The sequence below is a fragment of the Bacteroidota bacterium genome, from assembly GCA_016213405.1.
Lineage (GTDB): Bacteria > Bacteroidota > Bacteroidia > Palsa-948 > Palsa-948 > Palsa-948.
The window spans coordinates 1-52,506 of record JACRAM010000038.1; the positions used below are offsets into that span (position 1 = coordinate 1).

At 40.6% G+C, this 52,506-nt stretch carries 42 protein-coding genes; 17 read left to right on the forward strand and 25 right to left on the reverse strand.

The window, feature by feature from the left end; genetic code table 11:
- A partial coding sequence (locus HY841_04170) for a hypothetical protein (protein MBI4929935.1) occupies positions 1–169 on the forward strand: 169 nt, incomplete at its 5' end.
- Between the two features lie 75 nt (positions 170–244).
- Here HY841_04170 and HY841_04175 read toward each other — a convergent pair.
- Positions 245–490 (reverse strand): hypothetical protein, encoded by a 246-nt coding sequence (locus HY841_04175; GenBank protein ID MBI4929936.1) that lies wholly within the window; start codon positions 488–490, stop codon positions 245–247.
- Between the two features lie 121 nt (positions 491–611).
- Here HY841_04175 and HY841_04180 point away from each other — a divergent pair, with 121 nt between their 5' ends.
- From HY841_04180 to HY841_04205, 6 genes are all read left to right on the forward strand, one after another.
- On the forward strand, positions 612–1,319 hold the full coding sequence (locus HY841_04180) for a hypothetical protein (protein ID MBI4929937.1): 708 nt from the start codon (positions 612–614) through the stop codon (positions 1,317–1,319).
- Positions 1,320–1,721: 402 nt separating this feature from the next.
- Entirely contained in the window at positions 1,722–3,242 is a 1,521-nt protein-coding gene (locus HY841_04185; GenBank protein MBI4929938.1) for an acyl-CoA carboxylase subunit beta, read from the forward strand.
- A 207-nt stretch (positions 3,243–3,449) separates the two neighbouring features.
- Positions 3,450–4,976: a gliding motility-associated C-terminal domain-containing protein gene (locus HY841_04190; GenBank protein MBI4929939.1), complete on the forward strand. Its 1,527-nt coding sequence runs from the start codon at positions 3,450–3,452 to the stop codon at positions 4,974–4,976.
- Between the two features lie 209 nt (positions 4,977–5,185).
- A complete protein-coding gene (locus tag HY841_04195; protein MBI4929940.1) occupies positions 5,186–8,539 on the forward strand; it encodes a DUF4175 domain-containing protein in 3,354 nt (1,117 codons plus the stop codon).
- A 5-nt stretch (positions 8,540–8,544) separates the two neighbouring features.
- Positions 8,545–8,958, forward strand: a complete 414-nt coding sequence (locus HY841_04200) for an ATP-binding protein (protein MBI4929941.1) — start codon at positions 8,545–8,547, stop codon at positions 8,956–8,958.
- A gap of 242 nt (positions 8,959–9,200) precedes the next feature.
- Positions 9,201–9,410 carry a twin-arginine translocase TatA/TatE family subunit gene (locus HY841_04205; GenBank protein MBI4929942.1) on the forward strand — a complete coding sequence of 70 codons (210 nt, stop codon included), beginning with the start codon at positions 9,201–9,203 and terminating at the stop codon, positions 9,408–9,410.
- Between the two features lie 225 nt (positions 9,411–9,635).
- Here HY841_04205 and HY841_04210 read toward each other — a convergent pair whose 3' ends face one another.
- The gene (locus HY841_04210; GenBank protein ID MBI4929943.1) at positions 9,636–10,271 is read right to left on the reverse strand and encodes a fibronectin type III domain-containing protein; all 636 of its coding nucleotides are present in this window, start codon (positions 10,269–10,271) and stop codon (positions 9,636–9,638) included.
- An 834-nt stretch (positions 10,272–11,105) separates the two neighbouring features.
- Between HY841_04210 and HY841_04215 the strand changes: the two genes are divergently transcribed.
- Positions 11,106–12,341, forward strand: a complete 1,236-nt coding sequence (locus HY841_04215) for a T9SS type A sorting domain-containing protein (GenBank protein MBI4929944.1) — start codon at positions 11,106–11,108, stop codon at positions 12,339–12,341.
- A gap of 116 nt (positions 12,342–12,457) precedes the next feature.
- Here HY841_04215 and HY841_04220 read toward each other — a convergent pair whose 3' ends face one another.
- The 6 genes from HY841_04220 to mutY all read right to left on the reverse strand — a co-directional run bounded on the left by HY841_04220 (position 12,458) and on the right by mutY (position 19,986).
- On the reverse strand, positions 12,458–12,925 hold the full coding sequence (locus tag HY841_04220) for a hypothetical protein (protein MBI4929945.1): 468 nt from the start codon (positions 12,923–12,925) through the stop codon (positions 12,458–12,460).
- Positions 12,926–13,122: 197 nt separating this feature from the next.
- Complete coding sequence (gene secDF, locus HY841_04225; GenBank protein ID MBI4929946.1) at positions 13,123–16,260, reverse strand: protein translocase subunit SecDF; 3,138 nt, start codon at positions 16,258–16,260, stop codon at positions 13,123–13,125.
- A gap of 106 nt (positions 16,261–16,366) precedes the next feature.
- Positions 16,367–17,056, reverse strand: coding sequence for a gliding motility lipoprotein GldD (gene gldD, locus HY841_04230; GenBank protein MBI4929947.1), 690 nt, complete (start codon positions 17,054–17,056; stop codon positions 16,367–16,369).
- On the reverse strand, positions 17,053–18,321 hold the full coding sequence (gene gldE, locus HY841_04235) for a gliding motility-associated protein GldE (protein MBI4929948.1): 1,269 nt from the start codon (positions 18,319–18,321) through the stop codon (positions 17,053–17,055). Before gldE ends, gldD begins: the two co-directional genes overlap by 4 nt.
- An 89-nt stretch (positions 18,322–18,410) precedes the next feature.
- On the reverse strand, positions 18,411–18,830 hold the full coding sequence (gene ssb / locus HY841_04240) for a single-stranded DNA-binding protein (protein ID MBI4929949.1): 420 nt from the start codon (positions 18,828–18,830) through the stop codon (positions 18,411–18,413).
- Positions 18,831–18,915: 85 nt separating this feature from the next.
- Positions 18,916–19,986: an A/G-specific adenine glycosylase gene (mutY, locus tag HY841_04245; GenBank protein MBI4929950.1), complete on the reverse strand. Its 1,071-nt coding sequence runs from the start codon at positions 19,984–19,986 to the stop codon at positions 18,916–18,918.
- An 89-nt stretch (positions 19,987–20,075) separates the two neighbouring features.
- Here mutY and HY841_04250 point away from each other — a divergent pair, with 89 nt between their 5' ends.
- The 4 genes from HY841_04250 (at position 20,076) to HY841_04265 (ending at position 24,501) form a co-directional block, all read left to right on the forward strand.
- A complete protein-coding gene (locus tag HY841_04250) occupies positions 20,076–20,372 on the forward strand; it encodes an HU family DNA-binding protein (GenBank protein MBI4929951.1) in 297 nt (98 codons plus the stop codon).
- Between the two features lie 53 nt (positions 20,373–20,425).
- Positions 20,426–21,109: a hypothetical protein gene (locus tag HY841_04255; GenBank protein MBI4929952.1), complete on the forward strand. Its 684-nt coding sequence runs from the start codon at positions 20,426–20,428 to the stop codon at positions 21,107–21,109.
- Between the two features lie 325 nt (positions 21,110–21,434).
- Entirely contained in the window at positions 21,435–22,985 is a 1,551-nt protein-coding gene (locus HY841_04260; protein MBI4929953.1) for an Rne/Rng family ribonuclease, read from the forward strand.
- A 199-nt stretch (positions 22,986–23,184) separates the two neighbouring features.
- The gene (locus HY841_04265; protein ID MBI4929954.1) at positions 23,185–24,501 is read left to right on the forward strand and encodes a hypothetical protein; all 1,317 of its coding nucleotides are present in this window, start codon (positions 23,185–23,187) and stop codon (positions 24,499–24,501) included.
- Here HY841_04265 and HY841_04270 read toward each other — a convergent pair whose 3' ends face one another.
- From HY841_04270 to HY841_04325, 12 genes are all read right to left on the reverse strand, one after another.
- Entirely contained in the window at positions 24,502–24,660 is a 159-nt protein-coding gene (locus HY841_04270; GenBank protein ID MBI4929955.1) for a hypothetical protein, read from the reverse strand.
- A 61-nt stretch (positions 24,661–24,721) separates the two neighbouring features.
- A complete protein-coding gene (gene groL / locus HY841_04275) occupies positions 24,722–26,356 on the reverse strand; it encodes a chaperonin GroEL (GenBank protein ID MBI4929956.1) in 1,635 nt (544 codons plus the stop codon).
- Between the two features lie 110 nt (positions 26,357–26,466).
- Positions 26,467–26,751, reverse strand: a complete 285-nt coding sequence (locus tag HY841_04280) for a co-chaperone GroES (protein MBI4929957.1) — start codon at positions 26,749–26,751, stop codon at positions 26,467–26,469.
- Between the two features lie 226 nt (positions 26,752–26,977).
- Positions 26,978–27,325 carry a preprotein translocase subunit SecG gene (gene secG / locus HY841_04285; GenBank protein MBI4929958.1) on the reverse strand — a complete coding sequence of 116 codons (348 nt, stop codon included), beginning with the start codon at positions 27,323–27,325 and terminating at the stop codon, positions 26,978–26,980.
- Positions 27,326–27,346: 21 nt separating this feature from the next.
- Positions 27,347–27,697 (reverse strand): hypothetical protein, encoded by a 351-nt coding sequence (locus tag HY841_04290; protein MBI4929959.1) that lies wholly within the window; start codon positions 27,695–27,697, stop codon positions 27,347–27,349.
- A 50-nt stretch (positions 27,698–27,747) separates the two neighbouring features.
- On the reverse strand, positions 27,748–28,272 hold the full coding sequence (locus HY841_04295) for a hypothetical protein (GenBank protein MBI4929960.1): 525 nt from the start codon (positions 28,270–28,272) through the stop codon (positions 27,748–27,750).
- Positions 28,273–28,388: 116 nt separating this feature from the next.
- Complete coding sequence (locus HY841_04300) at positions 28,389–28,904, reverse strand: LptE family protein (GenBank protein ID MBI4929961.1); 516 nt, start codon at positions 28,902–28,904, stop codon at positions 28,389–28,391.
- A gap of 149 nt (positions 28,905–29,053) precedes the next feature.
- Positions 29,054–29,440 carry a hypothetical protein gene (locus HY841_04305; protein MBI4929962.1) on the reverse strand — a complete coding sequence of 129 codons (387 nt, stop codon included), beginning with the start codon at positions 29,438–29,440 and terminating at the stop codon, positions 29,054–29,056.
- Positions 29,441–29,491: 51 nt separating this feature from the next.
- Complete coding sequence (locus HY841_04310) at positions 29,492–29,767, reverse strand: (2Fe-2S) ferredoxin domain-containing protein (GenBank protein ID MBI4929963.1); 276 nt, start codon at positions 29,765–29,767, stop codon at positions 29,492–29,494.
- Positions 29,768–29,863: 96 nt separating this feature from the next.
- A complete protein-coding gene (locus HY841_04315) occupies positions 29,864–35,041 on the reverse strand; it encodes a hypothetical protein (protein MBI4929964.1) in 5,178 nt (1,725 codons plus the stop codon).
- Positions 35,038–36,117 (reverse strand): PorV/PorQ family protein, encoded by a 1,080-nt coding sequence (locus HY841_04320; protein MBI4929965.1) that lies wholly within the window; start codon positions 36,115–36,117, stop codon positions 35,038–35,040. The genes HY841_04315 and HY841_04320 overlap by 4 nt, the downstream gene beginning before the upstream one ends.
- Before the next feature lie 76 nt (positions 36,118–36,193).
- Positions 36,194–37,822: a hypothetical protein gene (locus HY841_04325; GenBank protein MBI4929966.1), complete on the reverse strand. Its 1,629-nt coding sequence runs from the start codon at positions 37,820–37,822 to the stop codon at positions 36,194–36,196.
- 66 nt (positions 37,823–37,888) lie between these two features.
- Between HY841_04325 and HY841_04330 the strand changes: the two genes are divergently transcribed.
- From HY841_04330 to HY841_04340, 3 genes are all read left to right on the forward strand, one after another.
- Positions 37,889–38,620 carry a CDP-alcohol phosphatidyltransferase family protein gene (locus HY841_04330; protein MBI4929967.1) on the forward strand — a complete coding sequence of 244 codons (732 nt, stop codon included), beginning with the start codon at positions 37,889–37,891 and terminating at the stop codon, positions 38,618–38,620.
- Positions 38,621–38,737: 117 nt separating this feature from the next.
- Complete coding sequence (gene purS / locus HY841_04335; protein ID MBI4929968.1) at positions 38,738–38,992, forward strand: phosphoribosylformylglycinamidine synthase subunit PurS; 255 nt, start codon at positions 38,738–38,740, stop codon at positions 38,990–38,992.
- A 53-nt stretch (positions 38,993–39,045) separates the two neighbouring features.
- Positions 39,046–41,421 carry an immune inhibitor A gene (locus HY841_04340; GenBank protein ID MBI4929969.1) on the forward strand — a complete coding sequence of 792 codons (2,376 nt, stop codon included), beginning with the start codon at positions 39,046–39,048 and terminating at the stop codon, positions 41,419–41,421.
- Between the two features lie 67 nt (positions 41,422–41,488).
- On the opposite strand, the gene lepA is transcribed toward HY841_04340, so the two are convergent.
- From lepA to HY841_04365, 5 genes are all read right to left on the reverse strand, one after another.
- Positions 41,489–43,285, reverse strand: a complete 1,797-nt coding sequence (lepA, locus tag HY841_04345; protein MBI4929970.1) for an elongation factor 4 — start codon at positions 43,283–43,285, stop codon at positions 41,489–41,491.
- A gap of 48 nt (positions 43,286–43,333) precedes the next feature.
- On the reverse strand, positions 43,334–44,218 hold the full coding sequence (locus tag HY841_04350; protein ID MBI4929971.1) for a polyprenyl synthetase family protein: 885 nt from the start codon (positions 44,216–44,218) through the stop codon (positions 43,334–43,336).
- A 111-nt stretch (positions 44,219–44,329) separates the two neighbouring features.
- A complete protein-coding gene (locus tag HY841_04355; GenBank protein MBI4929972.1) occupies positions 44,330–45,274 on the reverse strand; it encodes an NAD-dependent epimerase/dehydratase family protein in 945 nt (314 codons plus the stop codon).
- Position 45,275: 1 nt separating this feature from the next.
- Positions 45,276–46,139 carry a glucose-1-phosphate thymidylyltransferase RfbA gene (rfbA, locus tag HY841_04360; protein MBI4929973.1) on the reverse strand — a complete coding sequence of 288 codons (864 nt, stop codon included), beginning with the start codon at positions 46,137–46,139 and terminating at the stop codon, positions 45,276–45,278.
- Positions 46,140–46,258: 119 nt separating this feature from the next.
- Positions 46,259–48,664, reverse strand: a complete 2,406-nt coding sequence (locus HY841_04365) for an MMPL family transporter (protein MBI4929974.1) — start codon at positions 48,662–48,664, stop codon at positions 46,259–46,261.
- A 90-nt stretch (positions 48,665–48,754) separates the two neighbouring features.
- On the opposite strand from HY841_04365, the gene HY841_04370 reads away from it, so the two are divergent.
- Positions 48,755–49,774 carry an SPASM domain-containing protein gene (locus HY841_04370; GenBank protein ID MBI4929975.1) on the forward strand — a complete coding sequence of 340 codons (1,020 nt, stop codon included), beginning with the start codon at positions 48,755–48,757 and terminating at the stop codon, positions 49,772–49,774.
- Between the two features lie 31 nt (positions 49,775–49,805).
- Positions 49,806–52,304: a T9SS type A sorting domain-containing protein gene (locus HY841_04375; protein MBI4929976.1), complete on the forward strand. Its 2,499-nt coding sequence runs from the start codon at positions 49,806–49,808 to the stop codon at positions 52,302–52,304.
- Positions 52,305–52,506: the final 202 nt, after the last annotated feature.

The window sequence follows — 52,506 nt, forward strand, 5'->3', positions numbered from 1 at the left end:
CTTCTATGATGAGTTCGGCAGCGAAATAAAATCCGTAGAACTTCCCTACAAAGGAACAAAAGCAGAATTGAATCTTTCCACTTCCAACCTCGCATCAGGAATTTATTCCTACTCACTTGTGGTTGATGGAAAAATTGCGGACACAAAAAAGATGTTGAAAACCAAATAGCTCACCCCTAACTCCCCTCTCTGCACGGTAGAGAGGGGGCAGGTCGCTTGGGACTCCTTCGGAGGGGAGAGTCATCTAACAATTCTCCTTCGTAAAAATGCCGGTCTTCCATGCAGTGTGCACCGCGCCTGCACGGCTGTGGGCTTTCAGGGTTTTAAAAATACTTTTCAAATCCTTCACCACCGTGTGCAGGTTCTCTTTCATCTTTTCTGCAATCTGCTCGTTGGAACAATCTTCGCCCACCTGTTTGAGCACAATGAATCTGCGCTCTGCTTTTTTTCCCGTCCCGATTTTGCCGGGGTTTTCTTTTTTCTGTTTCATCGTATGTTGGTTTTATTGGTTATGAAACAGAGGTACTCAATTACGGACTTTTTGCATAAGAGATTACGCTTTATATTCGCTGATTGAAAAAAACAGAAACAATTTCTAAACTTTAATTTCAATGCCAACACCTAACATCTCGGCAGTATTATCCAATGCGGATAAAGCCGCCATCATCACCAACACCGACAATTCAAAAGCGCTCATGCCCTTTACCGTAAACCTTGATCCGGCAGCGCGAAAACGCCTCCGCAAAACAGGCAGCAAACGCGAGGGCTATGTGCTGGATGTTTACAACGGAGTCCTTGCAAATCCCAGCGCTATTCCTGCTGATTTCTCCATTGCCGAATGGACCAAAGACGAAGACCTGAACAAGCAATTGGTGGAAGTGCGCGAAGAAATTTCCTCCCTGCTCGAAGCCGTTGACGATACCATTTTGCTCATCGGCAGCGAACGAATCCATCAAGCCGATACCGGTTATGGTTTCCTCAAGCAAAGCGCCAAAGGAAATTCGGCATTGACAACTTTAGTACAACGCATTGCGCGGCAGTTTTTAGGGCAGGGCAGGGAAGGAAGAAAAACCACCTTCACTATTCCTGCAGGCGGACAGGTTTCGGTAACTGATGTGGCAGCGCCCACACCTTTGTTAAATATCGGCACAACCATACTCAGTATTGTCAAAACCGGTTCTGGCAGTTCAAGGGCTGCCGCTCTCACCGTAAATCCGGGCGAAAGCGTTGCTATAGATTCTACTTCAATTTCGGTTACAAATACAGGCACATCCTCTCAAGGTGTTTTTACTGTGAAATTGAAACCATCAAGAGTTTAAAATTGAATTGACAATTGTCTGTTTATGCGGCAAAAAGCTTTTTCCTGCTTTTTTCGCACTTCTGCAGTAATCAGGTTTCCTTTTGATGTAATCTGACGAACCTTTTCAGTAATCGGGTTCTCTTCTTTTCTGCTCTGTTTAGCTGTGAAGCAAACGGGTTTACCTGTGCTTGTAAACTAACTTGCTTTTTCAGCAATCGGGTTCACTTCTTTTCTGATCTGTTTAACTGTAAAGTAAACGGGTTTACCGGCACTTGTAATCCGGTTTACTTCTTTGCTCTGATAGATTACTTCAAAGGTATACCGGATTAACTTAAAAGTTCGTGTGGCAACTTCAGGTGTGCGATGGATTACTTATGGTGGTTCAATCCTATTTTTACCTTTGTCATCACAAACGCAAGTTGTGAAAAATAAAATAAACGAACTGCAACAAAAAATTTCCGAAGCCCAATTAGGCGGAGGGGAAAAACGCATTGAATCCCAACACAAGAAAGGAAAACTCACCGCAAGAGAACGCCTTCATTTTTTATTAGATGAAGGAAGTTTTGAAGAAATCGGAATGTTTGTTACGCACCGTTCCACCGAATTCGGTTTGGAGAAAGAAAAATATTTAGGCGATGGGGTGGTGACGGGTTACGGAACCATCAACGGAAGATTAGTATATGTTTTCGCGCAGGACTTCACCGTGTTCGGAGGTTCTCTTTCTGAAGCGCACGCTGAAAAAATTTGTAGAGTGATGGATTTAGCTATGAAAAATGGCGCACCAATAATTGGCTTGAACGATTCAGGCGGAGCAAGAATCCAGGAAGGTGTTGTTTCGCTTGGAGGTTATGCAGATATTTTTTACCGCAACACGCGCGCATCAGGAGTCATTCCTCAGATATCTGCCGTAATGGGACCTTGCGCGGGCGGTGCGGTTTATTCTCCTGCGATTACCGATTTTATCCTGATGGTGGAACATACTTCCTACATGTTTGTTACAGGACCGAACGTAGTGAAAACCGTTACACACGAAGAAGTTACCAGTGAAGAACTCGGAGGGGCATCCGTGCATTCATCCAAATCGGGCGTGGCACACTTTTCCTGTGCGAACGGATTGGAGTGCATCAACAACATCAAAAAGCTTTTGAGCTACATTCCGCAGAACTGCGAAGAAGAAACTCCAATCCATTTTTTCGATTCGTCCCTCGTCCCTCGTCCCTCGTCCCTTGATAATATTATTCCCGAAAATCCGAATCAGCCTTACGATATGCGCGATGTGATAAACGGAACGGTTGATACGGATTCTTTTTTTGAAGTGCATAAAAATTTTGCAGAGAATATTGTCGTAGGTTTTGCGAGATTAGCAGGAAGAAGTATCGGTATTGTGGCAAACCAGCCAGCGCATCTGGCAGGAGTTCTCGATATTCACTCATCACAAAAAGCCGCTCGCTTTGTCCGCTTCTGCGATTCATTTAACATTCCGCTTTTGGTTTTTGAAGACGTTCCCGGCTTTTTGCCAGGCACCGATCAGGAATGGAACGCGATTATTTCCAATGGGGCAAAACTTTTGTACGCTTTCTGTGAAGCAACTGTTCCGCGCGTTACGGTGATTACCCGCAAAGCTTACGGAGGCGCGTATGATGTGATGAACTCCAAACACATTGGCGCAGATATGAATTACGCATGGCCTTCAGCAGAAATTGCTGTGATGGGTGCAAAAGGCGCAGTGGAAATTATTTTCAAGGGAACGCTGGATTTAAAAAAACAGGAAGCAGAATACATTGAACATTTTGCCAATCCTTACCGCGCTGCAGAGCGAGGATATATTGATGAAGTGATTCTCCCGGGGCAAACGAGGGATAAATTAATCTCCGCTTTCAAAATGCTGGAGAATAAGGTTGACAAGCTCCCTAAGAAGAAGCACGGGAATATTCCTCTCTGAAAAAGGGCGTACGACAAATTTCCGTTTTGTGATTTTTTGTGCCTTTGTGTCTTAGTGGCAAGTGGTTTTTTGCCACAAAAACACTAAAACACGAAAGCCCACGAAAGATTTATTTTTATAAAGCGGATTTTTGTCGTACACCCTCTGAAAAAAGACGGTTTTGACAAGAAGTTTTTTTTACATACCTTTACGCTTTCAATTCAAAACATGAAACAGATTTTTTACATCGCTTCTCTCATCGCCATCGTCATTGCAATCGGAACGAAGCAATCCCAAGCCCAAACCTTTCTCTACAACGGAGGAACAGACATCACCGCTGATATCGGCTCCATCATTTATGTGGATGGAAATGTAGTGAATAACACATCTGGGTTTATTCATAACAAAGGAGACATCTATCTCACAGGTGATTGGACGAACAACGAAGCATCAGGATGTTTGGATCCAACCACAGGCACCGTTTGGTTATATGGAAATTCTCAAACTATTCAAGGAACTCAACCCACCACATTCAATAATCTTAATTGTGAGAATGGAGGAACAAAAACGCTGAACGTCACCACAACATATGTCGGAGGAAATACAGGCGTGCTTCAACTTAAAAACAGCCCCTTTGATTTGAACAGCAAAACTTTGATTGTAACAAATCCGGCTTCTGCCGCCATTGCGCCACCCATCAGCGGCTACATTATTTCTGAAACTGATTTCACAGCAGGATACGGAATCGTTCAATGGAATCTTGGCATCTCAACAGGCAATTATGTTTATCCTTTCGGAACAACAGGTGGCGGATACATTCCATTCATTTATAACATTACAACAGCGGGAGTGCAGTCAACATCAGGAAACATTTCAGTGGCAACTTACCCAACCAATGTTACTGCAAACCCGAACAACCGTCCGCTCCCGAATGGTGTTACCAATCTTACAAATCCTTTTTCCGGTGCTGAAGCCGCTCCTGTTTGTGCAGACAGATACTGGCCTGTTCTTGCAAACAATTACAGCATACAGCCCACTGCTGATGTAACTTTCACCTATGAAGATGCTGAATGGGATATTTCTGGCGGAAGCACAAACACAATTATTGAAGACAGTTTGCGTGCATGGATGTGGAACGGAACGCAATGGCAATTGCCTGCATTGGGAACAGATAATATATCTGCCAATACGGTTTTTGTTTCAGGATTAGATTCAATTTCTGCTTCATGGACATTAAAAGGTTATCCTCCCTGTGCCGTATTAGCTACAATAACAACTGCTACTACTACTATCACTCTTGGCAGTACTGTTCAGATAACTGCGAGCGGAGGCGGGAACTACTTATGGAATACAGGTGAAACAACCGCATCAATTTCTGTTTCACCCACTTCAACCACTGTATATTGTGTTACGACTACGGATGCAAGCGGAGGATGTGCAGACAGTGCTTGTATTTCAATCAAAGTAGAACTGCCCTGCGGAGATTTCTTCTTGCCGAATGCATTTTCACCGAATGGAGATGGAAAGAATGACCTCTTCAAGCCAAGAAATATCTGCATCAAGGATATTGATTTCAAAATCTATAACCGCTGGGGTAACCTTGTATTTGAAACTACCGATATCACAATAGGATGGGATGGTTCAACTCCTAAAGGAAAAAATGGTAATGAAGGCGTTTATGCCTATGAAATAACAGGGCACTTTAATGACGGAACTCTAATTGACAAAAAAGGAACGGTGACTTTGATGAAGTAAAAAAGGAAGCCTTTCTCTAATTCTCCCTCTTGGGAGAGAATTTTATCTTTTTTTAACAAAATTTTTTCTTACTTCTATCGTTTCATTATTGTAAGTTTGTCATCATTTTTGATATGGAAATAGTGCAAACAATTTATCTTAATAAAAAGTCCTCCCTAACGGGGAGGATTTAGGAGGGGCTTCTAATGTACAAATCCGATTATAACATATTGCTCGAAAAACTTGATGAGTTCATCCGCAAGTATTACAAGAACCAGCTGATACGCGGGCTACTTTATTCTACGGGAATTGTGCTGGCATTTTATCTTGCAGTTGCTATTCTGGAATATTATGGGCAGTTTGATACAACCGTACGCAGTATTCTTTTTTATCTTTTTATTCTGACGAACGGATATGTCCTAGCTAAATTGATTGCAATCCCTATTATGAAACTTTATAAGATGGGAAAAATTATCTCCAACGAACAGGCATCAGAGATTATCGGAAAATATTTTTCAAATGTGCAGGATAAACTTTTAAATGTTTTGCAACTTCAAAGTCAATCTTCCATTCTTCCATCCTTCCAATCTTCCATTCTCATCGAAGCCAGCATCAACCAGAAGATAAAAGAACTTAAGCCCATTCCGTTTACATCGGCAATTGACCTGCGTCAGAATAAAAAATATCTGAAGTATGCATTAGTTCCTCTGCTTTTGTTCTTCGCAATTTTATTCGGGGCGCCAAGCATTATTAAAGATAGCACTGAGCGGTTACTTAATCACGGAACTTATTTTGAAAAGCAGGCGCCTTTTCAGTTTCTCATTCAGAACAAAGACCTGAAAACTCCTCAGCAGGAAGATTTTCTTCTCGAAGTTCAACTGGACGGAAAAGAAATTCCTGATGAAATATTTGTCAACCTGAACGGAAGCGAATACAAACTCACCAAAGAAAATAAAACCGAATTCAGTTTCCTTTTCAAGAATGTGCAGAAGAATATTCCCTTTCATTTTTCAGCGGAGGGATTTTCCTCTAAAAATTATGAACTGGTTGCTTTGCCAAAGCCGATTCTTTTAGATTTCTCTTTACGGTTGAATTACCCGAAATACATCGGGAAAAAAGATGAAACACTTCACAATACAGGCGACCTGATGATTCCCGCAGGAACAAAAGTCACTTGGAATTTTAATACGCAGAATGCCAAACAGATGAAACTTGGATTTCAAGACACTATTTTTTTCGTTGCTCCTACAGAAGAAAATAAATTCACCGCTTCACAAATTTTCCTCAAAGACAAAACCTATTCCATTTCCACTTCCAACGAATTTCTTCAGAATAGAGATTCGGTTACATATTCTGTGAATGTGATACCGGATATTTTTCCCGCCATTATGGTGGAAGAGAGAAAAGATTCTGTTTCGCTTAAGCAGTTTTACTATGCAGGAAACATAAAAGATGATTACGGTTTCAGAAATCTGACTTTCAATTATAAATTCTTAGTTCACAATGATTCCTCATCCCATCTGCTCTCTGCTCTCTTACATCTTACATCTATCCCAATTCCCATAGCTAAAAATGTTACCACACAATCGTTCTATCATTTCTGGGACATGACCAGTTTGAACATTTCCCCAGGTGATGAGATTGAATATTATTTTGAAGTGTGGGATAACGATGGTGTGAACGGAAGCAAGTCTTCCAAATCACAATCCATGATTTACCGCGCGCCTTCACTCAATGAAATTGAAAAGAACACCGAGAAAAACAATTCAGATATAAAAAAAGAAATGGAGCAAAGCATTAAGGATGCGCAGTATCTGCAGAAGGAAATGCAGGATTTGTACAAGAAGATTCTGGAAAAGAAAAATCTTTCATGGGAAGAAAAGAAAAAGCTGGATGACCTTTTAAAGAAGCAGAAAGAACTGGAAGATAAGATCAACGAGATAAAAAAAGAAAACCAGCAGAACAACCAGCAGCAATCTGAATTTCAAAAACCGAACGATGAAATCCTTGACAAGCAAAAGCAATTAGAAAAACTAATGGAAACTGTGATGACGGATGAAATGAAAAAAATGTTTCTTGAAATGCAAAAGCTGATGGAAAAGATGGACAAGAATAAAATTCAGGAAATGCTGGAGAAAATGCAACTCTCCAACAAAGACATTGAAAAAGAGCTCGACCGCAATCTGGAAATCTTTAAGAAGATGGAGTTTGAACAGAAGTTTGAAAAAACGCTGGACAAGCTGAATGAACTTTCAAAAAAACAGGATGAACTTGGAGACAAATCGCTCGACAAAAAAGCAGACGACAAAGAATTAAAGAAACAACAGGATTCGTTGAACAAGCAATTTGACGATATCAAAAAAGATTTGGAAGATTTGAAGAAAAAAAATGATGCTCTTGAAAATCCAGAGAACATGCCTGACACGAAAGAGAAGCAGGAAGAAATTTCAAAAGACCAGCAAAACTCCAGCAAGGAATTAAATGACGGCAAAAGTAAAAGCGCTTCCAAGTCCCAGAAGAGCGCATCGCAAAAGATGAACCAGATGGCGCAGCAAATGGGAGAGGCGATGGCGCAGATGCAACAAGAGCAAGAAGGAGAGGACGAACAGGCGCTTCGTGATATTCTGAACAACCTCATTCAGCTTTCATTTGATCAGGAAGCGCTGATGAAGGATGTGGAAAAAATAAAAACGGATAACCCGCAGTATGTAAAACTTTCGCAGCAGCAAAAGAAATTGAAAGACGATGCCAAAATGATTGAAGACAGTTTGTTCGCGCTGAGCAAGCGACAGCCCATGATTGCTTCTGCAGTGAATAAAGAAATTTCTGCAATTAATTCCAATATGGAAAAATCAATTTCCCTCATGGGAAAGCGCGAAAACAGATTTACGCCTGATATTACTTCGCGCCAGCAATTCTCAATGACCTCTATAAATAATCTTGCCCTCATGTTGAACGAATCGCTCAATCAGATGCAGAATAATTGCAAGAAGAGCGGGGCTTGCACCAAACCCGGTTCCTGCAAAAAGCCCGGTCACGGAAAAAAACCATCTGCCGGTAGCATGAGCAAAATGCAGGAGCAATTAAAGAAGCAGATGGAAGCGCTCAAGAAATCAATGGAGCAAGGAAAACAACAGGGCGGTCAGCAGGGCAACAGCAATTGGAGTCAGGAACTGGTGAGGATTGCCGCCCAGCAGGAAGCTTTAAAACAAATGATGCAGCAAATGCAGAAGGAGGGAGGCATGAACCCGGGTGACATGAAGAACATGCTTAAGATGATGGAAGAATCTCAAAAGGATGTGGTGAACCGTATATTAAATGAAGAAACCCTCAAGCGGCAGGATCAGATTCTGGAAAAGCTCCTTGACTATGAAAAAGCGGAAAAAGAGCGCGAAACCGAGAAAAAAAGACAGGCGGAACAACCAAAAGATGACTATAAACGTAACCTTTCTCAATTTATGGAGTATAAAATCCATAAAGAGAAAGAGACCGAATTGCTGAAAACCGTTCCTCCCTCTTTTAATAAGTTCTATAAGAATAAAGTATCTGAATATTTTAATAATTTCGCAAACGAAAAAGAATAATCGAAATGGTTTTGGCTGAAAATCAAAAATTACTTATCCCCTCTAAATCTGAGAATATTGTACTGGTTGAAAAACTGGTGGATGATGTGTGCGACCTTTTTGACATCAAGGAAGATATTTACGGGCATCTTTTAGTTGCCCTTACCGAAGCTGTGAATAATGCACTTCAGCACGGAAACAAAGCCAACCCCAACAAGAACATTGAAATTACTTTCAAGGTAAAGAATGACACGTTGTATTTTACCATCAAAGATCAAGGAACAGGATTTGATTTCACCAATCTTGCCGACCCCACGGATCCAAAGAATATTGAAAAACCCACCGGTCGTGGAATCTTTTTGATGAAACATCTTGCCGATAAGGTTGCTTTTGAAGACAAGGGAACGAAGGTGATGCTGGAGTTTAATCTAAAAAAGTAATTCCACTTTTCTCCCTAATCCTACTGAATGGGACATATTCTTTCTTTTTTACCTTTATAAAAGATTACGATTAACTGATATTAGATTTCTTTCATAATTCATTTTATGCCACAAAAACACAAAGACACAAAATTTCACAAAAGAATTTTTAGTGTTTCTTTCGTGTTTTAGTGATTTAGTGGCAGATGTTTTTTTTATTTGAATTATGAAAGATGTCTAATCATTAACAATTAACCTTTCCGATGTTTGGCGTAGGCGGTTCTGAAATATTTTTCATTCTCTTCATCGTGCTGTTGTTTTTCGGCTCAAAGAAGATTCCTGAACTCGCGCGCGGACTCGGCAAGGGATTACGCGAGATGAAAGATGCTGCCAGCGGCTTAGAGAGAGAGATCACTCAAGAGATGAAGGACATAAAAGAGAAAACAGATATTAAAAAATTGCTGGACGAATAAAACCCTATTTCTTTTTTATAGGACTTACGCACTCTGTGAAACTCTGTTTTTCTCCGTGAACTCTGTGTTGAAAATTTTAACACAGAGAACACAGAGTTTTAAGAGTTTCACAGAGAAATACAAAATTGCGTAAGTCCTAAATAAAACAAAACGCCCCTCATTTCTGAGAGGCGTTTTTTCATTTCCCCGGTCCGTCTTCACCTTGTGAATTCTCCGGGTCGAGCCCTACTGTGTAACGTGCACTGCGTGTTCGCTGAATGCGCCTGCGCCTGCAAAGTTAACTCCAGCTACCCGTATCCAATAACGTTTCATCGAAGCAAGTCCAATGATTCGTGTTTCGGAACGAGTGCTCACACCGCCATTCACCACTCTGACAGGAGACCATGACTGCTCGCTCGTTGGGTTATCGGTAACTTCTACCGCATAACAACGGGCGCCCTGCACCGGATCCCAGATGACTAAGAGAGTACCCGGATGAGTACCTTCTTTTGCCACCACGTTTTCCGGTTGAGGAAGAATGCCTTTGGATTCTTTGGGCTTTCGCACTTCAAAACCAGAAGTGAGAAACACGCCAAGGTTTCCTTCAGCAATCTGCGCGCAACGGAGACCAAGAGACATGAGGGCGTTCTCCAAAATAGCGCGCCTCTCATTTTTGATTTCCGTGTCGGCAGTTCTGCCGTCATCCGAATCGCCAAGCGCATGAATATATTCCCCAAGATCCTTTGCCATCGCATCCTTTTCAGGAAGCGGGTCGGGATAATGCGGATTATCCTTGAGCTTTTCGATTTTCTCCTGTGAGTAGCCGACCAGCCCCGTATCAGTAATATCACTGAGACTAAAGACTGCAATGATCGGTTTCACACCACTACTTATTGCCATTTTGCTGTAAGTATTGTTCCGATGGAGAGTTTCCAGTTGCGCTACTTACACTGCATCCATCAGATATTGCAGGCGTTCACGGCACGCTTTGTTCAGCTTTCAACATTGCATTGCGGGTAGAGATTTGCATTCTTTCTTTTTTGTTTTTGTTTTGATTTTTCACTATGAAAAACCAACATATTGCATTAAGCCATATAGTAACAAAACTCCTGCCATTCTCCTATGAGAAAGCAAGGTTTCCCCTATGAAAACCGCTCGCTCATAGGAGAAACACCTCGTTCCGCCTATGAGAAACCATCATTGGTCTAATAGTTTGCGGAAAAAGATTTTCAAAAATTTGAAATGCCAAAACGCCCTATGAAAAACTGGCAGTCAGGAGAAAAATTGTGGTAATTCTCATAGGGGGAATCAAAATCCTTAAAATTTTCTCGCGGGCTAAAATAGTTTACGCCAAACTATTATAGCGCGGCTCAAACTTTAATAGCCCGTGCTAAACTATTATAGCGCAAGCCAAACTTTAATGGTTTATGACACGCCATATCAGACCATGGCAGAACAGTAAAGTTTGACATAGCGGGAAATGGCGCAGGGCATACTATAATAAGGAAGGAGTGGAGATTTGGTGGATAATGTGTATGTTTATCCCGTTGGATGAACCCCGCAGGAAGAATTTCCAACGGGGTGAATATCCTACGGGATTTATGGTGGATATAACGAGTCCCGAAGGGATGGATACCCATTAGCAATAATGCCCAAACAACAAAAGACAATGCAACCTTTTTCAATATTTTACGTCTTAACTTTAGACAACCAAAAATGAACAAGACCTTTTACATCTCGACAGTTTTTCTCGGCTTAACAGTTGCGCACATTCAGACAAATGCGCAAGGGACTTGGACACAAAAGGGAGATTTTGGTGGGACTGGAAGAATTAACGCTGTTGTTTTCTCAATTGGAAATAAGGGATATTTAGGGTTAGGAAATGACGCTTCTGCAACAATATATTGCAAAGATTTATGGGAATATGATCCTATATATAATAACTGGACACAAAAAGCAGATTTTCCAAGCATTCCAAGAGATAGAGCAACCTCTTTTTCAATTGGTAATAAAGGATACATTGGTTTTGGAGTAGATACAAGTATTTATTATAATGATTTTTGGGAATTCGATCCATTATCAAATAACTGGACTCAAAAAAGTAATTTTAATAAAGTTGCAGCATATAGACCAGTTGGTTTTTCTATTGGCTCTAAAGGGTATGTTGGTTTAGGATGGAATAATTTACAAACTGATACAGAATTCTGGGAATGGGATCAACTGACAGATACATGGTCTCAAAAAGCAAATTTTGCGGGAAGTCCAAGATGGGGTGCTGCTGGATTTTCAATTGGCAATAAGGGTTATATTGGATTAGGTTTATCTTGTGCTGGATTAAATAGTGACTTTTGGGAATGGAATCAAACAACAAATGTTTGGACACAAAAGGCAAATTTTGGTGGAGGTAATCGTGAGTATGTTGCATCCTTCACTATTGGCTCGAAAGGTTATATTGGAACAGGTTATGGAACAGCTCCTTCCTACATGAAAAAAGATTTATGGGAATATGATTCTTCCTTAAATACATGGATTCAAATGGCAGATTTTCCAGGAACAGAAAGAGATGGTGCGGCTGGGTTTGCAATCGGCAATAAAGGCTATATAGGAACTGGGCTTGACTTATCAGGCAACTATAGAAAAGACTTTTGGGAATATGATCCAAATGGAGTTACTGAAATAAATGACATAGTCATTAATCGTTCCACTATAATTTTTCCTAATCCCTTTTGCGCACAGACAACTTTGCAGACAGACAATCTTTTACATAACGCAACTCTCACGGTTTACAATTTACACGGGCAGACAGTAAAACAAATAAAAAACATCAGCGGGCAGACAGTTGTTCTCTCACGGGACAATCTTCCAAGCGGACTGTATTTCGTTCGGCTGACCCAAGACAATAAAGTCATCGCAATAGACAAACTTGTGGTGAGCGATGAGTCGAACCATTAGTAATCACCGACAACTGATTTTCTCGCCTTGACAGTTGCGCATATCCTCCTTCGTAACGGCACAAAATAAAAAAGGCGCTCCGAAATCCAGAAGCGCCTTTCTTTTAGAAATAATAATTACGCTTTCTTTTTGAAAGCATGAATAGTGCCTATAATGGAGAAGGTTAAAAGAACCACAGCATAAAGCACCCACACAATTCCCACTTCATCAAAAGAAATTGCACCGGGCGAGCCCATCATCACCGCGTTCCATGCAGACATGATCACCGTGAGCGCTAATCCGATGATGGAAATAATTTTCATGGTTTTTGTTTTCAGTTTTATGAGCGTGAGAATTCCCAGCGCGAGAAAAAACAGGAAGAAGAAAAGCGACATCATGCCCGCTTCGGAAGTGAGGCGGTTGTCGCGCTCATCGTCATAACTGTTGTAAGAGTTGTAGCTGTCTTCGCTTCCTGAAGAATAGCTGTTCATCATTTCATAAAGTTGCTCGCTTCTTGCAGCGTTCACACGAACGATGTAATCCAATATCAGCACTCCGAAGAAGAGACTGACAACAATAGCGAGGATGTAAGTAATACGCATCATGGTATTTAAGTTTTAAGAGTTTACCCCGTTGGATAAAATCCAATATCCTACGGGGTTTATGTTGGGCTGAAGCCCAGTGGTTTTGCTGTTTTCAATAGCCACGACCTTAAGGTCGTGGCAAATTAGTTCAAATAAATAACGGGCTTTAGCCCTGATTTATTATGATTAAAATATACAATCCTTATTCGGTATATTGTCTATTGTGCAATTTTTTTTCTTCTGTCAAAATCAATTACAATAGGAGTGGCAATGCAGATGGAAGAATATGTTCCGATGACAATGCCGATAAGAAGTGCAAACGCGAAGGAACGAATTACTTCTCCGCCAAAGAAAAATATGGCAATCAATACGAAAAAAGTAATCAATGATGTTATCATAGTTCGGCTTAGTGTAGTGTTCAGCGCATAATTGATGATGCGGTTTTTTTCTTCACCCGGTATTAACGCGCCTTTTCCTTTGTCATTCAGGTATTCGCGGATTCTGTCAAACACCACTACGGTATCCGTCATGGAATAACCCATTACCGTAAGAATTGCCGCTATGAAATCTTGGTTGATCTCCAGTGTGAACGGAAGCAGTCCGTCAAATATCGCGTAGCAGGAAAGTACCACCAGCACATCGTGAAAGAGCGCAACCGTTGCGCCAAGTCCGTACTGCCATCCTTTAAACCGAATGAGAATATAAACGAACATCAATCCGCAAGAAAATAAAATTGTCCACACCGCATTATTGCGCAAGTCGCGCGAAATGGTTTCTCCCACTTTCTGTGATTGAATGATTTCGTATTTGTTGCCTATCAGATCCAATGCAGTAGTCAGTTTTTGTTTCACAATTTCTTCCGCATTGCTGCTGGTGTCGTCAATCATATAGGCCGTGGTGATGCGCACTTGATTGTTGCCGCCAAATGTTTTTACTTGTTCGCCCGTTTTTGTTCCGATGGTTTTACGGATGGCATTTCCGACTTCTTCGGTCTTCACAGGGTTATCAAAACGCACTACATAACTTCTTCCCCCCTTGAAATCAACACCCATGGTGAATCCTCCGTGATTAAAATAAAAGATGGCGCCTGTAAGGATGATGAGCGAAGAGAAAGCATAATACCATTTTCTTCTTTTCACAAAGTCAATGTTCACATTTTTGAATGCGTTTGCCGTGAGCGGAATGGAAAATGAAACATCCCTTTTTCTTCCAAGCAAACCTTCAAACACAAGGCGTGAAATGAATAATGCGCTGAAAAGAGAACAGAGAATGCCGATGATAAGCGTGGTGGCAAATCCCTGCACCGGACCTGAACCATACGCGTATAAAATTATTCCGAGTAAAAGGGTCGTAACATTTGAGTCAAGGATGGATGACATGGCGTGCTTGTATCCGTCAGCCACAGCCATTTGTAAACCTTTTCCACCGCGGAGTTCTTCACGGATGCGCTCGAAAATCAAAACGTTTGCATCCACCGAAATCGCCACAACGAGAACAATACCTGCAATGCCCGGGAGCGTGAGCACAGCACCAAGCGATGCAAGAACGCCAATAATGAAAAATGTATTTATAAGGAGAACAACATCGGCAACCATTCCGCCTTTTCCGTAGTAGAATGCCATGAAAACAAACACAAGAAGTAAAGCAATGGCAAATGATTTGAATCCTGCGTTGATGGATTCAGCACCGAGCGTTGGTCCAACTACTGTTTCTTCCACAATGCGCGCGGGTGCGGGCATTTTTCCTGCCTTCAGAATATTTACCAGGTCATCGGCTTCACGCGTAGTGAAATCACCGGTAATCTGAGAACTTCCTCCTGAAATTTTACCTTGAACGGTAGGATATGAATAAACATAATCATCCAGCACAATGGCAACGCTTTTTCCAATATTATCTCCTGTAAGAGCGGCCCATGTCTGCGCGGCTTCATCGGTCATTGTCATGGAAATATGCGGGCGTCCACCGCCTTTCTGGTCATAATCTTTTCTGGCATCGGTCATGATATCGCCAAAGAGTGCGGGCTTTTTGTCCCTGCGGGTAACTTTGAGTGCAATTAATTGCGTTACCGACTCAGCGCCTTTCACGGGTTTGAATGACCATGCAAACTTTACGTTATCAGGAAGCACGCGTTTAATTTTTTCATTCAGCAAATAAGACATCACTTTCGCAGTATCTTTTATGAGCGAGCGTCCAACCACAGGACCTGGAACGGCTGCGCCTTTCTGGTCAATGAACGGCTGAAGCAAAAAGAATAAAGGATGCTCACGCTTTGCTTTTGCCATGGCAGAAGTATCTTCAGTTGCTTTCTGCGCTGCTGTATTTTTCGCAGTGTCCTTGTTGTTCAGTCCGAGTTTTGAAAGAGCAGATGTGGTATCATCTTTTTTTAATGTGTCAGTCTTTGCAGTTGTTTTTGCTGAATCAATCTTTGCAGCAATTTTTACTGAATCAACTTTTGTTGTGTCACCAGAAGCAGTTGTATCTTTTATTCCTGTGAGAATTTCCGCAAGGCGCTTGTCGGCTTCCACTAGTTTCCCTATGATTTCTTCGTTGTCAAATGTTTCCCAGAATTCAAGATTGGCGGTTCCCTGCAAAAGTTTGCGAACACGGTCCTGATCGCTTACGCCAGGAAGTTCAATCAGAATCCTGCCTGATGCTTCGAGTTTCTGAATGTTTGGTTGAGACACACCAAACTTATCTATACGCGCGCGAAGCGTTTTCTCTGAAGTGGCGATGGATTCATCCACGCGGTCTTTGATGAGTTTAATCACGGCTTCATCGGGCGTGTTGAAATCAATCTTTCCCTTCATGTCAATGGTGCGGAAATAACTTGCGAGCGATGCGCCCGGGTCAATCTTTTTCAGCTCTTCAGCGAAAATGTCAGCAAAATGTTTTTTCTCATGTGTTTCACGAACGCGGGCTTTTCCGAGAGCGAGATTTAACTTTGCATCATCGGGTTTAGCTGACATATTTCGGATGATGTCAGGAACAGACACCTCCAGTGTAACGTTCATGCCGCCTTTCAAGTCAAGACCGAGATTTATTTCATGTTCTTTGCAATCTTCATAGGTAAAGATGGAGCCGTAGAGAGGAAAGTCAACAGGAAGTTTTCTTACGGAATCTAAAAAGATGGCTTTTGCTTTTCCACGCACAGAATCCAGAAATGCTTTTTCAACATCCGCATTTCCGTTTGCTTTTTTCTTTGCAAGTTCAACTATTTCTGTTTTGTTTGCATAGGTTTCTGCGCTTGCGCTTGCTTCGCCTTCCACTTTTCTGGTTATCCATGAGAACGAAAGGTAAAAGAGGCAGGCAAGTCCGAGCAGAATTGCAAATATCCGAATGGCGCCTTTATTTTGCATAGTAATGAGTTATCGGGGGAATGATTTTTAGTTTTTCAAAATTGGGTTGCAAATATAAAGAAAAGAGGATAGGTTGTAAGAAAAAAAGCCTTCCCTAAATCTCCTCCTACAAAGGAGTCGTTGACTTTTTTCTCTTCCCTGATGGAATGGGTGGATTAGGCAGCCACTTTAGTGTAGTAATCATCCTCTCCACATCTTTTTTTATGAAGTCAATTACGGGAGCGAGAGAATCATAATTTGGATGCGCGAAAAAGTATAGCGCTCCTCTAAGAAAATGGTTGGTACTGTCGGTAACATAAAACTGGAGATTGGAAGCCGAATTACCTTCAATCTCAAACATCAGCCCGTACACTTGCGCACTGTCTCGTTTGATAGGGGTTTCTGGCATGCCACTGGCTTTCAACTGATGCTTTGTAGCAAGCGTCCATGAATCGTCAAGATATTTTTCAAGATTGGCTCCATTCTCAATATACTTGTAGCTGAGATTGAGTTCCGCACGAAATTTCGGATAAAGAATATTTTTCCAGCAAGGCTCTGCATGATCGTCTGTATCAGGAAGAACAACAGCATAGTTGGATGGATATTCAAATTCAAACGGACAGGAATCGCTGAACACAGAATATTTTTTATCGGGCAAATCTATTCTAAAGTAAGCGAAAGGCTTGGGAGAGGGAATGTCATCATCTGAACCGCAGGAGGAAAAAAAACAGTTGGCAATAGGCAGTAGGCAAGAGGCAAAAAAAGACAACAAAAACACTTGTGACTTGTGACTTGTGACTTGAAATTTGAAACTCATACTGCAACTGGAACTGTAACCTTCACCCGTTTTATTTTTCGGTTGTCTGCCGATTCAACGGTGAAGATATAATCTTTAAACTTTACCTCTTCTCCTTTTTTCGGAATGCTGCCTGTGTATTCTAAGAGGAACCCTGCGAGCGTGTCGGCTTCGCGCCCGGTGGGAAGTTCAAAAAGAACGCTGTCTATGGCGAGTTTTCGGGATAAGTCGTTGAGAGAAATTTTTCCTTCAAACACATAATTGCGCTCATCCAGTTTTGAGTAAATTAAATCGTCATCATCAAACTCATCGTTGATTTCGCCTACGATTTCTTCTATCACATCTTCAAGCGTTACGATTCCTGAAGTGCCTCCGTATTCATCCACCACAATCGCCATGTGAATTTTTCGGTGCTGGAATTCCTTAAGGAGATCATCGTTTTTTTTGTTTTCAGGAACGAAGAACGGCTCGCGCAAAAGCGTCTGCCATTTGAAATCATCTTCCTTGTCAATGTACGGAAGTAAATCCTTCACAGAAAGAATTCCTGAGATTTTGTCAATCGCTTCTTTATAAATCGGAATCCGCGAATACCCCGAAGCGAAAACATCTTCCATCAGTTTTCTGAACGGAGAGTTGAATTCAAGCGCAGCAACATCCATACGCTGAGTCATAATCTGTTTCACATTCACTTGGCCGAATTTCACAATGCCTCTGAGAATTTTTTTTTCGGGCTCGGGCATATCGGCAGAAATGGTGAGGTCAAGCGCGTGCGATAAATCTTCCACTGAAATGGAGTGAGTTTTCTTTTTTACTTTTTTATCTATGAAGGCAGTGGATTTAATCAGCAGGAAACTCAGCGGATATAAAAACTTTTCCAAAAAAGAAATTGGAAACGCCATAAAGCGGGCTACGCTCAGAGAATGCTGGTTTGCAAAAACTTTCGGAATCACTTCGGCAAAAAGAAGAATGAGAAATGTTACCGCCACTACTTGTATGAGAAATGCTACAAGCGGATTTTGAATGAATGCAAGTTCTTCTTTCATGATGATTTCTGAAATCAGCACCACGCCAATGTTCAGAAGGTTGTTGGCGATGAGCACGGTGGCGAGCAATCGTTTCGGCTTATCACAAATCTGCAGAACTGTTTTATCACGAGAGGAGGAAGACTTTCTCAGTTCTTCCTTGTTCTTTGGCGATAGAGAAAATAATGCTACTTCCGATGCTGATATCAGGGCTGATAAGCTAAGAAAAATAAATGTGCAGATAAGGGCAATAAGCAAACTCATGTTGAAATGTGATTACACCGATAAATTAAAAAAAGATTACACAGATTATTTATCGGTGTAATCTTTCCGGTATCAGTGTAATCTAATATTTAGAATGGAAGATCTGAGCCGGCACTTTCTACAGCGGGAGCTTCTGTAGTTGCGCCATGGTTATTTTCTCCTTCTTTATCTCGCTTCCTGTTTATAATCGTAAAAGTATCGGCAACAATCTCAATTGTGAAACGTTGATTGCCTTCTTTATCCTGCCACTTACGTGTTCTTATTTTACCTTCAAGATAAACGCGGTCGCCCTTTTTGAGTTCTGATTTCTCAACGCTCTCGGCAAGTGCGCGCCACATAACAATATTGTGCCACTCGGTTTGCTCTCTCTTCTCACCGGAATTTTTGTCTCTGAATGATTCGGTGGTGGCCAATGGGAAACTCGCAACAGTTACACCTCCTTCCAGATGCCTGATGTCGGGGTCTTTTCCTGCATTTCCCAAAAGAATTACTTTGTTAACTCCTCCCATAGTTTGTAGATTTATTTTGTTTGTTTAAAAACGATTGACAAAGGTAGAAAATAAAAGGAGCTTTCAAAATTTAAGAGGCTCGATTTCAGGCAATTTTTTCATCAAAATATCGCACTATAAGACGAGGGAAAGCATATTTATGTAATTGATTTTCATTTATATAAGTTGATTCCCTGTTTGTAAAAAAATTATTATTACCTGATTTCTTTACCTCCCAGAACCGCGCTAAAATGACCTGATGGCTGAGCACATGTTTGAAGGGTTGTGAAGGAATAGCCCATCCTAAATCCTTCCCGAAAGGAAGGACTTGCAGTTTATTTTCTCCCTTCCCTTTGGGAAGGGCGGGGGGGATGGGCTTCATTTCTTTTTTTGTCTCTACCAACGGAAAATCATAAAGGTTTTTCCAGATATCGTTTTCTGTTCGTTTTCTTATCAGGATTTTTCCCTTATTGCGAAAGACGAGATAGTTAAAGTAGCGTGTTCGGATTTTTGTTTTTTTAGATTTGATGGGAAGAACACCAACAAGGTTTTTTGAATAAGCGATGCAGGATTTTTTCAGCGAACATTTTCCGCAATCAGGATTTTGCGGAACACATTGAAGTGCGCCAAACTCCATCACTGCCTGATTAAATGTGCCTGGATTTTTTTTGTCAAGCAGTTCTTCTGCTTTCTTCTTAAATACCTTTTTTCCCTCTGAAGAATCAATGGGGGTTTTTATTCCAAAATATCTTGAGAGAACACGGAAAACATTTCCATCCACCACCACATGCGGTTTGTTAAACGCCAGCGAAGCAATAGCTCCAGCGGTGTAATCGCCAATGCCTTTCAGTTTTTTTATTTCGTCAAACTCGTTTGGAAATTTCCCTTTCAGTTTAGTGCTGATATGTTTTGCCGTGTGATGTAAATTTCTCGCCCGTGTATAATACCCTAGTCCCTGCCAGACTTTCATCACCACATCTTCTTTTGCTTTGGCGAGATGATGAATGGTCGGGAATAGCTGAACAAACCGTTCATAATAAGGAAGCCCCTGACTCACGCGGGTTTGCTGAAGAATTATTTCTGAAAGCCAAATTCGGTAGGGGTCTTTTGTTTTTCGGAAAGACAGGTTGCGCTTGTTTTTATCATACCATTTAATTATTGTCTTCGAAAAATCCATAAAAATGCGCTAAGTGGTTATTTATCAGGTACAAAAGTAGGATAGTTTAAGAGATAAATCTTATATTTGTCCAACGTAAAATTTCTTTTATGACCAAAGCAGATGTTGTTGCAAAGATTTCAGAAAAGACAGGAGTGGAGAAAAAAGAAACTATGGCGATTGTGGAGGCGTTCATGAGTGTGGTGAAAAATTCCATGTGTGAAGGCAAAAATGTCTACCTCCGCGGATTCGGAACCTTATATATAAAGAAGCGCGCCAAAAAACCAGGCAGGATTATTTCGCGCAACACCACCATCATGATTCCCGCTCATAACATTCCCGCATTCAAGCCCGCAAAATCATTTGGCAACAGACTCAAAAAGAGCCAGCCAGTAAAAGAAGATTAGTTCATCCCTTGATTTCCTCTAAACAAAAATTCATAATTCTTCTCTCAGTCGTTTTGGCTGCACTGTTGTATTTCGCTCCCAAAATACAATCAGAAGCAAAGCAGAACGAAAAAGAAAATTCTGATTTCACATCATCATTTGAAGAAGCGCTGAAAAATGCTCCGTCAGAACAGAAAGATATTTTTGCCCGGTTGGAAACAGGTTTGAAAAAAGCGGAAGCGGATAACAATGAGCAATCGTGGCTGGCTTCGGCAAATGATTTTCTTAAGGGAGCGCAGCTTATTAAGAGTGACAAGAAAGCTACCTTATATATAGGTGCGATTAAAGGATTTGAAAAAGCACTCAAATTCAGTCCTGAAAATCTTTCCATCAAGACAAATCTTGGAACAGCCATAGTGGAAAGCTCTTCTTTGATCGGAAATCAGCCAATGAAAGGCATTACACTGCTTCGCGAAGTAATTCAGAAGGATTCAAATAACATTGAAGCAAACCTCCAACTTGGATTATTTTCTGTAACTTCGCAACAGTTTCAAAAAGCGATTGAACGCTTCAACCGAATCCTACGGATTGATTCCACGCACATTGACATGTATGTCTACCTTGGCGATACCTACATTCAGATGGGAGAAAAGCAGAAAGCGATTGAGAGCTACGAAAACTATAAAACAAGAGTCAAAGACACTTTAATAATAAAGGATATTGACGAATACATTAAAAAATTAAAACAATCTAACTAACGATTTCACCGATAGCTAAATCGGCTCAATCAAAAAAGTAAACACTATGCCATCAGGAAAAAAAAGAAAGCGCAAAAAAATGAACACTCACAAACGCAAAAAGCGCCTGCGTAAAAACCGTCACAAAAAGAAAGGGCGTTAAAATAACCCCGGAAAAGCGGAACAGTGGAGTTGTGGATTAAAATTTAACCCATCCTCCGAATTTTATCTCTCCAAACATTTCGAGCAGAAATTTTCTTTAATGAAGAAGGTGTAATCACACGCTTCTTTCGTTTCATCTCACTTCCGTTTTTCTATCATCACAACAATCAATTACTATTATTAAATGAACAGCGAACTATATATAAACACAACATCATCAGAGGTTGTCATTGCTCTATTGCACGACAAGCGTCTGGTAGAACTTAACCGCGAACACTCAGACGCGGGATTTTCTGTAGGAGATATCTTCCTCGGAAAAGTCAAAAAAATAATGCCCGGTCTTAACGCGGCATTCATTAATGTGGGCTACGAAAAAGATGCATTTCTGCATTACCTTGATTTAGGTCCTCAGGTTTTATCTCTCATGAAATTCACAAATATGGCTCACAACGGAGCGCTCGGCACTCACCTGCTTAGTGATTTCAAACATGAGCAGGATATTGTGAAAACAGGAAAGGTAAACAAGGTGCTTCACAACAACCAGAACATGCTGGTGCAGATTATGAAGGAGCCGATTTCCAACAAAGGACCCCGCCTCACTGCAGATATTTCTTTACCAGGAAGATTTTTAGTGTTGATTCCTTTCTCCGATAAAATTTCCATCTCGCAAAAAATACGAAGACTGGAAGAGCGCGATCGTTTGCGCAGACTGGTACAGAGCATCAAGCCCAAAAATTTCGGAGTCATCATCCGCACGGTTGCAGAAAACCAAACTGTTGCTGATCTTGACACCGATATTAAAGACCTGATGGACAAATGGGAAAAAATGTTTCAAGCGCTCAAGGGCGCAACCCCACCGAAGATAATGCTCGGAGAAATGAACCGTTCCATCACTATTCTCCGCGATATGCTTAACGCATCGTTCTCAGGAATTTATGTGAACAATCAGAATCTTTACAACGATATAAAATCCTATATCCACACGATTGCTCCTGACAAAGAAAACATCGTGAAGTTTTACAAAGGAAACATGCCCATTTTTGAACATTTCGGAATTGACAAGCAGATAAAATCTTCCTTCGGGAAAATCGTGAACATAAAATCAGGTGGCTATCTTATCGTTGAACATACTGAAGCATTACACGTGATTGATGTGAACAGCGGGCATCGTTCGCATTCAAACAAAGATCAGGATTCAAACGCGCTTGAAATGAATCTGGAAGCAGCCGAGGAAATAGCGCGCCAGCTTCGCCTGCGTGATATTGGAGGAATCATCGTCTGCGATTTTATTGATATGCGCAATCCGAATCACCGCAGAACGCTGTACGAAAAATTAACAACTGCAATGAAGACCGACCCTGCAACTCATACCATTCTGCCTCCGAGTAAATTCGGATTGGTGCAAATTACGCGCGAGCGTGTTCGCCCTCAGGTGAAAGAAAAGACTACGGAGAAATGCCCTTCCTGCGGTGGAAGCGGAGAAGTGCAATCAAGCATTCTTCTTGCTGACCAGATTGAAAAGGATTTGAGTTATTTGGTGAGAGAACAGAATCAGAAAAATCTTACACTTGCGGTACACCCGTTCATTGAAGCTTATTTCACAAAAGGAATTCCGAGCAGAAAACAAAAATGGTTTTTAAAATACGGAAGAAGCATAAATGTGAAGCCCGTATCCTCACACCATATTTTAGAATATCATTTCTACAATAAGAATGAAGAGGAAATAAAGATTTAATCTAGATTAGGTAGATTTGCACCTGATGCAATTCAGGATTTCAAATCTTACCCGCACTCCTTTTTTATATCTTGCCTTTTTTGCAGCGCTATTTATAATTAATACTGCCAGAAATAAATTTGTATTTTATTTCCCTGCTGCGCAAGATGTAATTTTATTTTCCCTGATCATAGTTTGCTTTGCCGGAGTTTGTTTTTTAATGAGCAGACTTTTAGTGAAGGATAGTATAAAAACCGGCATCCTTACTTTGTCAATACTTATCTTTTCATTTTACTATTTTGATATTTATTATTGGCTGTTTGATTTTAAACCGCTAAGCGGAATTATTACAAAATTTTTGTTTTCAAAATTTCATTTAGTGCTGACAGGGATGATGTTTCTGATTTCTTTTAGTATTTTTCTTTTTCTTAAAAAAACGAAACGTTATCTCATTAGGTTAAACACCTATTTCAACCTTGTGTTTTTTATGTTTCTCCTGTTTGAGATATACAAAACAGCCACGTATAAAGAATTTAACCCTATACTACAGAATAAATTTAAAGCTAGCGAAATCCAGTCCCATTCCGATTCTATACAACAAAGAAATATTTATTACATCGTTCTGGATTCTTATACGAATTCTTCCAGTTTAAAAAAATATTGGAACTATGACAACGATACACTGGCAGGTTTTTTAAAGTCAAAAGGATTTTTCATAGCTGAAAAGAGCCATTGCAATTATAACTCTACTCCATTCAGCATTGCATCATCGCTTAATATGTCTTACCTGAATATTGAAAATTATGAACAGGCGCAAAAGGTTCAGATTTCGAAAGCCTATGACATGGTTAAAAATAGTGCGACTGCAGAAATGCTTTCGGCATACGGGTATGAAATAAAAAATTTATCTCTCTTCGATTTGAAAAATATTCCTGCTTTTTACACCGACCCCTTTTACCGAAAAACAAATTTATTTGACAGAACAATTTTCTTTCTGCTGACTGAGAGACTGGGAATTACTCATGAACACCGACAATTAATTTCTCTTGCAGAAATCAATCCTGAAATTTTTATGCGATTAATATCTGTCAGGGAAAAACCGTCTTTCTGTTATGCACACGTAATGATGCCACATTATCCGTACTTCTATGATGAAAACGGAAACAGAATGTCGGATGAATATGCATGCTCAGAGGAAGGAAGAAAAGAAAAATATCTTAAGCAGCTGAAATTCGCCAATCAGCAGCTGATGAAAACTATAAATTATATTCTCAGCCATTCAGAAGTAAAGCCAGTTATTATTATACAAGGCGACCACGGTTTTCGTGATTTTGCGGAACTTGGAAGCGAGGAGCAAATAAAAGAATCAAAAACAATTTTCAATGCCTGTCTTTTACCAGATGATACGCTAAAAAATTCAGCTTACGATTCTATTTCTCCGGTTAATTCTTTTCGAATTGTTTTCAATAATTATTTCGGAACAAAATTTTCCCTCCTTGAAGATAAATCTTGCAATACAGAAATAAAGTCAGAATAATTATTTTTTCTTCATGGCGCCAATGATCACTACCATTCCCCATGGGAGCGCCAGCGGAGCGATATAGATGGTAGAAATTCCAAAAATCAATCTTAACAGAATTACAATTCCAATGGTGGATGAAAATCCGATGAGGCCGATTTTGAGAATCTTGTTCACGCAGTAAAAATAAAAAACCCCCGACAATTGCCGAGGGTTTTCTTTTTCTGCTTGGAATTTATTAGTAATCCATTCCACCGCCCATTCCTCCTGGCATTTGCGGCATAGCGGATTTTTCTTCTTTGATATCTGCAAGAACGCATTCTGTTGTGAGAATCATTCCGCCAATAGAAGCGGCATTCTCCAAAGCTATACGAACTACTTTGGTTGGGTCAATTACGCCTGCAGAGATGAGATTTTCATACACATCGGTGCGGGCATTGAAACCAAAGTCGCCTTTGCCTTCACGAACTTTTTGCACAGCAATGGAACCTTCCACACCTGCATTTTCAGCAATGATGCGAAGTGGTTCTTCGAGCGAACGTTTTACAATTTGAATTCCTGTTGCTTCGTCTTCGTTGGAGCCCTTCATTTTTTCTATCGCGTCAATGGCGCGTAGATAAGAAACTCCACCGCCAGCAACGATGCCTTCTTCAACGGCAGCGCGGGTAGCATGAAGCGCGTCATCCACACGATCTTTCTTTTCTTTCATTTCCACTTCGGTAGCAGCGCCCACATAAAGAACTGCAACACCGCCAGCTAATTTAGCCAGGCGCTCCTGCAATTTTTCTTTATCGTAATCAGAAGTAGTAGATTCAATCTGGGCTTTGATTTGATTTACACGCGCAGTGATGTCGGATTTTTTTCCTTTACCGCCAACCAGAGTAGTGTTGTCTTTGTCAACGGTGATTTTCTCAGCTGTTCCGAGATAAGAGAGGTCAGCGTTTTCCAATTTGAAACCGCGTTCTTCAGAAATCAAGGTTCCGCCAGTTAATGTTGCAATGTCTTGCATCATTTCTTTTCTGCGATCGCCAAAGCCGGGAGCTTTCACAGCGCAGATCTTCAGCGCACCGCGAATTTTATTTACAACAAGAGTAGCAAGAGCTTCACCGTCTAAATCTTCGCAGATGATGAGAAGTGCTTTTCCTGTCTGAGCTGATTTTTCAAGGATGGGAAGAAGTTCCTTCATGGTGGACAATTTCTTGTCGTAAAGAAGAATGTAAGGGTTTTCCAATACCGCTTCCATTTCATCTGCATTGGTAACGAAGTAAGGAGAAACATATCCGCGGTCGAACTGCATTCCTTCCACAACTTCAACAGTTGTTTCAGTACCTTTTGCTTCTTCCACAGTGATAACGCCTTCTTTCTTCACTTTTGCCATTGCTTCAGCAATCAGTTTTCCGATGGTGGAATCGTTGTTTGCAGAGATAGTAGCAACTTGTTCGATTTTTTTGTTGTCATCGCCAACCGATTTGGATTGTTTTTTCAAGTCAGCAACAACTGCTTCAACCGCTTTGTCAATTCCGCGTTTCAAATCCATAGGGTTTGCACCGGCTGCAACGTTCTTCAAACCTGCCGTTACGATTGCTTGCGCAAGAACAGTAGCGGTTGTTGTTCCGTCACCTGCCAGATCGGCTGTTTTAGAAGCTACTTCTTTTAAAAGCTGAGCTCCCATGTTTTCTACTGCATCGGGCAGTTCGATTTCTTTTGCAACGGTTACACCATCTTTAGTGATTTGAGGTGCACCAAATTTTTTGTCAATGATGACATTGCGGCCTTTCGGTCCGAGCGTCACCTTTACAGCGTTTGCTAACGCATCAACACCGCGCTTCATCGCATCGCGAGCATCGGTATCGTAAGTTATTTTTTTTGCCATTTTGTTTTTAGATTTTAATTGTTTTTACTTTTTGTTTTGCATTTGTCATTTCGACCAAAGGGAGAAATCTCCTTAATGAGATTCCTCACTGCATTCGGAATGACAGTGTGTTATCCAATCACGCCAAACACATCATCCTGGCGCATGATTAAAAATTCTTTTCCATCAACAGAGATTTCTGTTCCGGAATATTTTCCGTAGAAAACTGTGTCGCCCACTTTAACGGTCATGGGTTCGTCTTTCTTTTTGCCGGGACCTACCGCTACGATGGTTCCTTTCTGTGGTTTTTCTTTTGCTGTGTCTGGAATGATGATTCCGCCAGCGGTTTTTTCTTCTGCGGGAGCTGCTTCAACGAGAACTCTGTCTCCCTGTGGTTGAAATTTTACTTTTGCCATGGTTTTGTTTTGTTTTATTTGATTTACCCCGTTGGATATTGTTTTTAATTTTTATTTCACTCCGCTGTTCAACGGGATTATCCTACGGGGTGAACTTTATTTTTACTTTTTCACGTCCCCTTTGTCAGTTATAGTGCCAAAGGCTTTTTTATTTTCTTATCGGACAATTTTTCCTGATTAATATTTTATTTACAACCGATGTCAGAATTTCTGATGACAGGATGGCTTACTTCGGTTGTTGCTGAGTCGGAGCTTGCTGTTGCTGAGCAGGCATAGAAGGAGCTCCGTTGCCAGGCATAGGCATTTCAGATTTCCCAACAATGGATTCTTTGGTTTCAGTTTTTCCGGCACCGTTTCCAACAATTGCTGCAAACGCTATGCACAGCACTACAAGTCCGCCAACAAATCCCCAAGTGATTTGCTCGATGAGCTCAACTTGCTGTTTTGCGCCAATGAATGTGTTGGTTGACATAAAGTTTGACGCGATTCCACCACCTTTTGGATTCTGAATGAGAACAATCAAAGTGAGAAGAACGCATACGATAATAATAAGGATGGAAAGAAAAGTAGCCATATCCCGAAAAGTTTTTAGTTATTACTTGTTTTTCTGATCCTCCAAGAGTTTTTTTATTTTCTCTAAAAGGGGAGCGAATATATGAATCTTTTCGGGATGCTTCACAAGCAAAATTTCGTAGGCACGGAGGGCTTTCGGGAGGTTGCCTTGCTTTAAATAGATGGTGGCAAGCGTCTCGGAAACGAAGGTTTCATCATCCTTAATGCTTTTTTTCGCCATGGCTTCGGCAGAATAGAATTCGGCTTTGGGTTTGGGAGCCGATTTAGCCGTTTGGTCAAGGAGAAAGTTATCAATGAGCTGATTCGTTTGCTTTTGCTGATTTACTTTTTGCTCAATCGCAGAAGCGGGAGTTTGTCCGCTCACTACTTTCATCCAATCGCCAAAAGAATATGTTCCTTGTTTGTGGTTTGTGGTTTGTGGTTCTATTGGAACTTGAGATTTGAGACTTGAGACTTTTCCTCAAGAATATCAATCGTCATTGAAGTGCGGTACGCTTCTCTCAGCATTTCTTTTTCCAGCAATTGAAGGTCATCGTATTCGTCTTTCTTTTCTTCCTTAATAGTCATTGGCATTTCCTGAAGGATAGCAATCGGTTCTAACTTTGGAAAAATTTCTTTCGGCTGTTCTTTGTCTACTGTTGACTGTCTACTGTCTATTTGTATTTCTTGAGATGGTTCGGCTTCGCTCACCATATGCTTGTGAATTGAGACTTGTGGTTTTTTCTTGATTAAATTGTAAAGCACCTTCCCGCTCGGAGCATAGGCAGAAGTGATGTGCAGATTTTTTTCGTAGTCAATGCTGTTTTGATTGTGAAGGTTTTTCAGGTACAGCATTCTTCCCGTTTGGAAATAGGGATACTCCTGCACCAATTTTTCCAGCGCGGAAATGGAATGACCGTTCAACTTCTCAGGAAAATTCAGGTATTCTATAAATTGATTGCGGGTCATAAGTCAATTACGAATGTACAAACTTAGATAGTTAATTGGTTGACTGGTTAATTGGTCAATTAAGGTAGAGTGAGGGGCTGTTCCTTAATTAACTAATCAACCAATTGACTCGGCTGTTACCAGTTAACCATCGCCTTGTTAAAAATATCCTGAACCAATTGCTTGTTGATGTCTTCTATGAGCGATTCCTGCACGGATGTTAAGCTTTGTGTGCTGGAATAATCTGAATAGCGGGCGAAACTTGTTTCAAAGTTTTGCTTTTCATCTTTTGCATTTGTAAATAGTATATGCACTGTGATGGTGAGGCGGTTGAGCGCTGCCTGGTCGTTGCTTTGGATGGCAACAGGTTGTGTAATGTAGTTGGTAATCTCGCCTTCAAAACTCAAATCTCCGCTTTGTGAAACGATGCCGAGATTGGTTTGCGAAGTGAAAATATCTTTTACCGCCTCGGTGAGCGACTGGCTGAGCGTGGGAGGAGCCAGCGATGCGTTGTTCTTGAAAGTTTGTATGGAAACGGTTTTTACATCGGGAGAAACGGATGCACCTGAAAAGGAGTAGTGGACTTTGCAGGAAGAGAATGCAAGTAAACAACAGACAATAGACAATAGACAATATTTGAATGCGCGTTTCATTTTAGAAATTAACAGATGCGAAGTTAGATTGCTTCGCTTCGCTCGCAATGACGATGATGAGTAAGAGAAGAATTTTTTTCATTCGGAATCTTTTCTCAAAGATAGGGATAAATATTTTGTTTGCGTTAGCGATTGCAGCGGCATATGAGTTACAGTTCTTTTCCTGCCGAATAATTTTTTCGGGTAATAACTTTCAGCAACTCTCTTTTCAGGATCAAATCGGTTACAACTTCAGAAAAGGATTTATCTGTTGCCTGTTCAACTGCTTTCTTGATTTGGGTTTCGCTGATGTCAATCCGATACATCAGGTTATAAAATGCCTCAGCCCCAGCTTCTCTCCGAAGGAGAGGGGAGTTTTTATGAGTCAGCATTTTTTCTATGTGTGGAAGAATCTGAGCAAATAGTTCGGCATAGGCGTTATCAGCAGTGCCGGAGAATTTTATTTCCAAACCTGCCATTCCGAAATCCTTGATGATTTGTTTTGCGGTATCGTTTAGAATGTCGAGGCGGTTAAAATATGGAGTTAAGTCTGTCATGAAAGAATCCCCCTACTTCGCTTTCCCTCTTTTAAGGGGAAAAAAGGGGGATTAGTATTTGTCTTTAGTCAGAACCAATCGCTGAACAGGGCGGTTATTGATAATATGTTCTTCAATGATTTCATCCACATCTTTCAGTTCAACGCCCGTATAAAAAATTCCTTCGGGATAAACAACAACGGTTTGTCCATAATGACAGACATCCAAACATCCGGCTCGTTGCGCCCGAACTTTAACCGAGAGTTTTTTTGCTTTCAGTTTTGTTTTGAATGCTTCCACGATTGCCATTCCGTGCGTTTCTCCGCAGAATGGTTTTTCTCCCGGCATTCCCTCGCGCTGGTTGGTGCAGATGAAAATATGTTTGTCGAATTTGAGCACGAAGCAAAAGTAAAAGAAAGAGAGATTGTAAAATCTGAAAGGCAATTATCTTATCAGATACATTTTGCCATATCCCTGTGTGAAAAACGGGTCGGCAGTTGTTTCCCGATGCTCAAGCGATTTGCCATCGAGCTGGGTAATCACACGGTAGAGATACAGTCCGTTTGCAAGCTGGTCGCCAAATTCATCTTTACCATCCCATGCATACTCAGTAATATTTCTGCCGATGTGAAGCCAACCGAGTTCCTGCTTATTTATTTCGCGCACCATTTTTCCGCTGATGGTGATAATCTGTATTTTGAAATAATCGGGAACCTCTGAACCGGTGAGCGTGAAAACAAACCGGGTGGAAGTTGAAAAAGGATTCGGGTAATTCAAAACGCTGGTGACGGTTGGCTTGTTAATCACTTCAAAAGAAATTTTGTATTCCACAATTCCTGAATTATTTCCGCTTCGGTCTTTTGCCTGAACTTTCAATTCATATATTCCATCCGGCAGAGCAGGCATATAATTTATTTTACAACTGTTACTTGGCAATACTGCCGGTTCAAATGTCATGCTGCTGCCAAACAAAACTGTATCATACGTTGTTTTTCCCGGACGTTTGAGGCGAACATCAAAATCAGAAGGGTCATTCAAAGCAAGAAAAGTATTTTCATCTTTCAGTTTTATGAGAATATTTGGTTTTGCCGAAACAAGGTCACCGTTCATGATGTGAACTCCGTCAAAGGTAACATCCATGAGCGGATTTATTTTATCTGTATTCACATTGAAAGGAATGGTGCCGATATTATTAAAATGATATTGTTCCAGTTGATGCTGCGCGTTAAATGGATTTGCTTCCACCCACAAACTGTTCAATCCGCCCGGAATATTTATGCCGTTGAGATTTACAGTCGGAAATTTTGTATTTGCAATTAAAAAACTGTCAACTAATAACGGGGCGAGCTTTACAGAAGGAAGAGGCACTTTACTCCTGTTGGAATCATACACCCAAAAGTCAACCCACAAACTGTCCATGTCATAATCGCCAATGTTTTCTATGGCAACGCTCATTTTAATGCTGTCGCCCTGTTGAATGCTTGGGTTATAGAATGTATAATTCTTAAAAGGATTCAGCGATGCTTCGGGAACTCCGTCATAATAAACTCTCCAGTAGGTTAATTGCGCGGGCATGTGTTTGATGCTGTCTTTCACCCAGGCAGTTAATTTCAAATAAGGATAAGTATCCGCGCTGATGGTGTTGTCAAGATTATATATGTCAAAACCGAGATAATCTTTGGAAATATTTTTTATCAGTGTGGCGGTATCGCCATTATTTTTTATTCCGATAACGGTTATTTTTATGGAATCCTGAGAACCGGGTGATGGCAAACGGTATTTCCAGTGCATGGATTCCCATTTGGATGCAGGACCCACTGTTTCAGAAAAAATATATCCGCTTTCTCTTTTTATCATAAGTGTATCGGAAAGAAAAGAGACCGTATTACTATTCGCTCCGAGTTCTTCAACGGCAGTGCCGCATTTTCTTCCTATGAGAATGTACGGATAATTATTTTGAATAGCGGAAAACTGCGTTCCCCCTATTGACATAAACGCCTGCACCAGCCCGGGATTTGTTGTGAGCGGATTTCCTCCGAGAATATCTCCGAGATTATGATTGCCGCTTGTATATAAAATCACTTTGCTTCCGCAGGGAATACTGTCCTGTAAAAAGGTTCTGAGTGTTTCCTGCTGTGAAGGAGTACTTGTGAGGAATTCAAAACGATTGCAGGGGTTAATTGGAAAACTTCCGTAATCGTTTCCGTTGATATTAGACCAAACAACTCCTGTAATCGGATTAATAACCGAAACTAATACATGGGGAATAAAAGCCGAAACAGATGAGTTAAATGATATCACCTGCCCATCCATATTAAAATATACGCTACCTGTCGCCTGTGTGCTATTGCAAGTTCCTACTTCAATGGCATGAGTTTGAAAATCCAGATCAAAAGACCGGTTCACTCTGTTGGTATCTATGTAGCTGAACTTATCGCCTTTCAGAAACTGAAAGAAGTGCGACTGCCCCCAGCCGCGCTTGTTCGGGATATACTGAAAAGAACTTTCTCTCCACCGGTAGGTTAATGTGTCAAGGTCATCTCTTCTTACGCGCCAGAAATAAACTGTGCTGTCAGGAAGAGAAGATAGAATTACGGGCAGTGGTGTTTTTATCACTGCGCCCATTTGTGTTGCATACTGAGTTTTTTTCTGAAAACTATTAAACAAATCTGTAGTATCTACTTCAAAAATATATTGAGCAGATAAAGCAAAAGGATTTGCGGTGTATGCTTTCAGTATAATGGTATCATTGGGGACAATGGCATATTTATACGGGTAAACAGGAATAATATCTCCCGAATAAATCAGCAGGGGAATTTCATTTGGAGGAATAATATTGTTGTTGATAAAATTATCCAGTTCATCAACTGAATTGAGAGGGTCAACATGCACTTCAAATTTATTTAAGCCGGGTCCATGAATGGGATCAACGGGCAAAGTAAATATTACGGTGTCTTTATAATATAAATATGGTAGCGTATCAGAATAAGAAACAGAAGTTCCGTCAACAAAAACCCGTTTTATGTCCACCTTAACGCTGTCGTTTGTGGCTTTTCCGATATTGGTGACAATCACATTCATATCAAATGAATCCAAATCGGTGGAAACATAAGCGGGAGTAAAATAAACGGAAGAATTATTTAAAGAATTATTTACTGCGTAGTCAGGTAATTTGCTTGCATGAATTACAATGGCGGGGTCTCCGTGCAAAGTCATTTCAAGGCAAGTGGCGTTTATATACATTGCTGTTCCGTTTCCTTCAATCGTGTCAATAGCAGACTGAATGCATTTGCCGATGGATTGGCCATATAAATCTTTTCCTATATTTTTATACAAATTAGATGCAAACTTGTCCATGTCAGGAGGGGTTCCGGGTCCGGAAGAAGCAAGAAAACCAATCATGCCCTTATCCGTAAGAACATAAATCTCGCTGGAGCTTTCTCCGTCCTGAATGGGTTTATGAATATCTCCGGCTGAACAACCATACGCACTGAAGAACGGGTATTTTCCATTTGAGTTATTATTGTATTGTTCAGGAGGAAGAAGATTATAATCAAATATGGAAGCGGAAGAATGCCCGAAGAAAGTGATGAGTGAAACACCGTTGTTTATTAATCCGCGAATTGAATCAGTGGGCGCGGTCTGAGTTGGTAACGAAGAATTTTTTTTGAATGTGTGCACATATCCGCCAAAACTGGTGTCTTCAAGGGTTGTTTCATATCCCAAAAGATAAGTGGTTATTTCCCCCTGCAGGCTGGGAGTATCTCCTCCTCTCAGATGAATAATATGCTTCATCCATTCATCGGGATTTGGCAGCGGATGTTCATACTTCCTCACCTTATCAAGGTAATTGGTAATGTCAGGATTATTTTTTGCCGCGAGACGCCCTAACGGAATTGCTGGTTTCATAAGATTGCCGTTAAGCACAGCAACCAGCATATTATCGCTGGTGGGAAACCCGATGGAGGGCACTAAACAATTTGCGTAATTGATTCCTGAAGGATCTGAATAATTGTTTCTGATAAGATCGGTTTGAATGGATTTTCCTATAAGGAAAAGATCTTGCGGCAAAGAAGGAAAAACATCCGTGCAGTAATCAGCAAAATGGCGAATGGCAAACGGATGTTTTGGAATGCCGTAGGCAAACTGGTCATATAATTCATCAATGTCAGCAACAATCACATTATGCCCGCCACCTCCGGAAGTGGAAGGATCTGCCCGGTAATTTTGATAGGCAAGTGCGCCCGACATCAAACTATTATGAGTAATGATGATGTATGCAGAATCAGCAGCCATTGCCGAATAATCAGTAAAAAAACCTGTGCCTCTTACCGGTTTTATAGACGGCACGGATAAAAAATGATTTTCAGATTTCACCACACAGAATTTTTCAGAAGCATTAAACGCATTCGGCACAAGCGCTTTATACGCGCCTCCGCTATTAGTCATCTGAATTTTTAAGTGATTGGTAAAATCATACAAATAGGCGGAAGAACTGGAGTCATTAAAATTTGTGAAACTGAAATTGGATTTGGATTGTTGAGAAGAATTGTCCGGCACGAACATTTCATAGTAAGTTTTATTTTCAAGATTCATGTTGTGAGGGAATTTCATCACTGCATAAGGAACTGTGTTGCGGCTGGCAGTAGCAGGAGCTACGGAAAGTGCTGTAACTACCAGCTCAGTTGATGCGCCAAAAGTAGCAGAGGGCAAATAATAAGCCGAATCAAAAAGAGAGTACCCGTTAAATGAATCGGTATCAAATGAAATATAATTGCCCAAAACATCTTTATATTTTAAATTAAACTTGTGATTATAAGTAGTAGCATAGTCATTAGATTCTCCCATTAAAGCAAGTTTAATTTCTGTTTGCTGCGGACAAACAGAACATGTGTTTGATGTATTAAAAGTAACAGTAAATTTATTTGTAGGGACATATTCATCGAAATCAACACCTGACCAGCCTTCTGCTTCGTGATATTCAGGAAAATTAATATTTTGGGCAGTGAATTTTCCGGCATAATAATTTGTATGGTTTTCAATAATAATTTCTTTCATGAAATAATTTGTCTGCGGAATCGAAGAATAGGCGGTATCGGTGTCAGGCACAATCCGGTTGTTGGCAGTTAAATTATTCCAGGTGAGAAAGTATGCCGAAGTATCGTTGAACAAACTGTAATACGGATTCGGCTGCCGAACTGGCTTGTCATATAAATCGCCTTTATAAAGGACGGAATCAAGCGAGCCGTCATTTTTCTGCCCGTAAAATTCTATGTAGTCGTTAGTATCTAATGTGTCATTTCCATTTTTGTCTTCCACATAAATGTATTGTTCCTGTCCGCGAAAGAAAATTTGAAAGTTGCGGGAATCCTTTGTTAAAGGATTAATTCCTGCATTTGAAAGCGTTTGAAAATCGAGCCGGTAAATTCCGTTTTTCGCTATGGGAATTTTGTAATAAGTTTGGGAGAAATTAATCCACTCGTTCCAATAAATCTGTGGCTGAGAAAAGCAAAAAGAAGAAGGCGAAAAGCAAAAGGCAAAAAAAATCACAATCTTTTTAACCTGTCCCGAAGGGATGGATTTCCATAACTTGTAATTTGTAACTTGTAATTTTTTCTTCATTTCGACTGTTTATTGATATCCAGCCTCACTGAAAACACATGTGAATAAAGAGCAACAGATTGATTGCCGATATCTGTTTTTGCATAATCAATGCTGATGCGTTTAATTTTTATGCCTACTCCGAAATTTGGTTGAAGCGTTGTAATGTTTTTTCCTGTTACATCCTGTTCATGCTGAATATTCAGGATTCCTCCTCTTAAAAATGCAATGCCTTTGTATCCTAACTCAAGCCCGAAGTGCGGGTCTGCACTGATGGGATTACTTTTAATAAGCACATTTCTCATTCCGTCAAATGTCATATCAACATTTAATTCTGCCAGCATTGATAAATCCTTCATCAAATCAAATTTTCTGGCTCCGCCAAGTATCAAGCGAGGCAAAGTAACTTCAATGGAGTTGGTTGGAATTTCATTGTTGGTATAGGCAAAAACATCTTTCATTTCCTGCGTCAGGTTGTAGCTCCATGCGTTGAAAGTAGAAGTGATGTCTCTTGCCATTGCTCCCAACTTCCATCCTTTGTATTCGTATTGTGCTCCCGCATCTAATCCGAATCCCCATGCGCCTGCAAAATCTCCAACAATCCTTCGGATTATTTTTGCATTTGCTCCAAGCCGAAGCCCTTTTATTTTCGGAGTGCGTGCGTAGGAGATAATAAATCCGTAATCAACAGCGGAGAACTGAGTGATCTTATCATAATCAACATTTCCGGAAGCATCAATCAGTTCGGTGGTGTTGGGGATATTGTCAACTCCAAAACGAATCATGCTTAAGCCAAAAGCGCTGCTGCTGTCAAGCCGCCTTGCAACGGCTCCGTAATCGTATTTGGCAATTCCGGCAAAATATTCTGAATGCATCAGACCCACCTGCATATCATTTTTCACACCAAGCAATCCTGCCGGGTTCCAGTATCCTGAAGTTACATCGTTCACAGATGCAATGCAGGAGTTGGAAAGCCCAAGCGCTCGTCCGCCCACACCAATGGCAAGAAACTCGTTGCTGTATTTTGGAGCCTGTGCTGAAAGCATATTTGAAAGAAATAATGCCAGAACAGGTAATAAAGATTTTATGTTTTTCATACTGAAGATAAAGATAAAAATTATTTGAAGGAAACCTACTTCTGCGTAACAGAATTTCGACCAATATATTGTTTATTCACTCAGCTTTTTTCCAGCTATCACTTCCAGCATATATGAAAGCAGAATTTAGAGGAATTTCATTTTTAAATCTGAGCAAATAAGAGCACTTTGCAGAATCAAAAGTTACTTTATACTGATCCGTCTCATAGGATTTTGCCCACCCACCACCCGTGCTGAAGTAAGGAGTTTTTTTCTTTGGTCCAATAACTTGTATCTCATTGCCAATGGTTTTTACAGACGCTATAGAATCCGAATCAAAATCCTGATAACAACCTGCAATTACCTGAATTTTTTTTATGGGAGATTTATCGTATGTAAAAAAAATGGAAGCATCAAACGAAGAACGAAAAGCGGCAATCCCTTTATAGTAAGCGGGAATATTCAACACATATACATGATCATATTTTATGAACGGCTTGTACTGTTCAACCAAACGATTACAATAATTATTTGCTTTGTTCCAGACCGGAATAGTTTGCATCAGCAGGACCCAGCATAATACGGCATATCCGGTCATGGCTGCGAACGCAAATTTTCTTAGCACAAAAAAGAACGAAGCAGAAACAAAAATGTAGAAAAAAACTGAAGCAAGGTAACCGTATCTGTCCGGGTAAATATATTTCAGGAAAGAAGAATCAAGAGGGAGCATGGGCAGGAGAAAAAGAATGAAGCATATAAAAATTGAAATTAAAAAATAACCTTCTTCTTTTTTGTTTTTCACTATTCGCATAAAGAAAAAAGCAAGAAAGGAAGCAACAGCAAGGAATAAAAAGGAAAGCAAAAAATAATTTGAGGAAAAACTTCTTAGCAAATTGTCGAATTCGCTGACGGGAATGTAGCGATAGAATAAAAAGAATTTGGCAAAATATTTCAGAAGCGTTTTTACATAGTTGCCTGATTGTGTAATGTGTTCCGAAGTTCCGGCATGCCAGATCCAATGCCCATACCGGATTTTACAAAAAAGAAAATAAAGTGCAATGAACAGAACCTGAATAAATATAATTTGAATAATAACTTTTTTTAATGACATGTTTGTCTTGTGAAGTTTTTGAAACAAGAAATAAATAACCAGGCAAATCACGGGGACAATGGCGGTGATTTCATTAGAAAAAATTCCTAACAGAAACAAAAAATGAATTACAGAAACTTTCTTTACAGAAGGGTCTGTTAAATAGAGAATAAAAAAATAAAGGCCAGCGAGAGCTACACTCGCATGAAACAGCCAGCGGATATTCAACCACAGAATATCTTCGGTCTGATAGGGCGACACAAGAAAAATAAGGGCTGAAAAAAAAGCAACTGTTTCTGTCGTGCGATTAAGGCATATTTTAAAAAACAGTTTTACAATCAGGAAAACAAGAAATGTGTTTAATGCATGCAATAAAATCCCCGCACTTATCCAGTAAGAAGGCACTAATCCGAAAAAGTGATAAAGAAAATATACTATGGAATACCCGGAAAAATAAGGAGCAGCAGTTTGCGAATATTCATTAAATCCTGTAATAAATCCTTTTTCAAATAAATAAAATTGTCCGTACGTGTCACAAGGCATTAAAATACCAAAACAATCTTTGTAGGCGAGAAAACCGATTACCGTAAACAGCAGAAAAAAAACAATATTCCGTACGGGTATATTCGTATTCATTGGTAAATTCAAAGATATTAAAAGAAGATACGCAGGAAAAAACCTTTCTTAACTTTGGCTTTGATGATTAAGAAAAACATCCCTAATTTTTTCACGCTTTGTAATCTGTTTTGCGGATGTATTGCCATTGTTTTTGCTTTTGAAGGAAATTTAATCTGGAGTGCTTACATGGTAGGCATTGCCTGCCTGTTTGATTTTCTGGATGGAATGGCTGCGCGTGCTTTAAAAGTAAATTCTGAAATCGGAAAACAATTAGACTCGCTTGCTGATATGGTTAGTTTTGGTGTGGTGCCGGGAGTGATAGTATTTATATTGCTAAATCATTCTATGGTAACATGCGGAGCCGATGTATTTGTTGCCGCACCTATTTCGTTCTGCGGATTTTTAATAACTATTTTTTCAGCAATCAGGCTGGCAAAATTTAATCTTGATACGCGTCAGTCTGATATGTTTATCGGTCTTCCAACTCCTGCAAACACAATATTTATTTCATCATTGCCCGTTGTATTACAGTTCAATTTAATTAGTGAATCAATGAAGCAAATAATAACCAATCCTTATTTCCTTATTTCCCTATCCCTTATTTCCTCTTTTCTCCTCATCGCTCCCATTTCCCTCTTTGCATTCAAGTTCAAAAACTTTTCATGGGCGGATAATAAAGTGCGTTACATTTTTCTCACTCTTGCTTTTGTGTTGTTAATCATTTTAAAGTTCGCAGGTATTCCTTTAATAATAATTTTGTACATCGTTTTATCAGTTATTAATAATTTGGTTTCAAAAAAGAAATTGGGAAAATAATTTTCTGGTAACTAAGTAACGAATTCAAAAACGAATATTACGAATGACGCATAGTATGATTTGTAAAATTCGTAAAAAGATTCGCAACTTCGTTCCCAGAAAAAAGATAATTACTCTATGAAATTTAAAGCAGAAATAAACGTGATGCCCCTCAAGGCACTCCTTGACCCTCAGGGAAAAGCAGTAACAGGAAGCATGAAAAACATCGGGCTTGCTGAAATTCAAAATGTGCGTATCGGCAAACACATTTCATTGGAGATAGAAGCCGCTGACAAAGAAGCCGCTCATAAAAAAGCAGAAACTGCCTGCAAAAAACTTCTCGCCAACCCGATTATGGAGTTTTACGAGGTTACGCTGGAAGAAAGCAAGTAATTCTCTTTGCCTTCTTCTTTTCTTTTCCTACCATTGCACTATAATTTCATCTTATGAAAAAATCATTTATTGCCTTTTGTATTTTACAATTTGCAATCTGTAACCTGCAATCTGTAATTGCGCAGCAAAAATATTTTCGCGTTAAAATCTTTACTGACGGAAAAGGATTAAAAGAACTTTCGGCTTCAGGAGTTTGCATTGACCATGGCGACAGCAAAAAAGGATTTTTCTTTGTTTCCGATTTCTCGGAACAGGAAATTAACATCATCAAAGAAAAAGGATTCAAGTATGAAATCCAGATTGATGATGTACAGAATTTTTACAGAGAACAAAACAATCCTTCATCCGAAAAATATGTTCCCGCCCCCGAACCTTTGACACACGGATGCAATTCCACCATCAATTATCCTACACCCGCAAATTTTACGCTCGGAAGCATGGGCGGATATTTTACTTACACAGAAATTCTCTGGCATCTCGACAATATGAAAACTCTTTTCCCGAATCTCGTGAAAACAAAAACTCCTCTCGATTCGCTTACCATTGAAGGTCGCCCCGTTTACTGGCTGAAAATTTCTGACAACGCGAGTGCAGATGAATCCGAACCCGAAATGCTTTACACGGCAGTTCATCACGCGCGCGAACCCAACTCGGTTTCGCAACTCATTATGTATATGTATTATCTCCTGGAAAATTATAATACAAATTCCGAAATAAAATATTTAGTTGATAATCTTGAAATGTATTTTGTTCCCTGTATAAATCCTGACGGATATATATACAATGAAACCACCGACCCCGGAGGCGGAGGTATGTGGAGAAAAAACCGTAAAGATAATGGAGACGGAACTTTTGGAATTGACCTGAACAGAAATTACGATTACAACTGGGGATTTGATGACAATGGTTCTTCTCCCAGCACTTCTTCCGATACATACAGAGGCACTGCCGGATTTTCTGAACCCGAAACCAAAAACCTGCGGAACTTCTGCAACGCCCGCCAGTTTAAACTCACACTCAACTATCACACGTATGGAAATCTTTTAATCTATCCCTGGGGATATCAGCCCTCTATTTACACTCCCGACTCCGCGCAGTTTGTAGAGTATGCAGAATATTTAACCTGGCAGAATCACTACAACTACGGAACTGCCGATCAAACAGTGGAATATGTGGTGAACGGCAGTTCTGACGACTGGATGTACGGTGAGCAATTATCGAAAGCGAAAATTTTCGCCATGACTCCCGAAGCAGGCGATGCGGCAAACGGTTTCTGGCCTCCGCAGAATTTAATTGAGAGTATTTGCAAGGAAAACATTTCACAGAATCTTCACGCAGCACATTTACTGTTGAAACATGCAGTGGCAACGGATGAAGAACCGAGATACATTTCCTCGCAAAACGGATTTTTCAATTACAACATAAAATGTCTGGGAATGGATGCGCCCGCCACATTCACGGTTTCCATTACTCCGATAACTCCTGAAATTACAAGCGTGGGTGCGCCAAAAACATATTCCAATTTCACTATGCTGCAGGAAGCCAATGATTCCATTTCGTTTACCATAAGTCCTTCCGCTGTGCAGGGACAAGTGCTTGAATATATAATTTCAGTAAACAACGGATTATACACACACAGCGATACCATCGAAAAAGTTTTCGGAACGCCAACCATTCTGTTTTCCAGCAACGGAAATTCCATGACGGGCTGGACATCTTCAACGGGTTGGGGAGTTGACAATAACATTTATTATTCCTCAACAGGTTCTATTGCCGACAGTCCGAACGGAAATTACAACACCAATGATTCCACAAGAATAAGAACTACAACTCAGATGAGCTTAGCAGGAGCGGTGAGCGCCACGCTTTCTTTTCACGCGCGATGGGAAGTGGAACCGCGTTTTGATTATGTAGAAGTGATGGCATCCAATAACAATGGAAACACATGGACGGCTCTCTGCGGAAAATATACCAAGCCCGGCAATGCCTATCAGGATAATCTACAGCCCATTTATGACGGCTTCATGTTCCCCTGGGTGCGTGAAGAAGTTGATTTGGATAGCTACGCCAACCAAAATCTGCTCATCCGCTTTATGCTCAAATCAGATAACGGAGCTGAGTACGATGGATTTTTCTTTGATGATTTGAAAGTGGAAGCCATACTTTCTGCGAATGCTGTGAATGAAATAGGAAATGAAATGGAATTTTCTGTTTCTCCTAATCCTGCTTCCAAGATGATAACCGTCATTGCGAGTGGAGCGAAGCAATCTCTTGTGATGTGTAATCTTCTTGGTGAAAAAGTCGGCAGTCAGCAATTGGCAATTGGTAAGAATGAAATAGACATTTCAAATCTTCATGGAGGAATTTATTTTGTAAAAGTTGCAGATGAGAAAGGAAATTTTGGTGTAAGAAAAATAATACTGCAATAAAAAAGAGATTCTTCACTTCGTTCAGAATGACAATCCAACCGTAAACTGTAGACTGAAAACCGTAAACTCAATCCAGCTTCAGCACCGCCATAAACGCACTCTGCGGAATCTCCACATTGCCAATCTGCTTCATTTTCTTTTTCCCTTCTTTCTGTTTCTCTAAGAGTTTGCGCTTGCGGGAAATATCACCGCCATAACATTTTGCGGTAACATCTTTTCTCATGGCAGAAAGTGTTTCGCGGGCGACTATTTTTGCGCCAATAGCTGCCTGTATCGCAATCTGAAACTGCTGGCGCGGGATTAATTCTTTCAGCTTCTCGCATATCTTTCTTCCGAAATCATGCGCGTGGCTTTTGTGAATGAGCGCGGAGAGCGCATCCACCTGATCTCCATTTACTAGAATATCCAGTTTCACTAATTCTGATTCGCGAAATTCTATCGGGTGATAATCAAACGAAGCGTATCCTTTGGAAATACTTTTCAGTTTGTCGTAAAAATCAAAAATCACTTCGCCCAGCGGAAGTTCAAATGTAAGTTCAACGCGGTCGGTGGTGAGGTATACCTGATTTTTTATGTTGCCTCGTTTGCCCATGCACAAATTCATGATGTTGCCCACGTATTCCACTTTGGTAATAATGTTAGCGATGATGTATGGCTCTTCCACTTTTTCCATCTGCGTGGGGTCGGGCATTTCGGATGGATTGTTAATTATTTTCATCACGCCCTTTGTGTCATATAATTTATAACTCACGTTCGGAACGGTGGTAATCACATTCATGTTGAACTCGCGGTCTAATCTTTCCTGCACAATTTCCATGTGAAGCAATCCTAAAAATCCGCAGCGGAAACCAAAACCCAGCGCGGCAGAACTTTCGGGTACCCAAGTAAGAGACGCATCGTTGAGCTGCAATTTTTCCATCGCATCGCGGAGCTCGGCAAAATCATCGGTACTCACAGGGTAAATTCCTGCGTACACCATCGGCTTCACATCTTCAAAACCTTGTATCGGTTCGGCAGGATTTTCTACAAGCGTAATCGTGTCGCCTACTTTTACTTCGCTCGCCTGTTTGATTCCGGAAATGACATATCCCACGTTTCCTGTTTCTATAATATCTCTCGGGGTTTGTTTTAATTTAAAAATTCCTACTTCTTCGGCAACGTATTCTTTTCCTGTGGCAGCAAATTTTATTTTGTCTCCCCTTTTTATTTCTCCGCTGAACACTCTGAAGTAGGCAATAATTCCTCTGAAGGTGTTGAACACGGAATCAAAAATGAGCGCCTGCAACGGAGCATCTGATTTTCCTTTTGGAGGAGGAATTTTTTCAATGATGGCTTGAAGAATTTCATCCACGCCTTGTCCGGTTCTTCCGCTCGCCTTCAGAATATCTTCGTGCTTGCATCCGATAATGTCCACCATCTGGTCGGCTACTTCTTCGGGTTTGGCGGCATCCATGTCCACTTTATTCATGACAGGAATTATTTCAAGATTATTATTCAATGCGAGATACATATTTGAAATGGTCTGCGCCTGAATTCCCTGTGATGCATCAACTAAAAGCAATGCTCCTTCGCAGGCAGCAATCGCACGCGAAACTTCGTATGAAAAATCAACATGACCCGGAGTATCAATCAGATTTAAAAAATATTTTTCGCCTTTATAGTCATACTCCATCTGAATCGCGTGGCTCTTTATGGTGATACCGCGTTCACGTTCAATGTCCATATCATCCAGCACTTGCGCCATCATGTCGCGCTTGTTAATGGTTTTGGTTATTTCAAGCAAACGGTCAGCTAAAGTGCTTTTTCCATGGTCAATATGGGCGATGATGCAAAAGTTACGTATATATTTTTGTTCAACTGCCATAAGGGAAGCGAAAATAGTTAAAATGCCTATAGGAGAGAAGAAATAAAACTACACTTCTCTCTTCAGAAGTGCAGAAGTAAAATCAACCAGCGCTTTCTTTTTTTCTTCTTGCGCGGAAATTTTTTCGAGCGAAACAATTGCTTTTTGATGAAAGGATTTAATTTCTTCTTCAGTAATTTTTTTCACATTCGTAAAATCATAAATGCTTTTCACGGCATTTATTTTTTCCGCGGAATCTTTTTCAGTTTTCGGAACGAAGGCAAGCCATTGGGTCAGTTCTTCTTTTTTGTAAGCATTAAGATTTGATAGTTCAGATGCTTTCAACAGGAGAAAAGTTTTTTTGTTGGAAATGATGTCGCCACCTTGTTGCTTTCCGAATTTTTCAGATTCACCGTATACATCCAGCAAATCGTCTTGCAGCTGAAATGCCATGCCAGTATTTTTTCCGAATTCGTAAATGTTTTTTGCATCTTCTTCGTTTGCACCTCCAATCATCCCGCCAATCTTCATGCTTGCCGCAATCAGCACAGCTGTTTTCAGTTCAATCATTCTGAAATATTGGGCAATAGAAATTGTATACAGTTTTTCATAATTCAAATCCCATTGTTGTCCTTCGCAAACTTCTGCCGCCATTTTATTGAAGAAGGGAAGAATTGCATCGCACATTTTACTCCTGCCAATAAGTTGATATGCTTTCACCAGCATTACATCACCGCTTAGAATGGCAGTAGATGTATTCCATTTCTGATGAACAGTGGGCTGATTTCTGCGAAGCAATGCATTATCCAATACGTCATCATGCACTAATGTGAAGTTGTGAAAAAGTTCAATCGCAAGAGCGGAAGAAATTGCATCGTCAGTCTTACCTCCGAATAAATCGCAGGAAAGCAAAACAAACAGCGGGCGGATTCTTTTTCCGCCCAGCGAAAGCATGTAACGCGCGGGCTCGTATAATTCAGCAGGCGGAACGGAGAGTTCAGCAGAAAGTTTTTCTGTCTCTTCGCTGATTCTATGCAGAAAAATTTCAATCACAAAAAAGAAGAATTAATCTTTCAGGATGAATCGTGTGTCGGCAAGAATTTTTTTCAGGCCTTCTTCCAGTGAAAGAAAATTTCTATTGAGAAGTTTTTTCATTTTGGTGGCGTCCGGTTGTCTGCGTGTCATGTCGCCTTCGGCAAGCGGAGGGAGATGAATGATTTTGGATTTTGAATCAGTGAGTTTGATAATTGTTTTCGCAAGTTCAAGAATGGTTATTTCAATATCGCTGCCGATGTTGACTACATCGTCAATAAAAAGATTTTTGTAGAAAGCGTTGATAGTTGCTTCAATGTTATCATCAATGAAACAAAACGTGCGGGTTTGCCTTCCATCGCCAAAAATTTCCATATCAGCATTTCTCAAAGCGCAGTTAATGAATTTAGAAATCACAAAATCTTTGCTTTGTTTTGGCCCGTAGGTATTAAAAAATCGAAATACTGTAAAATCCAAACCGAATTCTTTTTTATATGCTTTGAGATACGCTTCGCCAATGTTTTTCACAATGGCATAGGGCAAACGGGAATTCAGGGGGGTAGTTTCTTCATGTTGAGGTAGTTCAACCGGCTCGCCATAAACTTCGGAGGAGGAAGAATAATAAACTCTTTTCACTCCGGTACTTTTAGAAAGATTCAGAATATTTTTTATGCCCGAAACATCGTTCAAGACCTTCACAGGGTTTTCCAGCGTACGATTTACTCCCACTACAGCCGCGTAATGAAAAACATAATCCGGCTGAAAAGAGAAAAAAATATTTGAGATGTCATCAAATACATTCACATCAGCTTTGATGAAGCGAACATTGTCGTGCTTGGAGTGAGGAATTTTTTCTATAGCTCCTGTTGTTAAGTCGTCAACAATCACGATATTATTTTTCGCTTGCTCAGCAAGTTTTTCAGCAAGACAACTCGCTATGAATCCGGCTCCGCCTGTAATTAAGATTTTTCGGATCATGCTATTCTTCAGCGATTTTCAAAAGATATTTTCCATATCCGCTTTTCATCAGAGGTTCTGCAAGTTTTTTTAATTGAATTTTATTGATGTGCCCCATACGGTAAGCGACTTCTTCGATGCATCCGATTTTTAAATCCTGCCTTTCTTCAATTACCTGCACGAATTGGCTTGCCTGCATCAGTGATGAAAAAGTTCCTGTGTCAAGCCAGGCGGTTCCGCGATCCAAAATTCCAACTTTAAGTTTTCCTTGCTTTAAATATTCTTTGTTTACATCTGTGATTTCGTATTCCCCGCGAGCGCTTGGCTTAAGGTTTTTTGCAATCTTAATTATGGAATTATCATAAAAATATAATCCGGGCACCGCATAATTTGATTTTGGCTGTTGCGGTTTTTCCTCTATGGAAATTGCTTTACCTTTTTTGTCAAACGCAACAACACCATACCTTTCAGGGTCAGAAACATGATAAGCAAATACAACTCCACCTTCAGGGTTCTGGTATTGCTTGAGCAATCTTCCCAAACCACCTCCGTAAAAAATATTGTCGCCAAGAATAAGCGCTACAGAATCTTTGCCAACAAATTTTTCTCCAATCACAAATGCCTGTGCAAGCCCGTTGGGATTTTTTTGTTCAGCATAAGCAAATTTACATCCGAGATTTTTTCCATCGCCTAAAAGTTTCTGAAAGCTCGGTAAATCATGAGGAGTTGAAATGATAAGCACTTCGTTTATTCCCGCCATCATTAAAACCGAAAGAGGATAATAAACCATAGGCTTGTCGTAAATCGGCATGAGTTGCTTGCTAATAGCAAGAGTGAGCGGATGAAGCCGCGTGCCTGAACCTCCTGCGAGAATTATTCCTTTCATAAGTTCCACCTAAATCCTCCCCGTTGGGAAGAACTTGTTGGTGTTATTATTTTTATTGTCGTTCATTTTTGTTTTGCCTTTTCCTTCTCCTCCCTAATGGGGAGGTCGGGTGGGGCTTTTTATTTTTCATCATCTTCGTCTTCGTCATCTTCCACTTCAATTATCGGAGTTTCCAAAAGAGCTTTCGTTGTTAATCGTTTTTCAAGCGAAAGCAAAAAGCAAGGCAGCAAAATCAGGTTTGAACAATATGCCATAAACAAAGTTATGGAAATTAATAAACCGAGCGCGGCAGTTCCGCCAAAACTGGAGGCGGTAAAAATTCCGAATCCGCAGGACAGAATGATAGCAGTATAAATCATACTCACGCCTGTTTCTTTGATGGTTAGCGAAACGCATTTAGAAATGCTGTTGGGGAAATGCTTGTATTCCTGGCGGTATTTCGTTAAAAAATATAATGTGCCGTCAGAGGAAATTCCGAACGCAATACTGAAAATTAAAATCGTACTGGGCTTGAGGTGAATGTCAAAAAAACCCATCAGTCCTGCTGTGATGATAAGTGGAACCAAACTCGGAATAACGGAAACAGAAATCATTCTTGGCGACATGAAGAGCGTGTAAAGCACCAGCGCAATCAGAACGATGGCGAGCAAAACACTTTCCAATAAATTCTGAACGAGAAATCCATTTCCTTCCATGAACATCATACTTGTTCCTGTGGCAGCAACATTGAATCGCAAACTATCGGCAGCCCATTTATTTTCATCGTAATCAAAATTGAAAACAGAATCAATGAGGGGGCGAAGTTCTTTTACAAGAGCTTTCATTTTTATGGAACCGATGTCTGCCATCTGAACACTAACGCGCGTATATCTTTTCGTGCTGTCAAGGAACGCCCGGAAGCGGTCTTGCTTTTCTTTCGCAGAGGAAGAATAATCCGCAATCTTGGCGAGGTCTAAACTTCCCGGCAGGATGTAAAACTTTTTCTTTCCGTCATTCATCGCCTGATTGGAAAATTTTATCGCCTCTACTATCGAAAGCGGGCGGGTGAATTCTTCGTACTGCGATAAAAGTTTTTGAAGTTTATTTATTTTTCTCAGCGTTCTGTCCTTCAGCGCGATGCCTTCCCGTTTTCCATCCACCACAATTTCAAACGGAAGAACACCTCCTAACTTCTCCTGAAAAAATTTCATGTCCTTGTAAATCGGATGCTTCTCCGGCAAATCATCCACCACATAGCCGAGCACTTTTATTTTTGTGATTCCGTAAATAGAAATCAGAACGATGATAGTTACAGCTGCGTAAATAATTCTTCGGTGATGATGAACCCAGTAATCAATAGTCTCCAAAACTTTAGCGAGAAATTTTCGTGAAAGATGTTTTGTATGTTTTTCGTGCGGAGCCGGCAGAAAACTAAAGATGATAGGAATCAGATGCATGGAAATAACATAGGTCGCCATCACGTTGAGGGAAGCAACCAATCCGAATTCAAAAAGTATTTTGCTTTTGGCGAAACAAAACACAGCGAAACCGATGGAAGTAGTAACATTCGCAAGAAAAAGAGAAATGCCGATTTTTTCTATCATCCTTGCAAGCGCGAGCCCCTGGCTTTTGTGGCGGGAAAATTCAATGTGATATTTATTCAGAAGCAGAATGCAATTAGGAATTCCAATGATAATGAGAAGCGGAGGAATCAATCCTGAAATGCTCGTTATCTGATAGCCGAAAAGATGAATGCATCCAAGCGACCATGTTACGCCTACGCAAACTACAAGAATGGAAAATAAAACGGGAAGTATCGAACGAAAAAAAAGGAACAGAACAATCGTGGTGACAAGAAGAGCAAGCCCCATGAACAAAAGCATTTCGTGGAGAATGGTGCGCGCGATTTCTGTGCGGATGTACGGAAGCCCTGAAAAATGAACTTTTGTTTTTAGTTCAGAATGCTTGGCAAGAAAATCATTTACGTGATTGCGGATAGTGTCAACAATGGCAAGACGGTCTTTTGAATCAAGTTCCTTAGTATTGAACGTAATCGCCATGATCTGCGTGCCGGATTTTTTCTCATACAGAAATCCTTCGTAGAAGGGAAGATTCTCTATTACATTTTTCAAGCTGTCAGTTTCTTCCTGAGTTTTTGGTTTTTGATTTATGATCGGATTAAACTCAAATTTGTGAAGCGAATCATTTTTTGTGAGATTGTTCAGCCGCGCAACAGAAACGACTTCCTGAATTCCTTTTACTTTTTTTATTTGATAGGTGAGGTCATACCAGTCGTTAAATTTTTTCAACTGGTATAAATTGCTGTCTTCAATGCCGATGACCATCACGGCTCCGTCCTTGCCGAAAAGTTTTTTAAAATTATCATACGTAATGCTCGTGCTGTCGCTGTCGGGAAGAAGTTTCGGAAGTTCGTATTGAATCCTCACCATGCTCGTGTGCCAGCCCATGAAAACAGTAATGCCCGCAAGAACAACCGTGATTATAATTCTGTTGCGAAGGATATAGCGGGCAATCGTTTTCCACATAGTTTGCGAAGATAATAATTCGTGAGAGGTTGAAGGGTAGACGTTTGATGTTGGTAATTCGTATATTCGTAAACAATTCGTACTTCGCTGATGGATTCTCTCAACCTTCTTTCAAAATTCACTTTCCGAAGAGGAATTAACGCTGGAAAAGTTCTCGCGGGATATTGTTATTCAAAGTGGACGAAGAAACCTCACCAGTGGGGTTCGCCCATCAGTATTGCGATTGAGCCGACCACGAGTTGTAACTTACGCTGTCCCGAATGCCCGAGCGGACTCAGAAGTTTTTCGCGTCCAACAGGAATGCTGGATGAAAACTTTTTTCAGAAAACGATTGACGAACTCCACAAAGAAATTTTTTACCTCACATTTTATTTTCAGGGCGAGCCGTATCTGAATCCAAAATTTCTGGAGATGGTGCAATATGCTTCGCAGAAAAATATTTACACTTCCACAAGTACCAATGCACATTATTTGGATGATGAGAACGCGAAAGCCACGGTTGAATCAGGATTAGACCGTTTGATAATTTCCATTGACGGCACTACACAAAAATCTTATCAGTCATACAGAATCGGTGGCGATCTGCAAAAAGTGACTGACGGCACAAAAAAAATTTTGAAGTGGAAAAAAGAATTAAAATCAAAAACCCCTCACGTTGTTTTTCAGTTTGTAGTTTTCCGTCAGAACGAACACGAAGTAGAAGAAATAAAAAAACTCGGAAAAAAATTAGGTATTGACGAAGTAAAAATAAAATCCGCGCAGATATATGATTACGAGAAAGGAAATGAACGCATTCCAATCAAGGAAGAATTTGCTCGTTACAAAAAAAGGGAAGACGGCACCTATCTTCCCCCCAATGGGCGGAATGAGGGGGGCTTGGCTTCTTGCTGGCGCATGTGGCACTCCTGCGTAATCACATGGGACGGCAAAATTGTTCCCTGCTGTTTTGATAAGGACGCCAAACACCTGCTGGGAAATCTGAATGAAAAAACATTTAAAGAAATTTGGTTTAACGGCTCGTACACAAAATTTCGTTCAGCGCTTTTGAAATCAAGAAAAGAAATTGATATTTGCCAAAACTGTTCGGAAGGAACAAAGGTATGGCTCTAAATAACTTCATTTAACAAATAACACTACCAACATGAAAAAATTTGCACTCTCCATTTTTGTCTTTTTACTTTTTACTTTTTATTTGCTAGCACAACCAACTTCTTGGTCAGCACGCGGAGTAGGCGGAGGAGGCGCGCTGTTTTCACCCAGCATTAATCCCGCAAACACCAGCGAGTATTACATCGCCTGCGATATGAGCGAACTTTTTCACACTACGGATTTCGGTCTCACTTACTCGCAGGTGCACTTTTCTGAATTCATGGGAGGACAAAATGCAAAAGTTTGTTTCACTTCCACTACTAATCTTCTTTACGCAATAAGTTACGTCAACGACATAGGCACACCTGTAACGAGCACGGATAACGGTGTAACATGGGTGCTGGTTTCTGGAAATCCCGACCCTTCGCAGGATGTTTATACGATTCATGTTGATTACTCCACGCCCTCGCGCATTATCATTTCCACTTATGGAGAAATTTATTTTTCTAATAACGGTGGAACTTCTTTCACGTTAATTCATACCGCGATAAATGGAGGTTCTGGCAATATTGTGGGCGGAGTTTTCTTTGACGGACTAAATATTTACATCGGAACCAATGATGGCGTTTTAATTTCCACGAATGGCGGAGGAACATGGAGTACCGCTTCTATCACAGGCATTCCGGCAGCCGAAGCAATTTTTTCTTTCACAGGAGCCAAGGTGGGAGCCACCATAAGATTTTTCTGTACAACAGGAACCGCTGCGAATATGTATGTGGGTTTGGTAGGAAGTGATTACAGCGGGTTTTTGGCTGGAGTTTATTCCTGCGATTACGGAAGCACGCAATGGGTTTCCAAAATGACAGGCATCACTCCGGGAACAGATGAAATAATGTATGTTGACATGGCGGAGAATGACATTAACACCGCCTATCTTGCCGGAAGCCGCACTTCTTATCCTGAGATTATGAAAACTGTAAATGCAGGAGGTGCATGGGCTCAGGTGTTCAACACAAACAATAATCAGAATATTATCACTGGCTGGAGCGGATATCAGGGGGACAAAGATTGGAGCTGGGGAGAATGCCCGTTTGGGTTTGATGTCAGCGCAACGAATAAAGATGAAGTTATTTTTGGCGATTTTGGATTTTGTCACAAAACAAATGATGGTGGAGTAACATGGAAGCAGGCGTATGTAAATACTTCGAATGAACATCCGGCAGGCGCGCCCACTCCCAAGAAAACAAATTACAACAGCATCGGAATGGAAAACACAACTTGCTGGCAAGTATTTTTTCTTGCGGCAGCAAATAATATGTGGGCAAGCTATTCTGACATAGGGGGGATTCGTTCTACTGATGGAGGAAATGCCTGGTCGTTCAATTACACGGGAAATTCGGTGAACTCAACTTACCGCGTTGCGCAAGGAGCGAACGGAACTTTATACGCGGGCACTTCAGGCATTCACGATATGTATCAGAGCACGCGATTGCAAGATGCACAGTTGGATGCGAATGACGCCAGCGGAAAAATTGTTTACTCAACCGATAACGGTTTGACATGGACACAGATTCATTCATTCGGTCATCCTGTTTTCTGGGTTGCGTTGGATCCGAACAATCCGAACCGCGCGTATGCAAGTGTGATTCACTATGGTGGAGGAACAGGACTTGGCGGAGTTTATCGTTGTGATAATTTAAATTTACTCGCGTCTTCTACCTGGACGCTTTTACCTAATCCTCTGAACACAGAAAAACATCCGGCATGTTTGGTTGTGTTGAACGATGGGAAATTAGTTGCGACTTATTCCGGCAGAAGAAATTCTTCAGGAACTTTTACCGCGAGTTCAGGTTGTTTTATTTATGACCCTGTTGCAAATTCATGGACAGATGTTACTGACCCCGGAATGAAATACTGGACAAAAGATATTGTCGTTGATCAGAATGATGTGAATCAAAATACCTGGTACGTTGGAGTTTTCAGCGGATGGGGTGGAAATCCGAACGGCTTGGGAGGTTTGTACAAAACTACCAACCGCGGAATTTCGTGGACAAAACTTACAGGCTCAACTTTAGACAGAGTTACTTCCTGCACCTTTAATCCTTCTAACGCAAATGAAATTTATCTGACTACCGAAACACAGGGACTTTGGATGAGCAGTAACATCAATTCAGGCACTCCCACATTTTCAAACGTGGCGAGTTATCCGTTTAGACAGCCCGAGAGAGTTTTCTTTAACCCCACCAACGCAAATGAAATCTGGGTATCCAGTTTCGGAAACGGAATGAAGACGGGAACACTGGGAGGCAATGGTGTTGCAGAATTTCAAAATGAAGATGAGGTTTCTGTTTATCCGAATCCAGCATCAACAAATGTATTTGTCATTCTGAGCGAAGCGAAGAATCTTCAACTATTTAACACTCTCGGAGAAAAAGTCGGCAGTCAGCAGTTGGCAGTTGGCAAAAATTCCATTGATGTTTCAAAACTTCAAAATGGAATTTACTTTTTGAAAATTGGAAACTCTGTCAAAAGAATTGTAGTAAACAAATAAGTTTGGGCTGAAGCCCATCTTCTTTTATAATTCATTTGCCACGACCTTAAGGTCGTGGCTATTTTTTGTGCGCCATCCATGTTCTTTTACTATAGGGTGCAAGTCCCGAACACACGTTGATAACGCGAAGTGTTAGCTGAAAGCAAGTGCAATGTTGCGAGGCATTGTGCGGAGGAAGCCGAAGGCAAAAGCAAGTGATAAC

Excerpts from the sequence above, each read along its gene's own strand:
- rfbA (MBI4929973.1), bottom strand. The coding sequence starts at position 46,139 with ATGAAAGGAATAATTCTCGCAGGAGGTTCAGGCACGCGGCTTCATCCG.
- HY841_04215 (MBI4929944.1), top strand. The coding sequence starts at position 11,106 with ATGAACAAGACCTTTTACATCTCGACAGTTTTTCTCGGCTTAACAGTT.
- HY841_04290 (MBI4929959.1), bottom strand. The coding sequence starts at position 27,697 with ATGAAAGTAGTGAGCGGACAAACTCCCGCTTCTGCGATTGAGCAAAAA.
- HY841_04175 (MBI4929936.1), bottom strand. The coding sequence starts at position 490 with ATGAAACAGAAAAAAGAAAACCCCGGCAAAATCGGGACGGGAAAAAAA.
- mutY (MBI4929950.1), bottom strand. The coding sequence starts at position 19,986 with ATGGATTTTTCGAAGACAATAATTAAATGGTATGATAAAAACAAGCGC.
- purS (MBI4929968.1), top strand. The coding sequence starts at position 38,738 with ATGAAATTTAAAGCAGAAATAAACGTGATGCCCCTCAAGGCACTCCTT.
- lepA (MBI4929970.1), bottom strand. The coding sequence starts at position 43,285 with ATGGCAGTTGAACAAAAATATATACGTAACTTTTGCATCATCGCCCAT.
- gldD (MBI4929947.1), bottom strand. The coding sequence starts at position 17,056 with ATGAGTTTCAAATTTCAAGTCACAAGTCACAAGTCACAAGTGTTTTTG.
- HY841_04260 (MBI4929953.1), top strand. The coding sequence starts at position 21,435 with ATGAACAGCGAACTATATATAAACACAACATCATCAGAGGTTGTCATT.
- HY841_04350 (MBI4929971.1), bottom strand. The coding sequence starts at position 44,218 with ATGCTTTCGCTGGGCGGAAAAAGAATCCGCCCGCTGTTTGTTTTGCTT.
- HY841_04180 (MBI4929937.1), top strand. The coding sequence starts at position 612 with ATGCCAACACCTAACATCTCGGCAGTATTATCCAATGCGGATAAAGCC.
- HY841_04220 (MBI4929945.1), bottom strand. The coding sequence starts at position 12,925 with ATGATGCGTATTACTTACATCCTCGCTATTGTTGTCAGTCTCTTCTTC.
- secG (MBI4929958.1), bottom strand. The coding sequence starts at position 27,325 with ATGGCTACTTTTCTTTCCATCCTTATTATTATCGTATGCGTTCTTCTC.
- groL (MBI4929956.1), bottom strand. The coding sequence starts at position 26,356 with ATGGCAAAAAAAATAACTTACGATACCGATGCTCGCGATGCGATGAAG.
- gldE (MBI4929948.1), bottom strand. The coding sequence starts at position 18,321 with ATGAGTTTGCTTATTGCCCTTATCTGCACATTTATTTTTCTTAGCTTA.
- HY841_04310 (MBI4929963.1), bottom strand. The coding sequence starts at position 29,767 with ATGCCGGGAGAAAAACCATTCTGCGGAGAAACGCACGGAATGGCAATC.
- HY841_04265 (MBI4929954.1), top strand. The coding sequence starts at position 23,185 with ATGAGCAGACTTTTAGTGAAGGATAGTATAAAAACCGGCATCCTTACT.
- HY841_04340 (MBI4929969.1), top strand. The coding sequence starts at position 39,046 with ATGAAAAAATCATTTATTGCCTTTTGTATTTTACAATTTGCAATCTGT.
- HY841_04315 (MBI4929964.1), bottom strand. The coding sequence starts at position 35,041 with ATGAAGAAAAAATTACAAGTTACAAATTACAAGTTATGGAAATCCATC.
- HY841_04205 (MBI4929942.1), top strand. The coding sequence starts at position 9,201 with ATGTTTGGCGTAGGCGGTTCTGAAATATTTTTCATTCTCTTCATCGTG.
- HY841_04320 (MBI4929965.1), bottom strand. The coding sequence starts at position 36,117 with ATGAAAAACATAAAATCTTTATTACCTGTTCTGGCATTATTTCTTTCA.
- HY841_04280 (MBI4929957.1), bottom strand. The coding sequence starts at position 26,751 with ATGGCAAAAGTAAAATTTCAACCACAGGGAGACAGAGTTCTCGTTGAA.
- HY841_04300 (MBI4929961.1), bottom strand. The coding sequence starts at position 28,904 with ATGAAACGCGCATTCAAATATTGTCTATTGTCTATTGTCTGTTGTTTA.
- HY841_04375 (MBI4929976.1), top strand. The coding sequence starts at position 49,806 with ATGAAAAAATTTGCACTCTCCATTTTTGTCTTTTTACTTTTTACTTTT.
- HY841_04365 (MBI4929974.1), bottom strand. The coding sequence starts at position 48,664 with ATGTGGAAAACGATTGCCCGCTATATCCTTCGCAACAGAATTATAATC.
- HY841_04325 (MBI4929966.1), bottom strand. The coding sequence starts at position 37,822 with ATGAATACGAATATACCCGTACGGAATATTGTTTTTTTTCTGCTGTTT.
- HY841_04250 (MBI4929951.1), top strand. The coding sequence starts at position 20,076 with ATGACCAAAGCAGATGTTGTTGCAAAGATTTCAGAAAAGACAGGAGTG.
- secDF (MBI4929946.1), bottom strand. The coding sequence starts at position 16,260 with ATGCAAAATAAAGGCGCCATTCGGATATTTGCAATTCTGCTCGGACTT.
- HY841_04190 (MBI4929939.1), top strand. The coding sequence starts at position 3,450 with ATGAAACAGATTTTTTACATCGCTTCTCTCATCGCCATCGTCATTGCA.
- HY841_04305 (MBI4929962.1), bottom strand. The coding sequence starts at position 29,440 with ATGACAGACTTAACTCCATATTTTAACCGCCTCGACATTCTAAACGAT.
- HY841_04295 (MBI4929960.1), bottom strand. The coding sequence starts at position 28,272 with ATGACCCGCAATCAATTTATAGAATACCTGAATTTTCCTGAGAAGTTG.
- ssb (MBI4929949.1), bottom strand. The coding sequence starts at position 18,830 with ATGGGAGGAGTTAACAAAGTAATTCTTTTGGGAAATGCAGGAAAAGAC.
- HY841_04200 (MBI4929941.1), top strand. The coding sequence starts at position 8,545 with ATGGTTTTGGCTGAAAATCAAAAATTACTTATCCCCTCTAAATCTGAG.
- HY841_04370 (MBI4929975.1), top strand. The coding sequence starts at position 48,755 with ATGGATTCTCTCAACCTTCTTTCAAAATTCACTTTCCGAAGAGGAATT.
- HY841_04355 (MBI4929972.1), bottom strand. The coding sequence starts at position 45,274 with ATGATCCGAAAAATCTTAATTACAGGCGGAGCCGGATTCATAGCGAGT.